This window comes from Kineococcus haloalkalitolerans (assembly GCF_050871905.1).
Lineage (GTDB): Bacteria > Actinomycetota > Actinomycetes > Actinomycetales > Kineococcaceae > Kineococcus.
On record NZ_JBJLSH010000041.1, the window covers coordinates 1 to 41,898 of the forward strand.

Here is a 41,898-nt window from a genome sequence, read left to right on the forward strand (position 1 = left end):
CCGCCAGCGTTCGTCCTGAGCCAGGATCAAACTCTCCGAAGAAAAAACCATACGGTCTCACGACCAACGGCCTTCCAAACCATCGAGCAAACCCAGGCATCGAAACCCCCACCCCCCTGGCGAGGAGGGAAGGGGACAACACCAAAGGAAAACCCACGACCACCACACGCACACAAAGCACGCCGATGACCACGGGGGTTACAACATTGGCATCAACACTTGGCACACTGTTGAGTTCTCAAGAACCGGACACACACCTCAGCTCGGCCCTTTCGGGCTCTGCCGGGGAAGTGCTCCCAGCTTAGACCATCCGCCGGCTCTCACCGACCAGGCCCTGTTGCTCATCCCGCTGCTTCCGCTACTGTCACCAGTGGCTCCGGCAGCTCCCCAGCGGGCTGGGCAACGAGGAAGAACACTAGACCTCGCGCAGCGCCGGTGCAAGTCGGCTGCGCCCTGGAGCTGGAAGTCGTTGCAGCGCAAGGCTTCTCACCGCCCCCGCAGCGCTCGTGCGCCACACCCTCCCCCGCCGCGGACGGCCGCGACCCGGCAGGATGAGCGGGTGAGCGCACCGCAGGAGCCCCACGCCCCCCTCCCGCCGCAGCCGGCGGGCGGGGCGCACCCGTCCGCCGAGCACGCCCGCATGGCCGAGTCCCCCGGCGCCGACGGTCCCTGGCGCCTGTGGGGGCCCTACGTCGCCGGGCGCCAGTGGGGCACCGTGCGCGAGGACTACTCGGCCAGCGGTGACGCCTGGTCGTCCTTCCCCTTCGACCAGGCGCGCAGCCGCGCCTACCGCTGGGGCGAGGACGGCCTCGGCGCCGTCTGCGACCGCTTCGGCTTCCTCAACCTCGGCGTCGCCCTGTGGAACCGGCGCGACCCCATCCTCAAGGAGCGCCTCTTCGGGCTGGCCAACGAGGAGGGCAACCACGGCGAGGACGCCAAGGAGCACTGGTGGGCCGTCGACGGCACGCCCTCGCACAGCTGGATGCAGTGGCTGTACCGCTACCCGCACGCCGAGTACCCCTACGAGCAGCTGCGCGCCGAGAACGCCCGCCGCGGCCGCGACGAGCGCGAGTACGAGCTCGGCGACACCGGCGTCCTCGACGAGGACCGCTTCTTCGACGTCCTCGTCACCTACGCCAAGGCCTCCCCCGACGACCTGTGCGTCGTGATCAGCGCCACCAACCACGGCCCCGAGGCCGCCCCCCTCGACCTCGTCCCGCAGCTGTGGTTCCGCAACACGTGGGTGTGGGGCCTGGACAAGCGCCGCGGCACCCTCGAGCAGGTCCTGCCGCCCACCCTCACCGTCGGCGGCCTGGAGGCCGTCGAGTGCGAGCACGCCCACCTCGGGCGCTACTTCGTCGCTGCCGAGGGCTCTCCCGAGGTGCTCTTCTGCGAGAACGAGACCAACGCCGTCGAGCTGTTCGGCGCCGCCCGCAACGCCACCCCCTACACCAAGGACGGCATCGACCGGCGGATCGTGCGCGGGGAGACCGGCGCGGTCAACCCCGGCCGGCAGGGCACCAAGGCCGCCTTCTGGTACCGCTTCGACGCCGTCGCCCCCGGCGAGACCGTGCAGGTGCGGCTGCGGCTGTCCCACAACGCGCCGACCCTGAGCACCTTCGGCGCCGGCTTCGACGCCGTCCTGCACGACCGGCGCGTCGAGGCCGACGCCTTCTACGACGTCGTCCTGCACCCCGACCTCGACGCCTCCGACCGGCACATCGCCCGCCGCGCCTACGCCGGGCTGCTGTGGACCAAGCAGCTGTACCGCTACGACGTGCGCCAGTGGCTCGACGGCGACCCCACCGGCGAGCCCGCCCCCGACTCCCGCCGCCACCGCGGCGCCCGCAACACCAGCTGGCGCCACCTCGCGCTGGCCGACGTCGTCTCCATGCCCGACGAGTGGGAGTACCCCTGGTTCGCCGCCTGGGACCTCGCCTTCCACACCATCCCCCTGGCGCACGTGGACCCCGAGTTCGCCAAGGAGCAGCTCGTCCTCATGTGCCGCGAGTGGTCCATGCACCCCAACGGGCAGCTGCCCGCCTACGAGTGGGCCTTCGGCGACGTCAACCCGCCCGTGCACGCCTGGGCCGCCTGGCACGTGTACCGCCTCGACGGCTACCGCGACCAGGGCTTCCTCGTGCGGGTCTTCACCAAGCTGCTGCTCAACTTCTCGTGGTGGGTCAACCGCAAGGACGCCCACGGCTCCAACCTGTTCGAGGGCGGCTTCCTCGGCATGGACAACATCGGCCTGTTCGACCGCTCGGCCGAGCTGCCCCCCGGGTACCGCCTGGAGCAGTCCGACGCCACCAGCTGGATGGCCTTCTACTGCCAGCAGATGTTCAAGATCGCCCTGGAGCTGTCGCGGCACGACCCCGCCTGGGAGGACGCCGCCACCAAGTTCCTCGAGCACTTCCTGTCCATCGCCCAGGCCATGACGCGCTTCGGCTCGCACGACGTGTCGCTGTGGGACGAGGAGGACGGCTTCTTCTACGACGTCCTGCTGCACCCCGACGGCACCGCCGAGCGGATGCGGGTGCCGTCCATGGTCGGGCTGCTGCCCGTCCTCGGCGCCACCGACGTGCCCTCCTGGATCGCCCAGGAGTGCCCCGACCTCACCTCCCGGCTGCGCTGGCTGCAGCGGCGCCGGCCCGACCTCACCGAGCCGCTGCTGACCCGCTCCGGGCCCGAGGGGCGCCGGATGATGCTGTCCCTGCTCGACCGCGAGCGCCTCGTGCGCATCCTGGAGCGGATGTTCGACTCCGAGCAGTTCCTGTCCCGGTACGGCATCCGCTCGCTGTCCGCGGCCGTCAAGGAGCAGATCACCACCTCCGTCAGCGGCCGCGACTCCTCCATCGCCTACGAGCCCGGGGAGTCGCGCACCGGCATGTTCGGCGGCAACTCCAACTGGCGCGGGCCCGTCTGGTTCCCCGTCAACGTGCTGCTGGCGGACAAGCTGCGCACCTACGGGCGCTTCTTCGGCGACGACCTCACCATCGAGGTGCCCAAGGGGTCCGGGAAGCGGATCAACCTCGTGCAGGCCGCCGACCTCGTCGACGAGAGCCTCGTCGACCTCTTCCGGCCCGTGGACGGGCGCCGGCCCGCCGACGGTCAGCGCATCGAGGCCACCGACAGCCCCCTGTGGCGCGAGCACCCCACCTTCAACGAGTACTTCGACGGCGACACCGGCGAGGGGCTCGGCGCCACCCACCAGACGGGGTGGACCGCGCTCGTGGCGCACCTGCTGCACCCGCGACTGCCCCCCGGCCCGCCCGGGCGCTGAGGCACGACCCTCAGAGCATCAGCAGGCCGCGGACGACCGCCGCCAGGCCGCCGGCCAGCGCCACCGCCATCACCAGGCGCTGGCCGGCGTCCACGGGCACGCGCGGGGCCACCCGCTCGCCCACCACGGCGCCCGCCACCAGCGCGAGCGCCGCGACCAGCCACGTCGAGCCGGGCACGTCCGGCGGGCCCTTGACCGCCAGCGAGGAGGCGTTGGCGACCAGCAGGAAGCACTGCATCGTCGCCACGAACGTCTCCCGCGGCCAGCGCTGCGCCACCCCGTAGGCCGCCGCGACGGGACCGCCCACCCCGGCGGCCACGTTCATCGCCCCGCCCAGCGCGCCCGCGCCCACCGCCGCCAGCGTTCCGCCGCGCACCGCGCCGCGGCGGCTGAGCAGCACCACCAGGTCCGCGAGCACCGCCAGCGACCCGACGACCACGAGCATCGGCGCCTCCGGCACGTCCGCCGCCAGGCGGGCGACGACGGGGACGACCGCGAGCGCCGGCAGGCACAGCAGCAGCGCCGGGCGCCGCGCGATCCGCCGCCACGTGCGCAGCACCACGAACGCGCACAGCGACGCCGACAGGGCGTTGCCCAGCGTCACCCCGTCGTGCGGGCCGGCGATGAGGACGAGGAACGGGGAGGCGACCAGGGCGAAGCCCAGCCCCGTCGAGCGCTGCGTCACCGCGCCCAGGAGGACGGCGGCACCGACCAGCGCGGTCGTCACGACGGGCACCGCGCCAGTCTCCCCGCACCGCGCGAGCGCGCGCGGCGGGGGCGGACCACCCGCTCGGCCCCTGCGCCGCGCCGTGTCGGAGGTCGATGCCACTCTTGCGGGGCCGGTGCACGCCGGCGTCGGAGGTCGGCGCGAGAGGCGGTGCGGGCGGTGTCCCCGGTGGCGGTCGTCGTCGCGCTGTCCGCCGTCGTCTCCCTGGCCACCGCCGTCCTGGCGTGGCACCGGCGGCGCCTGGCCCGCTCCGCCACCCCGCTCGCGGTCGGCCTCGTGGCCGCCGCCGCGTGGGCCGGGGCGGCCGCCGCGATGCACGCCGGGCTGCCGCCCGCCGTGCAGGACCGGCTCGTCCTCGTGCAGTACGCCGGGATCACCGGCGTCGTGCTGTGCTACCGGCTGTTCGTCGACGCCGTCACCGGGCACCGCGGCCGGCCCCGGCGGGTCGCGGCCCTGGCCGTCGAGCCCGTCCTGCTGCTGTCGCTGCTCGTCGCGGACCCGTGGCTGCACCTCGTGCACGCGCAGGTGACGTACGTCGGCGACCCGGCCGTGCGCACGCCCGTGCCCGGGCCGGCCTTCTGGGCGCACACCGTCTACAGCTACGCCGTCCTGGCCTGGAGCGCCGCCGACCTCGTGCGGCTGCGGCGCAGCGCCACCGGGCCGCTGCGCCGCCAGACCACGACGATGCTGCTGGCCATGGCCGCGCCCGTGGCCTTCAACGCCGTGAGCATCTCCGTGCCCGCGCCGTACCTGCCCGTCGACATCACGCCGCCCGCCTTCGTCGTCACCGGGGTGCTGTTCACCGTCGCCGTCGTGCGCCACGAGCTGCTGCGGCTGGTCCCCGTCGCCCGCAGCCTCGTCGTCGACACCGTCACCGACGCCGTCCTCGTCGTCGACGCCGCCGACCGCGTCGTCGACCTCAACCCCGCCGCGCGGGAGCTGCACCCGGGCGCGGACGGCGAGGTGGTCGGGGTGCCGCTGGCGCGGGTCGCCGGGCCGGTGCTCGCCGCCGCCGTCGGCGACGACGAGGGCGAGACGGTCGTCGAGCTGGACGACGGGCGCAGCCTCGACGTGCGCACCCGCTGGATCCGCGACGAGCGCGGCGACCTCGTCGGCCGGGTCGTCGTCGCCCGCGACGTCACCGGCGTCCTCGCCCAGCAGCACGCCCTGGAGTCCGCCAACGCGCAGCTGCGCGCCCACGTGGAGACCATCGACCGGCTGCGCGCCGACCTGGCCGAGGAGGCCGCCCGCGACCCCCTCACCGGGCTGCGCAACCGGCGCCGGTTCGTCGACGACCTCGCCGACCGGCTGACCACGGCGCTCGCCGCCGGGGAGCCGCTGTCGCTGGTGCTGCTGGACGTCGACCACTTCAAGGCCGTCAACGACACCCACGGGCACGCCGTCGGCGACGCCGTCCTCGTCGACGTGGCCGCCGAACTGCGCCGGCACGCGCGCGCCGAGGACGTCGTGCGCTACGGCGGGGAGGAGTTCGTCGTCCTGCTGCCCCGGCTGGGGGCGGCCGCCGCCGCCGAGCGCGCCGACGAGCTGCGCCGCGCGTGCGCCGGGCTGGAGGTCGGCGCCGGCCCGGGCACCGGTCCCGACGGCGTCGACGTCACCGTCAGCGCCGGCGTGGCCACCGCCCCCGAGCACGGGAGCACCCCCGACGAGCTGCTGCTGGCCGCCGACCGGGCCCTGTACGCGGCCAAGGCCGGCGGGCGCGACCAGGTCGCGTCCGCCGGCTGAGCCTCACCAGATCCGGACGCGCTCCGCCGGGTCCATCCACAGCCCGTCGCCCGGCTGCACGCCGAACGCCTCGTGGAACTCGTCGAGGTTGCTGACCACCTGGTTGCAGCGGAACTCCGGCGGGGAGTGCGGGTCGATCGCCAGCCGGCGCGCCACCTCCGCCGGGCGCACCTTGCCGCACCACACGCGCGCCCAGCCGGCGAACAGCCGCTGCGGGCCCGTCATGCCGTCCAGGACGGGGGCCTCCTGCCCGCCCAGGGCGATCGTGTACGCCTTGTGCGCGATCGTCAGCCCGCCCAGGTCGCCGATGTTCTCGCCCACCGTCAGGGCGCCGTTGACGTGCTGACCCGGCGTCTCCGGCGGCTCCAGCGCGTCGTACTGGGCGATCAGCGCGGCCGTGCGCTTGCCGAACTCCTCGCGGTCGGCGTCCGTCCACCAGTCGCGCAGGTTGCCGTCGCCGTCGTACTTGGAGCCCTGGTCGTCGAAGCCGTGGCCGATCTCGTGGCCGATGACCGCGCCGATGCCGCCGTAGTTGGCGGCGTCGTCGGCGTCCAGGGAGAAGAACGGCGGCCGCAGGATCGCCGCCGGGAAGACGATCTCGTTCATGCCCGGGTTGTAGTAGGCGTTGACCGTCTGCGGGGTCATGAACCACTCGCCGCGGTCCACCGGGGCGCCCAGCTTCGCCAGCTCGCGGTCCACCTCGAAGGCGAACGCCCGCCGCACGTTGCCGACCAGGTCGTCGCGCTCGATGCTCAGCGCCGAGTAGTCGCGGAAGACGTCCGGGTGGCCGATCTTCGGGGTGAACCTCCCCAGCTTCTCCAGCGCGCGGTCCTTCGTCTCGCGCGTCATCCAGTCCAGCGCCTCGATGTCGACGCGGTACGCCTCGACGAGGTTCGCGACCAGCTCCTCCATGCGCGCCTTCGCCGCCGGCGGGAAGTGCTCGGCCACGTACAGCTCGCCCAGCGCCTCGCCCAGGTTCGACTCCACCAGGCCCACGCCGCGCTTCCAGCGCTCGCGCAGCTGCGGGGCACCGGTCAGCGTCGTGCCGTAGAAGGCGAAGTTCTCCTCCACGAACGGCGAGCTCAGCAGCGGCGCCGCGTGGTGCAGCACCCTCCAGCCCAGCCAGTCGCGCCAGGTCGCCACCGGCGTGGACGCCAGCACCCCCGCCAGGCCCTGCAGGTAGCTGGGCTGGCGGACCACGACCTCGGCGAACGCCGACTCCGGCAGCCGCGCCGCCGCCAGCCAGGCCGCCGTGTCCACGCCCGGCAGCAGCGCGTCGAAGCCGTCGCGGTCCACGAGGTTGTAGGTGGCGTTCGCGTCGCGGTTGCGCACCCGGTCCCAGTGGTGGCTGGCCAGCTCCGTCTCCAGCGCCAGGACCCGCTGCGCCGCGCCCTCCGGGTCCGGGCGCCCGCCCAGCTCCAGCACCCGCTGCACGTGGCGCACGTACGCCTCGCGGACCTCCGCGGAAGACTCCTCGCGGTAGTACGACTCGTCCGGCAGGCCCAGCCCGGACTGCGTCACGTAGACGACGTAGCGGTCCGAGCGGGCGTTGTCGGTGTCCACCCAGTAGGCGAACGGCCCGCCCGTGCCCGAGCGCTCGAAGGTCCCCAGCAGCCGCACCAGCGCGGGCAGGTCCTCCACCGCGTCCACGGCCGCCAGGTCGTCGGCCACCGGGGAGGCGCCCAGCGCCTCCACCCGGTCGGTGTCCGTGAAGGACGCGTACAGGTCACCGATCTTCTGGGTCACCGACCCGCGGGGCGCGCCCGCGGCGGCCGCGCGCTCGACGATGACGCGGCACTGCGCCTCCGACTCGTCGCGCAGCCGCACGAACGCGCCGTCCACGGCGCGGTCGTCGGGGATCTCGGTCGTCGCCAGCCAGCGGCCGTTCACGTGGCGGAAGAGGTCGTCCTGCGGGCGGACCGACGGGTCGGCCCACTCGTCGGTGCCCGCAGGACGCTGGTCCGTGCTCGTCATCACCGCAGCCTACGGCGACGGCACCTCCGAGGACCGGGCCAGGCTGCGACGGACCGTGAACAGCAGGACCACGTTGAGCAGCGTCACGGTGACCACGACGGCCGCCATCGCCTCGTGGTCGCCGCCCAGCACGCCCGTCAGCGTGCCGATGCCGCCGCCGAAACCGGACTGCACCGCCGTCACCAGCGCGGCGGCCGACCCGGCGCTGGCCCCGTACGGCTCCAGCGCCAGCGTCACCGAGTTCGGCATGATCAGCCCGATGCTGCCCAGCAGGAAGTACAGCGGCACGACGATCACGAGCATCGAGTCCGGGCGCGCCAGCAGGGCCGCCGCCGTGAGCAGCGCGAACGCGAAGGCCAGCGCCACGCCCAGCCGCAGCAGCGCCGGGGAGCCGAAGCGCCCCACGAGCGCGGCGTTCAGCTGGCTGCCGCCGATGAGGGCCGTGCCGTTGACCGCGAACAGCGCCGCGAACGCGCCGCTGGACAGCTCGTACGTCTCCCCCAGCACGAACGGCGACGTCGCCACGTAGCTGAGGATCACCGACATCGCCAGGCCCGGCATCGCCGCGAACGCCAGGAAGCGGCGGTCGCGCAGCAGCGCGCCGTAGCCGGCGAACGTCCGGCGCACCAGCGCCGCGCGGCTGCGGGTCACCGGCTCCGACGGCGTGCGCGGCTCCGGCACCGCGTCCGGGCGCACCTCCGGGCGGGTCTCCGGCAGCCGCCGGTGCACCGCGACCAGGACCAGGACGCCGACGACCGCGAGCACGGCCAGCACCGGCCGCCAGCCCCACCAGGAGTCCAGGACCCCGCCCACGGTGGGCGCGAACAGCGGCGCGACACCGATGACGAGCACGATGCGCGACATCAGCCGCGCCGCCTGCGGGCCCACGAACAGGTCCCGGATCACCGCCATGCCGATGACGGCGCCCGCCGAGGCACCCACGCCCGCCAGCACCCGGAAGGCGACCAGCGAGGGCAGGTTCGGGGCCACCGCGCACAGCAGGCACGCCACCACGTAGACGGAGAAGCCGATCACGGCGGGCCGGCGGCGGCCGAACGCGTCGCTCAGCGGGCCCACGAGCAGCTGGCCGAGGGCGGCGCCGACCAGGACGCCCGTGATGGTCATCTGCGCGCGCGCCGGGGTCGTGCCCAGGTCGGCGGCCACCTGCGGCAGCGCCGGCAGGTACAGGTCGATGGTCACCGCGCCCAGCGCCGCCATCGAGCCCAGCAGCACGATCAGAGACACGGTGGAGCGGCCGGTCATCGCCGGCCGGGCGGGCGCGGCGGCGCCGGGGGTGGTGGAGGCGGAGGAGGTGTGCGGGGGCCGGGAGGGCGCGGTCATGCGCTAGGGGTCCTCAGGGAGCTCGAGCGGTGCCGTCCCCGACCGCGGGCTCGAGCGGGGAGCGTGGCAGGACGGGGCGGGACGCCCACCGTCCCCTCCAGCGTAGGGGTGAACCGGTTCGCCCGTCGCCCCAGTTCCGTGTCGGCGACGCCGCCGGGCGCGCTCGTCAGACCCCGGTCAGACGCCGATCAGGGCGTCGAAGGCGTACTCGTCGACGATCGGCACGCCCGCGGTGATCGCCCAGCGGACCGCGTCCGAGCCCGAGCCGGCGTCGTTGGCCACCAGCAGCGCCGTGCCCGGGCCGGCGACGTCGTCCACGGCCAGGCCCGCCGCGCGGGCGCGCGCGACCACCACCGGCCGCGGGGCGGAGAACGCCCCGCTGAACGCGACCCGGGTGCCGGGCGTCAGGGGCTCCCCCCACCACCAGGTGGGGGCGGTCGCGGGCAGCGTCGTCACCCCACCGGGATCGGCACGGGCGCCCGGCGGCTTGACCGCCCGCTCAGACCCCCGCGCGCGAGGGCTCGGGGGCGCTCGCGGGGGCCGCGGCCGGCCGGCGCAGCAGCGCAGCGGCGGTCCCCACCGCCCCCAGCACCACCAGCGCCACCGCGTAGCCGACGGCCACGGTCACCAGGCCCAGCCGCGGCGCGAGCAGACCCGCCAGCACCGACGGCAGGCCGAAGGCCGTGTAGCTGAGCACGTACACCGCGGACAGGACGCCGGCCCGCTCGGCCGCCGGGGCCGTCGCCAGCACCGCGCGCAGCGCGCCCTGGAAGCCCGCCCCGAAGCCCACGCCGGAGACCACCGCGCCCAGGACGAACAGCGGCGTCGAGCGCAGCTCCAGCGCCACCACCAGCACCGCCGGGCCCACCACGGAGGCCGACGTGCCGAGCAGCACCACTCGCGCCGGGCGCGCCGCGCGGGTCAGCACGCCGACCACCGCGCCCGTGCCCGCCACGCACGCCACCAGCAGCCCGCCGACCAGGTGGTCGCCGCGGCCCAGGACGCCCGCGGCGATCGAGGGGCCCAGCGACAGGAACAGCCCGCCCAGCGCCCAGCTGCCCACGAACGCCGGCACCAGGGACACCAGCACCGGGCGGGTCGGGCGCGGCACGCGCACCGCGGGGCGCAGCGAGGCCAGCGCGCCGGGCACGCGCGGGGCGGCGTCGGGCAGGCCGAGCAGCAGCGCGCCCAGCACGGCCAGGGACGCGGCCAGCACGACGTACACCGTCGCCGTGGGCGCGGGGGCGAACTGCACGAGCAGCGCCGAGCCGACCGCGCCCAGCGTCAGGCCCACCGGCGGCGCGGCGCCGTTGACCAGCTGCGCCGTCGCCGCGCGCCGCGGGCCGGCCAGGTCCAGCAGGGCGGCGCCCAGCGCGCCGAGCACCGTGCCGGTGGCCAGTCCCTGCACGACGCGGGCCAGGACCAGCCAGCCGGTGGAGTCCGCCACCGCGAACAGCACCATCGCGGCCACCACGCCCGCGGTGCCCGCCACCGCCACCGGGCGCCGGCCCAGGTGGTCCGACAGCGAGCCGACGGTCAGCAGCGCGACGAGCAGGGCCGCGGCGTAGACGGCGAACACGCCCGTCACGGCGGTGGCGCTGACGCCCCAGCGCTCCTCGTACACGGGGAAGACGGGCGACGGGGCGGCCGAGGCCGCCACCAGGACGGCCAGCGCGACCGTCGTGAGGCGGAAGCCGGCGGCGGGTGACCAGCGGGGGATCGACACGGGAGCTCCTCGGACCGGGACGGTGGTTCGCCGGAGCAACCGCGGTCCAGCACCGGGTGCAATCCCCGCCGGCCCCGACCTGTTCCCGCCCGACCGCCCGTGCGCGTGGCAGGGTCGCCGCGTGAGCACCGCCGGCGCCCTCGACGCCCTCGACACGCCGTTCCTCGTGGTGGACCGCGCCGTCCTGCAGCGCAACGTCGAGCGGCGGGCCCGCTGGGCCGTCGACGCCGGGGTGGCGCTGCGCCCGCACGCCAAGACGCACAAGTCCGCCCGCGTCGCCGCCGCCCAGCTCGCCGCCGGAGCCGTGGGCCTGACCGTCGCCACCGTCGGCGAGGCCGAGCACTTCGCGGGCGCGGGTGCGGACGACCTGTTCCTCGCCTACCCCGTGTGGGCCGGCGGCGCGCGCGGCGAGCGGCTGCGCGACCTGGCCGGGCGGGTGCGCCTGCGCGTCGGCGTCGACTCCGCCGAGGGCGCCCAGCGCCTCGCCGCCGCGTGCGGGGACCTCGCCGAGGTCGCCGTGGAGGTCGACAGCGGCCACCACCGCACCGGCGTGACGCCCGACCGGGCGGCGGACGTCGCGCTGGCCGCCGCCCGCGCCGGGCTGCGCGTGGCCGGCGTCTTCACCTTCCCCGGGCACAGCTACGCGCCCGGCGCGCCGGCGGACGTGGCCGCGCAGGAGCTGGCCGCCCTGACCGCCGCCTCCGAGGGCCTGCGCGCCGCCGGCCTCGACGCCCCGCTGCGCAGCGGCGGGTCCACCCCCACCGCCGGGCTGGCCGCCGAGGCCGCGCTCGACGAGGTGCGCCCCGGGGTCTACGTCTTCGGCGACGCCCAGCAGGTCGAGCTCGGGCTGACCGCGTTCGAGGACGTGTCCCTGTGGGCGGAGGCGACCGTCGTCAGCCGCCGCGACGGCGTCGCCGTCCTCGACGCCGGCAGCAAGGTCCTCGGCCGCGAGCGCGCCACCTGGGCCAGCGGGTACGCGCGGCTGCCCGACGTGCCCGGGGCGCGCGTCGTCGCTCTCTCGGAGCACCACGCCACCGTCGACCTCGGCGGGGCGGACGTGCCCGCCGTGGGGGAGCGGGTGCGGGTCGTGCCCAACCACGTGTGCCTGGCCGTGAACCTCGTCGACGAGCTGGTGGCGCTCGGGCCGGACGGGGTGGAGCGCTGGCCCGTCGGGGCGCGGGGGCTCAACAGCTGACGGCGTTCAACCATCCATGACCACGGGGAGGTGGGGGGCGCGGGGAGGGCGAGGGACGGGTCAGGGACGCAGGTAGGTGCGCACGCGCCAGCGCAGGCCCGTGCGAGACATCGCCCAGCCCTCCGCGGGGTCGGTGGACACCAGGACCCAGCCGTCACCGCGGTCGGGAGCGCGGGTGTCGCCCTCCACCTCCACGTCGACCTCCGTGACCACCAGGCGGTCCGCGCGGCCCACCACGGCCGCGTACACCTGCGCGCCACCGGCGACCCACACCTCCCCCGGCCCGGCCAGCGCCGCGTCCACGTCCGCGACGACCTCGGCGCCCGGCGCCGCGTACCCCGCGTCGCGGGTCAGGACGACGTTGCGCCGCCCCGGCAGCGGCCGGTAGCGCTCCGGCAGCGACTCCCACGTGCGGCGGCCCATGACCACGGTGCCGCCGTCCGTGGCGCGCTGGAAGTGCGCCAGGTCCTCCGGCAGCCGCCACGGCAGGGCGCCGTCGCGGCCGATGACGCCGTTCGCGGACTCGGCCCAGATCAGCGAGAGCACGCCGGCCTCAGACCGCGACCGGGGCCTTGATGGCCGGGTGGTGCTGGTAGCCGACGACCTCGAAGTCCTCGAAGGAGTGCTCGAACAGCGACGCGGCCGGGCGCACCCGCAGCGTCGGGAACGGGTACGCCTCGCGGGACAGCTGCTCGGTCACCTGCTCGACGTGGTTGTCGTAGACGTGGCAGTCCCCGCCCGTCCAGATGAACTCACCCGGCTGCAGGCCCGCCTGCTGGGCGACCAGGACGGTCAGCAGCGCGTACGAGGCGATGTTGAACGGCACGCCGAGGAACAGGTCCGCCGAGCGCTGGTAGAGCTGGCACGACAGCTTCCCGTCGGCGACGTAGAACTGGAACAGGGCGTGGCACGGCGCCAGCGCCATCTTCTCCAGCTCCCCCACGTTCCACGCCGAGACGACCATGCGCCGCGAGTCCGGGTCCGTGCGCAGCGTGCGCAGGACCTGCTCCAGCTGGTCCACGTGCTGCCCGTCCGGCGTGGGCCACGAGCGCCACTGCACGCCGTAGACGGGGCCGAGGTCGCCGTTCTCGTCGGCCCACTCGTTCCAAATGGTCACGCCGCGCTCCTGCAGCCAGCGCACGTTGCCGTCCCCGCGCAGGAACCACAGCAGCTCCAGCGCCACCGAGCGGAAGTGCACCCGCTTCGTCGTCACGAGCGGGAACCCGCGCGAGAGGTCGTAGCGCAGCTGGTGGCCGAACACGCTGCGGGTGCCGGTGCCCGTGCGGTCGGCCTTGGGGGTGCCGTGCGCCATCACGTGGCGCAGCAGGTCCTCGTACTGGGTGTCCACCACGGTGCCCATCCTCCCCGTCCCCCGGACCGGCTCAGGCCAGCGCGCCGGCGCGCTCGGCGCGCGGGTCCACGTCGAAGTCGGCGTCGTGCAGGGCCTCGCCGCGCACGACCTCCGCCAGCCGGCGCAGCCACGCCGCGCCCGCCTCGTCGTGGACGGTCGTGCGGGCCACGTGCACCGGGTACGGCTTGTCCGGCACCCCGTCGGCCGGGCGCACGTCGACGTGGGCGACCGGGTGGCCCTGCTCGTGCAGCCAGTCGGCCATCGCGTAGTCGGTGCGCGAGTCGCCCGCCGTGCGCCACGCCCGCGGCAGCGCCCCGTCGCCGGCCAGCAGCCGCAGCGCCACCTCCGCGCCGCGGTCCTTGCCCAGCAGCACCGACTCCAGGTCCGTGGAGATGATCGTCGGGTCGATCCGCCATCCGACGCGGCCGTCGGCGTCCGGGCGCTCCTCGCCGCGCCACGCCACCCCCAGGCCCAGCCCGGCGAGGAGGTCGAACACCTCCGCCTCGAAGGGCCCCTGCGCGCGCAGGTAGACGTCGCTCGCGACGTCCAGCCGCTGCTCCAGCGAGACCATCGCCCGCTTGCCGGGGTCGACGAACATCGTGTCCGCGTACCGCTCCTGCGCCAGCGCCTCCACCCGGCGGGCCGCGTCGGCGGGCACGGCGAGCGCCTCGTCCACCCGCACCTCGCCCAGCCCGGCGGCGGTGACGGTGGCCCACACGGCGCCCTTCTCGCACACCGCGTGCACGCGGGCACCCGCCGGCAGGCCCGCGGCCAGCAGCGGCGGGACGACCTGCTCGCGCAGGAACCGGTCCGAGCGGCCCGTGTTGAACACCAGCGGCACGCCCGCGGCGGCCAGCTCGACGAGGCTGTCGACCAGACCGGGGGCGCTGACCGTGCGGGTCACCGGGCTGGCGACCGGCCCGTCCACGTCGAGCAGGAGGCCGAACGGCGGGCGGGGGGCGTCGGTCGCGGGCACGTGCCCAGTGTCCCCGACCGCCGGGAGGCGCTGCGCGCCGCGGCGTGCGCTACTGCTGGCACCCCTCGACGACCCGGGAGGACCCCGTGCCCCGCCCCGACCTCGACGACCTGCTGCGCCGCGGCCTGACCCGCGGCGACCCGCTCGCCGACGCGCTCGCCGAGGAGGTGGCCGCGCACCCCGCGTCCCGGCGCGCGTTCACGACGGGCCTGGAGCGCGGGCTGGCCGCCGTCCCGGACGCCGCGCCCGCCATGCGCGACCTGCTGGCCGACATGGAGCGCGTGGCGACCTCGGTCGACGGCGACGTGCTGGACGGGGCGGCGCGCGCCTCGTGGACCATCCCGTTCGCCGCGCACGCCCTCGACGTCGGCGCGGGTGCCCTGCTGCGCTCCTACGCCCCGCCGGACCCGGCCGCGGTGCTCGTGGCCACGGGACAGCTCACCGAGCAGGCCACCCGGCGGCTGCTGGACACCGCGCGCTGGCTCAACGCCGCCTCGCTGCCCGGCGGGCTGCGGGTGGGCCGCCCCGGGTACGTGGAGACGGGGCGGGTGCGGCTGCTGCACGCCGTCGTGCGCCGGGCGGTGCGCCGGCGCGACCCCGGCGGGCCGCTGCCGCTGCACCAGGTGGACGTGGCCCGCACGTGGCTGGACTTCACCCTCGTCACGCCCGACTGCGACGAGGCGCTGGGCCTCGGGCTGAGCGCCGAGGAGCAGAACCGCCTCTACACGTACTGGCGGCACCTGGGCGCCCTGCTGGGCGTGGACCCGGAGCTGCTGCGCGGCGTCGTGGACCGGCGCACCGCCGTGGACCTGGACCGGCGGATCGAGGCGCTGACGGGCCCGCCGAGCGCGGACTCGCGGGCGCTGACCGCCGCCGGGCTCGGGGCGCTGACCGAGGGGCTCTCGGACGCCTCGGGGGTGCCGCGGCGCGTGGCCGGGCCCGTGGTGGCGGTGGTGGCGCGCGCCATGCACGGGCCGCGGGTCGCCGACGCCCTCGGCGTGCCCCGGTACGGGCCGGCGCACCACCTGGTGCCCGTCGTCGCGGCCGTCCTGCGCCGGCGCCGGCGCCGGCTGCGGCAGCGGCCCGCGGCCTGGCAGGCCGCCGTCGCGGCGAACATCGAGCAGGGCCGGCGGTTCGTGGAGGAGGGGGAGCTCCCGGCGCCGGAGCTGCCGCGGCTGCCGCGTCCGCGGGCGGTGGTGGGGGCGCTGGTCACCCGCGCCCGCTGATCCCCCTCCCGTGATCTCGCAGGGTCTCCCAGCGAGGTCACGGAGGGGGTGGGGTGTGGACACCGTCCGCGGGCTGCGCTGTCCTGGCCCCGTCCACACCGCTCGAGCCGGTCGGGAGGCCGCCGTGGCACAGGTGCAGCGAGGACGGCGGACCGCCCGGCTCGACGAGGACGGCGCCGTCGTCTTCCTGGTCGGCATGCGGATCAACAGGGCGCTCGACGTCCGCCGGTGGGCACCGGTCGCGGCGGCGATGCCGCGCATGCTCGCCGAGCTGCGCCGCCGGCCCGAGCTCGGGCTGCTCGGCGCGAGCAGCTGGGCGTCCGGGCGCACGCTCGTGGTCGTGCAGTACTGGCGCTCGGTGGAGCACCTGCACGCCTACGCCACCGCGCGCGACGCCGAGCACCTGCCGGCGTGGCGGGCGTTCAACCGGGCGGCGCGCTCCGGCGACGGCGCCGTCGGCGTCTTCCACGAGACGTACCTGGCCACGCCGGGCACCTGCGAGACGGTCTACGTCGACATGCCGCCGCACGGCCTGGCCGCCGCGACGGTGTCCGTGCCGGCCGGCCCGGACACCGACGGCGCGGTCCGGCAGCTGAGCGGGTCGGGCTCGCCACCCACCCGTGCGTGACCTCCCTCCTTCCGCCGTGATCTTGCAGGGTTTCCCAGCAAGATCACGGCGAGGGACGAGGGCGGGGAGGGCTGGAGCGAGGGAGGGGCGGGGGTCAGGCGGTGGCGGGGACCTCGGCGCCGGCCAGGTCCAGGCGGCCGTGCGCGGCGGCGTGGCGCACCGAGTCCGCCGCCGCCGCGAGCGACGTCCAGCGCGGCGCGTAGCCCAGCAGCCGGCGGGCCTTGTCGATCGAGACGGAGTGGCTGCGCGACAGGTGCTCCCAGCTGGCCTCGGCGTGCTCGCCGGCCGCGGCGCGGAACTCCTCCCACGGCACGTGCCGCAGCACCGGCTCGCGGCCGAACCACGCCGCCGCACCCGCCGCGAACCCGAGGACCGTCAGCGCGCGGTCCGACACGACGTGGAAGGCCTCCCCCACCGACGCCGACGGCCGCTCCAGCGCGAGCTGGAACGCCTGCGCGACGTCCTCGGCGTGCACGTGGTGCATCGTCTCCAGCCCCAGCCCGGGCACCAGCAGCTCCCCGCCGGTGGCCAGGCGGCGCCACACGTCCGGGTCGAGGTTGCCCAGCGGGCCGATCACCGGCCAGCCCGCGCCGCTGATGTGGCCCGGGTGCAGCACCGTCGTGGGCAGGCCCCCGCGGCGGGTCTCGGCCAGCAGCAGGCGCTCGGCGGCGTCCTTGCCGGTGCCGTACTCCCCGAACGGCTCGCGCGGGTCCTCCTCGCGCAGCGGGGAGGCCGTCGCCCGCCCGTGCACCCAGATCGTCCCGGCGTGCAGCAGGTGCGCGCCGCGCGGGCGCAGCGCCTCGACCAGCTGCGCCGCGGAGGCGGGCGTGAAGCAGACCATGTCCACCACGGCGTCGGGGGCCAGGTCCGCGACCCGCTGCCCGAAGGTGCCCGCCGCGTCCTCCGCCTCGCGGTCGACGACCACCCGCTCCACGCGCTCCCACGCCGGGTGCGGGTGGTACGGCTCGCTCACCCCCCGGCTGAGGGCGACGACCTCGTGGCCCGCGGCGACCAGCCGCGGGACGAGGTGGGTGCCGGTGTGACCGGTGGCTCCGACGACGACGACGCGCACCGCGCCAGTCTCGGGGCGGCTGCGCCGTCCCGCCCGCCGGGCACCACCCGGGGCGCGCGCGGGCGCGGCGGTCCGTAGAGTCCGCCGACGTGCAGACGAGGACGCTGGGCAGGACCGGCCGCCAGGTCGGTGTCGTGGGGCTGGGCTGCTGGCAGCTCGGCGGTGACTGGGGGTCGGTGAGCGAGGACGACGCGCTCGCCACGCTCGGCGCGGCCGTCGACGCGGGGGTGACGTTCCTCGACACCGCCGACGTGTACGGCGACGGGCGCAGCGAGCGCCTCGTGGGCCGCTTCGCGCGCGAGCGCGGCGGTGACGGCCTCGTGGTCGCGACCAAGATGGGCCGGCGCGCCGACCCGCACGTCGCGGACGCCTACTCGCTGGAGAACTTCCGCGCCTGGAACGACCGCAGCCGCGAGAACCTCGGCGTGGACACCCTCGACCTGGTGCAGCTGCACTGCCCGCCGTCGGACGTGTACGACCGCGACGCCGTCTTCGACGCCCTGGACACGCTCGTGGCCGAGGGCCGCACCCGCGCCTACGGGGTGTCCGTGGAGACCGTCGCCGAGGGCCTGGCCGCCGTCGCCCGCCCCGGTGTCGCGTCGGTGCAGATCATCCTCAACCCGCTGCGGCTCAAGCCCGTCACCGAGTTCCTGCCGGCCGCCGCCGAGGCCGGTGTCGGGGTCGTCGTCCGCGTCCCCCTCGCCTCCGGCGTGCTGTCGGGCAAGTACGACGAGACGACGACGTTCGGCGACGACGACCACCGCACGTACAACCGCGAGGGCAAGGCCTTCGACATCGGCGAGACCTTCGCCGGGGTGCCGTTCGAGGTGGCGGTGCGGGCCGCGCGCCGGCTGCGCGAGGTGGCCGGCGACGCGCCGCTGGCGCAGTTCACGCTGCGCTGGATCGTCGAGCAGCCGGGCGTCAGCGTCGTCATCCCCGGCGCGCGCAACACCGAGCAGGCCCGCTCCAACGCCGCGGCCGCCGACCTGCCCGCGCCGACGCCCGAGCAGCAGGACGCCGTGCGCGCCGTCTACGAGGAGCTCGTCGCCGAGCACGTGCACCACCGCTGGTGACCCGACGGCGGCGCCCGCCCCGCGGGCGCCGCCGCAGCGGTCTCAGGTCCAGTACAGGACGCGCGCGGCGGGCAGCTCGCGCGCCAGGGCGTCCTCGAACCAGCCGCGCAGCTCCCGCGTCGTGGCCGCGTCGTAGACGTACTTCACCGCGCCGAACCTCCCGTGCTTGCGGGAGCGGGCCGACTCGTCCAGGTCGAGCTTGGTGCGCGGGTACCAGTCGAGCTGGACGTCCTTGCTCTTGGGCGTGAACCGGTGGGTGATGCACTCCACCGTCAGGTCCAGGCCGGGCACGCCGTCCAGCTCGGCGGCCGCCGAGGCCAGCAGCGCGCCGTACTCCGCGCGCCAGTCGTCCACCGGCATGATCGGCGCGATCGTCAGGCCGACGGGGTAGCCGGCGCGCGCCAGGCGGCCCAGGGCCGCGAGGCGGGCGGGGACGCGGGCGGTGCCGCCCTCGAAGCGCTCCACGTCGCGCACCCCGACCGAGGCCCGCACGCGCGTGCGCCCGCCGTGCGGCAGGGCCAGCAGGTCCTCGACGTCGTCGTACTTGGTCGTGAACCGCAGCTGCACCGGCCCGGCCCAGTCGTGGGTGCCGAAGTGGGAGATCGTCGCCGACAGGGAGCCGGTGACGTGCTCCAGGGCCAGCGGGTCGGTGTAGCAGGACGCCTCGAAGGTCGTGCCCTCGTGCCCGCGCGCGGCCGTGCCGGTGGTGACCGACCCGGCGCCGACGACGTCGTCCAGACCGGCCAGCACGCGCGGCAGGTCGGCGTACACGCGGGTGATCGGCGGGCCGGACAGCGACCCGGCCAGGTAGCAGTACTGGCAGTGCCCCGGGCAGCCCTGCGCGATGGGGAAGGACCAGTCGGCGCTCGGCGGGATCGGCACCGGCTTGCGGGTGCTGGCGGCGCTGGTGACCAGGGCCAGGGTGCGCTTGGCGTCGCCGTAGCTGGCGTCGCGCAGGTTCGGCAGGCGGTCGCCGGACAGGAACCGGACGTCCTCGACGCCGGCGCGCTCGAGGCGCTGCAGGACCTGCCGGCCGTGGGGCTCGGCGGCGGCGGAGGCGGTGACGAGGACCGTGCGGGGCGTCCAGCGGACGGGGCGCGCGGGGCGGTCGGCGGGAGCGGCGGAGGTGCGGGCGGGGGTGGTGCTGGTGGGTGCGGCGGGCACACCAGGTCCAACGACCTGCGCCGCGTCGACCATCCGCTGCGGGGTGTGACCTCCCCCATCTCCCGACGTCGACCCCCTCCGTAATCTTGCTGGGACTCCCAGCAAGATCACGGAGGTGGTCCGCTCGGCGTGATCATGGGCGGGTGGGGGGCGACCATCCATGGTCACGGGGGGTGGGGTCAGCCGGGGGCGAGGGAGCGCAGGGTGCCGTCGGCGTCGACGTGGACCGTCAGGCGGGACGGGGAGAACTCCAGGGTCACGACGTCGCCGGGGCGCACCACGCGCACGACGCGGCCCTCCGACCGGGCCAGGTCCTCCGCCTCCTGCCGCGTCAGGTCGCGGTACGCCTCGAACCAGGAGACGTCGAAGGGGTCGGCGGCGCTGCTCACGCCCGCAGGGTGCGCCGGTCCGCCCGCGGGCGCGAGCCGGGGTGCGCGAGCGCGCGCCGCCGGAAGACTGGGCGGGTGCTCCGCCGCGCCTTCCAGGTCCTCGCCTCCACCCGCCGCGCCCGCGCCCTGCACCCCACGGGGACCGTCGTGCCCGCGCGGCTGCACCGGCACGGGCTGGGCGCCGGGGCGACCGGTGTGCCGTGGCTGGACGAGGCCGCCGACGAGCCGGCCCTCGTGCGCTTCTCCCGCGCGGCGGGGCTGCCCGCACCGCTGCCCGACGTCCTCGGGCTGGCCGTGCGCACCTGGGACGGCGACGGGCGCCCGCGCGACCTCATGCTGTCCACCACCGGCAGCCGGCCACGGGCCCGCCGCTTCCTGGTGCCCCGCCGGGCGTGGGGCAGCACCTACTCCTCGGTGCTGTCCTTCTCCAGCCCCGCCGGGCCCCTGCTGCTGGCCGCGCGCGCCGACGCCCGCGACCCGCGCGCCTTCGAGCTCGGCGTCGCCCGCCCGCACGGGCGCTGGCACCCGTTCGCCGGCCTGGAGCTGCTCGCCGACCCCGAGCGCGCCGGGGACGACGACGCGCCCCGCTGGGACCCCGTCCTGAACCCCGTGCCGGGTCTGGAGATCCCCCCGCCGTGGCGGGGGGTGCGCGAGGCGGCCTACGCCGGCTCGCGCGAGGGGCACCCCGGCCGCGCCGGCGCGTCGGTCGCACGCACTCCCTGAGCCGGGTACGAGTGCTCCTCGGGCTCGGCGGGGGCGGGCGGCGCGCCGGGCAGCGTCTTGGTGAAGAACGTCGTGCCGGTGAGGACCCCGCGCGGGGACAGGGCGTAGGCGTCGACGGTGCCCACCCGCCGCCAGCCCCAGCGGGGGTAGACGGACTCCGCCGCGCTGCCCGTCTCCGTGTCCAGCACCAGCAGCCAGCGCCCGGCGCGCGCGGCCTCCGCCTCGGCGGCGGCCACCAGGGCGCTCGCCACCCCGCGGCCGCGGGCGTCGCGGTGGACGAGCAGCTTGGACAGCTCGGCGCGGTGGGCGCCGTTGCGGGCGCCCGCGGGCACGAGGGACACGGTGCCGACGAGCCGACCGCCGGGGTCCCGGGCCACCCACGTCCACGCCCCGCCGGCCAGCCAGGCGGCCCACCAGGCGCGGGCAGCGGCCGGGTCGGGGACGGCGGGGAAGCCGACGCTGGCGCCGTCGTCGACGGCGTCGCGCAGGACGTCGGCCAGGCCGTCGAGGACGTCGTCGGGCGCGGGGTCGGGGACGCGGTCGATCTCCACCGGCGCATCCTGCCCGGCTCGACGGCGGGCGGCGGCGGCGGTCTCATGGAGCGGTGACGGGCGGAGCGGGGGGGAGCTGGCGGGCCGGGCGCGCCGGGCGGGCGTGGGCGGTGTACCGGGCGGTGCGCACGGCACCGGCGACCGCGCTGGCGCTGGTGTGGGCGCGCGCGCACGGGGCGGACGTGCGGGTGGGGCCGGACCTGTTCGTGGAGTGCTCGGGGATGCCGCGCGGCACGTACGGGCGCGGGGGCACCACGGTGGGCTGCGTGTGGCTGCACGGCGGGCTGGGCGGGCCGGAGCGCCGCCGCCACGAGGTGCGCCACGCCGACCAGTACGCGCTGCTGGGGACGGTGCCGTTCCTGCTGCTGTACGGCCTGAACGCGGCGCTGACGCGCAACGAGCCGCACCGCAACGTCTTCGAGCGGTGGGCGGGCCTGGCCGACGGCGGCTACGCCAGCGGGACGCCGGGCTCGCGCACCCGGACGGCGAGGACGGCGATGTCGTCCTCGGCGGCGCCGGCCACGAGGTCCAGCAGCCGGTCGCACACCTCGTCGGGGGCCAGGTGGGCCAGCTCGCCGGCGGTGCGCCGCAGCCAGGCCAGCCCGTCGTCGACGGAGGCGCCGCGGCGCTCGACGAGCCCGTCGGTGTAGAGCAGGACGGTCGCCCCGGCCGGCAGGCCGTGCACGTGGTCGGCGCGCGAGCACTCGGCGTCCAGGCCGAGCAGCAGGTCGGGGTCGGTGCGCAGCAGCTCGGCGCGCCCCGGCTCGCCGTCCTCGCCGGGCAGCAGCACGACGGGCGGCGGGTGCCCGGCGTTGGACCAGCGCAGCCGCCAGGTGGAGCCGTCGGCGACCTGCTCGACGGTGGCCAGCACGGCCGTGGCCAGCGCGCCCACGCCGAGGTCGCGCATGGCGCGGTCCAGGGCCGTGAACGCCGCCGCGGGGGACACCTCGAGGCTGTAGCCGATGCCGCGCAGCAGGTTGCGGACCTGCCCCATCGCGGCGGCGGCCTCCTGGTCGTGGCCGGTGACGTCGCCGATGACCAGGCAGGTGGTGCCGGAGGCGGTGAGGAAGGCGTCGTGCCAGTCGCCACCGACCTGGGCGTGCTCGGCGGCGGGCAGGTAGCGGACGGCGATCTGCAGGTGCCCGGGCTGGGGGGCGGCGGTCAGCAGGCTGCGCTGCAGCGTCTCGGCGAGCGAGCGCACGGCCTCGGCGGCCTCCCGCTCGGCGCGGCGGGCGCGGACGCGGTCCAGGGCCTGGGCGGTGGAGGCGGCCAGGGCGGACAGGACGTCGCGCTCCTCGACGGAGACGGTGCGCTGCCCGCGCCAGGACAGCCCGAGCGCGCCGACGAGGCGGTCGGCCACGCGCAGCGGGCGGGCGGCGGCGCCACCGCGCTCGTCGGCGGCGAACTGCGCGACCCCGTCGAGGGCGCGCTCCAGCAGCGGCACGGACGGGTCGTCGCGGTCGCCGAGGACGCGCAGGGGCGCGCCGCCGGCGGGGTCGACGAGGCCGAGCACGACGCCGTCGGAGTGCACGAGGTCGGTGGCCTTGGTGGTCAGGACGCCGAGGACCTCCTCCTCGTCCTCGGCGTCGGGCAGCGTCTGGGCGACCTCGACGAGGCCGCGCAGGCGCTGGGCGTGCTCGGCCTGCTGGTCGGCGCGGCGGCGCTCGGTCTCGTAGGAGCCGGCGACGGACAGCGCGTCGCCCAGGGAGGAGGCGACGACGCGCAGGAAGCCCAGGTAGGCCGCGTCGACGGCCAGGTGGGGGCTCAGGCGCACGGCCAGGACGCCGACGGACTCGCTGGCGCGCACGCCGGGGATGCGCAGCCAGGCGGTGCGGCCGTCGGGGCCCTCGGCGACGACGGCGTCGCGGGCGCCGAGGTCGTCGGGCGGGGGCGGCAGGCGGTGCTCGCGGCGGGCGCCGGGCAGGTGCAGCTCGGCCAGCGGCATGTCGGCGGGGTCGGTGGCCAGGACCTCCAGGGCGCGGTCGGGGAAGTCCTCGCGCGACTCCAGGTCGGTGGCCAGGTCGCCCAGGCGGGCCAGCAGCTCCAGGCGCCGGCGGTCCACGACCTGCCGGGTGGTCTCGGCGGTGAGGTCGAGGATGCCGCCCAGGCTGCCGTCGTCGTCGGAGACCGGGGAGTAGGAGAAGGTGAACCAGCACTCCTCGAGGAAGCCGCGCCGGTGCAGCGGCAGGTGCATGTCCTCCACCCACGTCGCCTGGCCGGCCCGGGCCTGGGCGAACAGCGGCTCGATGGCGTCCCACGCCTCGGGGAAGACCTCGCGCACGGGCCGGCCGAGCGCGCGGGGGTGCTTGTCGGCGACCATGACGGCGTAGGCGTCGTTGTAGAGCATGGTCAGGTCGTCGCCCCAGCACAGGAGGGCGGGGAAGCGGGTGTCGAGGACGGTCTGCAGCGCGCGCAGCAGGGAGGCCGACCACGTCGCGGGGTCGCCCACGGAGGTGGCGGACCAGTCGACCGCCTCGTAGGCGGGCTTCAGGTCGCCGGCGCGGGCGAACAGGACGCGGTGCGGCACCTGCTGACCGTAGGGCATCCGGCGGGCTCGTCCACCCGGGCGAACGGCGGGAACAGCCCGCCCCCCACTGTCGTTGAACGGTCAACCACATCGTCGAGGGAGGACACCATGGCCGGCATCGAGATCGGCGTCAGCTCGTTCGCGGAGACCACCGCCGACCCCGTGACGGGCGAGGTGATGAGCCACGCGCAGCGGCTGCAGGAGGTCGTCGAGGAGGTCGTCGTCGCCGACCAGGTCGGGCTGGACGTCTACGGCCTCGGCGAGCACCACCGCCCCGACTACGCCGCCTCCGCCCCCGCCGTCGTGCTGGCCGCCGCGGCCGCCCGCACCCGGCGCATCCGCCTGACCAGCGCCGTCACCGTGCTGTCCTCCGACGACCCGGTGCGCGTCTTCCAGGACTTCGCCACCCTCGACGGCCTGTCCGGCGGGCGCGCGGAGATCATCGCCGGGCGGGGCTCCTTCATCGAGAGCTTCCCGCTGTTCGGGCAGGACCTGTCCGACTACGACGAGCTGTTCGCCGAGAACCTCGAGCTGCTGCTCGCCGTGCGCGCCTCCGAGCGGGTGACCTGGCGCGGCGGGCACCGCCCCGCCATCCACGACCGCGGCGTCTACCCGCGCCCCGTGCAGGACCCCCTGCCGGTGTGGATCGGGGTGGGCGGCAACCCGCAGTCGGTCGTGCGCGCCGGCACCCTGGGCCTGCCGCTGGCCATCGCGATCATCGGCGGGATGCCCGAGCAGTTCGGCCCGCTGGCCGACCTGTACCGGCGCGCGGGCGCGCAGGCCGGCCACGACCCGGCGACGCTCCGGGTGGCGACCCACTCGCACGGCTTCGTCGCCGACACCACCGAGCAGGCGGTCGAGCTGCAGTTCCCCTCGTACCAGCAGGCGATGAACGTCATCGGCCGCGAGCGCGGCTGGCACCACTACAGCCGCACCAGCTACGAGGCCGGGCGCAGCCGCCGCGGGGCCCTGGCGGTGGGCTCGCCCGAGGACGTCGCCGAGAAAATCCTGTGGCAGCACCAGCACCTGGGCATCGACCGCTACATGCTCCACGTGAGCACGGGGACCATGCCGCACGGCGAGGTCCTGCGGGCCATCGAGCTGCTGGGCACGAAGGTCGCCCCGATCGTGCGCGAGCGCCTCGGCGAGTGAGCCCGGCCGGTGCCGCGCACGTCCCCGCGGGTGACCGGCGCGTTCCCCGCGGGTGACCGGCGCGTTTCCGGGTGGTGACGGCGCGGTGACGCGCCGGAGGTGACGAGCGGGTCACGGAGTGGTCCAGGACGGTCACGGACGTCCTGGACCTCTCCGGAACTGCCCTACGCTCGTCACGTGCCGTTCACGCGACTCCGCCTGATGACGGACTACCAGGCCCCCACCCCGCTGTGGGCGCCTGCCGACCTCGGGGGCTTCCCCCTGACGCGCACGCACCTCGACGACCTCGGCCTGCCGTGCGAGCTGTCCAACGACCTGCTGCGCTGGCAGGCCTTCTTCGACGAGCACCACCCCGTCGAGCTGTGCGGCTGGGACTCCCCGCTCTCGTGCGCGCAGTACGTCTCGCAGGGCGTCACCCTGCAGCGGCGGCTGTCCGAGGAGCTGCCCGGCGCGCGGGTCGACCTGGACCTGTGGCCGGTGCCGTCGGAGGACCACCACGACGAGCACCACCACGAGGAGCTGCGCCCCGCCGGGCACCGCGCCCGCCCCACGGCGGGCGCCGGCCGCGCCTGAGCCCGGCCGGCACCACCCCGCCGCGGGTGCTCAGTCCCCGGGCCAGTAGCCGGTGAGGCGCTGGAACGCCACCGCTCCCCCGCGGTCCGCGGCCGCCTTCACCACCGCGAAGACCATCCCCTGCAGCGCCGCGGCGAGCAGCACCTCCTTCCAGGGGTACTCCCCCTGCAGCGCGGAGGGCGCGTCGTCCTCGCCGGAGACCTTCTTCCACACCCGCTTGACGATCGCCCCGGCCACGACACCGCCGAGCACACCGCTCGCGAGGCCGATGGGCCGGTAGGCCAGCTTGGCGCCGTTCACCGCTCGCGCCGCACGATCAGCCAGACGGCCACGGCCGTCGCCACGACGACGGCGCCCAGCAGGACACCGCTCTGCTGCTTGGGGCTGCCCGGCGCCTGAGCGCTGGTGTCGTGCACCTTCGAGGTGACCACGGACAGCTTCGCGGCCGCGGTGGCGCGGGCGTCCTCAGCGGCGTGCCGGGCCTGGCCCTTGACCTCCTCGACCTTGGCCTGGGCCTGCGCCTTCACGTCGGCCTTGGCGGCCAGCGCGTCGGCGGTCTCGGCGAGGCGCTCGCGGGTGACGGCGATGTCCCTCTCGAGGGCGTCGCGGTCGGTGGGCGGGCCGCTCTGCGGGTCGTGCGGGACGGTGCTCATCGGCGGAAGCCCTCCTTGACGGCGTCGACGTCCTTCTTCACGCCCTCCACGGCGGCCTCCGGGACCGGCGGGGTGGCCTGCTCGATCTCCTTCTTGCCGACCAGGCCGGCCACGGCGGCCAGCGCGAACAGCACGACGGCGACGATGAGGGCGGCCAGCCACGGGCTGACGACGAGGGAGAGCGCGAGGATCGCGGTGGTGACGACCGCGCCGATGCCGAAGAAGGCCAGCAGCCCGGCGACGGAGAAGGCACCGATGCCGAGACCGGCCTTCTTGCCCTTCTCCTTCAGGTCCATCTGCGCGAGCGCGACCTCGTCGCGCACCAGGCGCGACATGTGCTGGGTCAGGTCGCTGACGAGCTGGCCGACCGACGCGTCGGCCGGGGAGCCCTGGCGGGCGCCGGTGGCGACCGGGCCGGGACCCCCGGTGCGGTGCACGCTGAGGTCGTCCGCCGACGCGGCGGTGGCCCCGCTGGACGGGGAGCTCGTGGGTTGGCTCATGACCCGTCCTCTACCCCGCCCCGCGCCCGGGGAAACCCGGGACGCGGGGCGGTCGTGATCACCCCATGTGGGGGTAGCGGTGGTCGGTGGCCGGGACGAACGTCTCCTTGATCGAGCGGGGGCTGGTCCAGCGCTGCAGGTTCAGCACCGAGCCGGCCTTGTCGTTCGTGCCGGAGGCGCGCGAGCCGCCGAACGGCTGCTGCCCGACGACGGCGCCGGTGGGGCGGTCGTTGACGTAGAAGTTGCCGGCGGCGAAGCGCAGCGCGCGCGAGGCCTCCTCCACGGCGGCGCGGTCGTCGGCGACCACCGCGCCGGTCAGCCCGTACGGGGAGCCGGCGTCCACGGTGCGCAGCACGTCGGAGAAGCGGTCGTCGTCGTAGACGTGCACGGCCAGGACCGGGCCGAAGTACTCCTCGCGGAACGCCGCGTCGGTGGGGTCGTCGCCCAGCAGGACGGTGGGGCGCACGAAGAACCCCTCGGAGTCGTCGTACGCGCCGCCCGCGGCCACCTGCAGGCCGTCGGTGGCCTTGGCCCGGTCGATCGCGGCGGCGTTCTTGGCGAACGAGCGGTCGTCGATGACGGCGCCGCCGAAGTTCGACAGGTCCCGCACGTCCCCGAACGGCAGGGCGTCGACGGTGCCGAGGAGGTCCTCGCCCATCCGCGCCCACACCGAGCGCGGCACGAACGCGCGCGAGGCCGCGGAGCACTTCTGGCCCTGGTACTCGAACGCGCCGCGCACCAGCGCGGTCGTCAGGACGGCCGGGTCGGCCGAGGCGTGCGCGACGACGAAGTCCTTGCCGCCGGTCTCCCCGACCAGCCGCGGGTAGGTGCGGTAGGAGGCGATGTTCTCCCCCACCGCGCGCCACAGGTGCTGGAAGGTCGCGGTCGAGCCGGTGAAGTGGATGCCCGCCAGGCGCGGGTCGGCCAGCACGACGTCGGAGACGTCCCGGCCGTCGCCGGTGACCATGTTGACGACGCCGTCGGGCAGGCCCGCGGCCTCCAGCAGGCGCATCGTCCACCACGCCGACAGCGTCTGGGTGGGCGAGGGCTTCCACACGACCGTGTTGCCCATGAGCGCCGGCGCGGTGGGCAGGTTGCCGGCGATGGCGGTGAAGTTGAACGGGGTGACGGCGTAGACGAACCCCTCCAGCGGGCGGTGGTCCAGCCGGTTCCACACCCCCGGGCTGGACACGGGCTGCTCGGCGATGAGCTGGCGGCCGAACGCCACGTTGAAGCGCCAGAAGTCGACCAGCTCGCAGGGCGCGTCGATCTCGGCCTGCTGGGCGGTCTTGGACTGCCCGAGCATCGTGGCGGCCGCGACCCGCTCGCGCCACGGGCCGGCCAGCAGGTCCGCGGCCCGCAGGAACACCGCGGCGCGGTCGTCGTAGCTCATCGCCGCCCAGGCGGGGGCGGCGGCGGTGGCGGCCTCGACGGCCGCGCGGGCGTCCTCGTGCGTGGCGGTGCCGAAGGTGCCGAGGACCTCGGCGTGCGCGTGCGGCTGCACGACGTCGGCGCGCGCGCCGCCGCCGATGGCCTGCCGGCCGCCGATCGTCTGGGTCAGCTCGACCGGGTTCGCCGACTGGGCGCGCAGCTCGGCGAGGAGGCGCTCGCGCTCGGGGCTGCCGGGCGCGTAGGAGTGGACGGGCTCGTTGACGGGAGCGGGGACGGAGGTCACCGACTGCACGGGGGTTCTCCTCTTCGTGTCGGGGGTGGTCAGCGGCTGACGAGGGAGCGGGCGAAGAATGCGAGGTTGGCGGGGCGCTCGGCCAGGCGGCGGGAGAAGTAGCCGTACCAGTCGGTGCCGAAGGGGACGTAGACGCGCACGCGGTGCCCGGCGGCGGCGAGGCGCTCCTGCTCGTCGGTGCGGATGCCGTAGAGCATCTGGAACTCGCCGCGCGGCTCACCGGCCCCGGCGGGTTCGCCGAGCAGCTCCTCGGTGATGGCGACCAGGCGCGGGTCGTGGGTGCCGGCCATCGGGTAGGCGCCGCCGTCGAGCAGGACGCGCAGGCAGCGCACCCACGCCCGGTCCACGTCGGCGCGGTGCTGGTGGGCCACCGGCGCCGGCTCGGCGTAGGCGCCCTTGACCAGCCGCACCCGGCTGCCGGGGTGCGCCAGGTCGCGGGCGTCGGCGAGCGTGCGGTGCAGCATCGACTGCAGGACGCAGCCCACCCGCGGCACGTCGGCGCGCAGGGAGCGCAGCGTCTCCAGGGTCGCGTCGACGGTGGCCGAGCCCTCCATGTCGAGGGTGACGTCGACGCCGCGGGCGGTGGCGCGCTCGACGAGTCGGTGGGCGCGCTCGGTGGCCGCGCGCGGGCCGTCCGGTCCGAGGGCCTGCCCCAGCGCGGACAGCTTCACCGACACCTCGTCGCCCTCGGCCAGGCCGGCGTCGGCGAGGCGGTCCACGAGCTGGGAGTACGCCTCGACGGTCGCGTCGGCCTGCGCCGGGTCGGTGACGTCCTCGCCGAGGACGTCCAGGGTGGCGCGCAGCCCGCGGGTGCGCAGCGCGGTCACCGCGCCCAGCGCCGCCTCGACGTCCTCGCCCGGCACGAACCGGCACACGACGGGGCGGCTGAGGCCGCTGCGCGTGACCACCGACCGCACCGACCCGTTGCCCGCGACACCCAGCACCAGCTGACCGAACACCGCTCGCCCCTCTCACCGACGGCGCCCGCGCGGGCGCTCCCGGTCCGACGGTAGGAGCGCCGGGCGGGCTCGGGGAGGGACGACCGTCACGTCCTGCGGCGCTCTCATCATCCAGGTGTACGACGATGGGGCGGTGACGCGCAGGGACGGCGGGACGGACGGGGCTGCGGCCGAGCTGCAGGAGCTCGTCGACGAGGTCGCCGCGGCCACGGGCGCGCCGACCACGCTGGAGGACCGCGACCTGCACCTGGTGGCCTCCTCCGGCCACGACGACGTCATCGACGAGGTGCGGCGCACCTCGATCCTGCGGCGGCGCTCCAGCGCGCAGGTGCAGGAGCTGTTCGCCGGGTTCGGCATCGCCCGGGCGCAGCGGCCGCTGCGCATCCCCGGCGGCGCCGTCCCCGGCCTGCTGGGCCGCTGGTGCGTGCCGGTGCGCTGGCGCGGCGTCACCCACGGGTACCTGTGGCTGCTGGACCCCGACGAGCGGGTGAGCGCCGCGCGGCTGGACGCCCTCACCGACGTGGTGGTGCAGGTGGCGGCGACGCTGGCGCTGCGCGCGCGGGCTCGGGACCGCTCCTCGTGGGCGGTGGGCGAGCTGCTGTCCGGCGACGCCGGGTCGCGGGCGCGCGCGGTGGAGGAGCTGCGCCGCGACGGGCTGCTGCCCGCCGACCCCGGCGCGCCGCTGGTCGTCGTGGCGCTCGCCCCGCGCGACGCCTCGCCGCTGGGGCCGGTGAACTCCTGGCTGCTGCCGCGCGGGGTGCTCAGCGCGCCCGTCGGGCACCGCGCCGCGCTCGTCGTCCCGGCGGGTGCGCCAGAGGCGGCGGGGGTGGCGGCGCGCGCCGCGCGCACCCTGACCGCGCAGCACCCCGGCGGGGTCGCCGCGGGGGTGTCCGGGCCGGTGGCGCCCGGCGACGGGCACGCCGGCTGGCGGCAGGCCGACGCCGCCCTGCGCGTGGCCCGCGGCGGAGCGGGCGGGGTGTCGGTGCGGACGTGGGAGGGGTTGGGCGCGCACCGGCTGCTCGCGCTGGCCGAACCGGCCGCGCTGACCGCCGTCGTCGTCGACGCCCGGGCGCGCGCCCTGCTGGACGGCGACCCCGACCTCCTGCTGACCGCCCGCACCTACCTGGACCTGGCCGGCAGCGCGCAGCGCACCGCGCGGGCGCTGTCGGTGCACCGGCAGACGCTGTACGCGCGGCTGCGGCGGGTGCGCGAGGTGACCGGTGTCGACCTGGACGACGGGCGCGAGCGTCTGGCGCTGCACCTGGCGCTGGTGCTGGCGGAGGAGGGCGGGTCGCGCGAGGGCTGACAGCCGGCCGGCGGGCCGGGCGCGGCAGGCGGGGTGCCCGTCCCCGGGACGGCGTGTCGCGCGGGGGGCGCAGGCCGGCTGTCAGCGGGAGCGGTGCGAACTCGGTTGTCCAGCGACTCACCACCTCCCACGCGATCTTCCCGGGCCGACGGCTCCGGAGACCGCCAGGTCTGGGAAGGCACCGCAGCGGGCGGCCTGCATTGATGCTGCTCACCGCCCAGGACACCGGCCTGCGCGTCGACCCGAGGCCCAGGCCGAGCAGGTGCGCGCCGTCTCGGTGGACCGCCTGGGCCCAGCACCGGGGCAGTTGCCGTCCAAGGTGTTGGACGCCCTCGACGATGCCTTGCGACTGCACCTGGCTCTGTGACGCAGGACGAGGACCGCCGCGCGCAGCGGCACGACCGTGCGCCTGTCGCTCAGCAGTGCCGTCCCAGGAGTGACCGACCGGCCGTCAGTGGGACGCACGTGTCGGGCACGGCTTGTGAGACGGCGTGTCGCGGCCCCAGGCCGCTCCCTTGGGGTGGCTCGAAAACGGTAGGTGTGAGACGGCTCCGTCAGTGCCCGCGCACGGCACTGACGGTCACTCCCTGCGCGCACCTCGCCGTAGCGACGATCAGTTCCTCGGGACGCCGACGTCCCCGATGTCGTCGCCGGGCAGCCGCGGCGGGTAGGGCCTGGCCGCGTCCAGAGTGCTGTTCAGCTGCCAGGTCAGGTGCCCGTCGACCACTCCGGGCCGCCAGGAGCACACCGGGGAGCCGGTGCGCAGGCTGTCGCCCACCTGCTCCAGCAGCACCGCCAGGGACGGCCACAGGACCCCACGACGGTCCCCCTCGTGCTTGTCGTAGTCCCACACGCACCCGTGCCACGAACCGGGCCGGGCATCGAGGACCAGGGTGGTGCTGCCGCCGTCGTCGGCGATGGGCAGGTAGGCGGAGATGAACCCCTCGGCCACCGTGCCCGCGGGCGCCTGCTCGGCCTCGGCCAGCTCCTGACCCAACTGCCCGCCCATGGCGACGTCCTCACGCACCAGGTCGGCGCTGACCTCCTGCCACGTGCGCCACTGCTGCAGGAGCTGCTGCACGGGCAGCAACGCGCCCAAGCCCGGCAGCAGCTGCGAGGACGCTGGTTGCTGCCAGCCGTCGTGCAGGCGGTACAGGGCCAGCAGCTGCCCGGGCCAGGCCCAGCCGGTCACCTGCTGGGCCGCGGCCAGGTCCGCCTCCGGCGCCGGTGGTCGCAGGCCCTGCAGGGTGGCCGGGGCGTGTGTCTGCAGCCACGCTCGGATCTGCTCCCACGGCGCCTGCACCAGCTCACCGGCCGCGCTGGGGTCGCCGGGACGGTCAGGGTCGCTGGCCGGAGTGGGACCGCTCACCGCGCCAGCCTGGCAGCCGTACGGCGTTCGCACCGCTGCTCGCGCGCCCTCGCCCTGTTCGGCCCACCACGCAGCGGGCGCTGACACCAGGCGGGCGCTGCCCCTGTTCAGCCTCGACGCTCCAGGCGCGCTGATACCTCCATCCGCGGCTACGCACCCGTGCTGCCAGTCAGCGCCGGGCGTGACGCCCGAGTCGTACCGCCACACGATGGTCCAGGGTCACCACCATCGCACCAGGGGCAGCCAGGAGGACTAGCGACAACGGCAGTGCCCGCCCGTGGCACCGTCCAACGCAGCCGCCATCTCACAACCGGTCGCTTGTGAGGAGCGCATGCCGCGGAAGCGGCCGCTTCGTGTAGGCCGACCAGCAGGCCCCATCGCAGGCCGTGACGGCGCCAGCGTCAGCGCCTACGGTGGGTAGCAGGCGCGTGGCACAGCTACCAGCGCGGACTGAGCACACCGCGCGGGCCGAAGCGGCCAGGCAGGGAGGCGGAATGTCCACCAGCGCTGAGCACGGCGAGAAGGTCGATCAAGTACCCGATCCCACCCGAGCACGGCTGATACCGCTCCTGGCCGCGATGCTGGTGCTGGCCGGTGCCATCGGCCTATCCCTGCTGCTGATCACCCATCCCGAGGCCCGTACAGGCATCGTGGCCGGTGCAGCCGCGGGCGGCGCCGTGGTCGCCGGCTACTGGCTGAAGTGGTCCAGCGCGTCGTCGCGCACCCGCCGGCTTGAGGGCTCGAGCACTCCAGCTTCGTCTTCCTGAGGCGGTCACCTCGCTGGATGGCTCCTGGTGGATGGTCGTCGTACAGACGAGGACCGCATGGCTGCCCTCAACGGCTGCACTCCCCCTCCCGTGTGCGACTAGAGCTGCCGCCGATGCGCGGCAGCGGCAGTCTCACAACGGGTGGCTTCTGCGACGGCCTGAGCGGACGATGACCACACGCTCGTGTCGATGGCCGCGTTGTCACGCGCGTGGAGCGTGGTGCGGGTGCAGCCGCACCGCTAGCAGCGCCACGTCGTCTTCTGGTCGCTGCGGCAGCATCCGGTCCAGCACCGCGTCGCACAGGGCGTCCAGGGCGAGGTCCGCCGCGGTGAGCTCGTGCAGGACGCTCTCCAGGCGGCTGAGGCCGTCGTCCAACGTCTCACCGCGGCGTTCGACCAGCCCGTCGGTGTAGAAGAGCACGGTCGAGCCCGCCTCGAGCGCGACGCTGCTCTGGCTGCGGGGCGCATCCGGCCAGACCCCCAGAAGCAGTTCGGCGGCCGGTGCCTGCAGGAGGGACACCCCTGCGTGCTGCACGAGGAGGACCGGTGGTGGGTGTCCGGCGTTGGACCAGACCAGTCGCCGCACCCCGCGCTCGGCCTCTTCGGCGGTCTGCTCCAGGCGGGCGACGACCGCCGTGGCGGTCGTGCCCAGCTCCAGGGCGAGCATCGCCCGGTCCACACCGGACAGGACGTCGGCGGGCCCGGCGTCGGTGGCCAGAGCGGTCCCGCGCAGCAGCGAGCGGATCTGAGCCATGGCTGCTGCCGCTTCGGTGTTGTGCCCCAGGACGTCACCGATGGTCAGGACCGTCGTCCCGCCGGGCTGGACGAAGGAGTCGTACCAGTCCCCGCCGACCTGAGCGCTCTCGGCGGCCGGCGTGTAGCGCACGACGACCTGCAGGTCGTCCGGCTGCGCGGGGTCGGTGAGCAGCGAGCGTTGCAGGGCTTCGGCCAGTTCGCGCTGCTGCCGGTACAGGCGGGCGTTGTCCAGCGCGAGCCCGGCCCGCCCGGCGATGTCGGTGGCCGTGGCGGTCTCCTCGGCGGTGATGGGGCTGCGGGCTGCACCGTTGGCCAGGGTCAGCACGCCCAGGGTCCGTCCGCGGGCCCGCAGCGGCAGGACGAGCAGGGACTCCGGGGCCAGTTCGAGCACCAGGTCACGGGCCCGGCCCGGATCCAGCACCGACACCAGGTACTCCAGGGCCCGTGACTGCCGAGCCTGCGCTCTGCCGCTGGACAGGGCTCGGTCCAGGAGCGAGTCCGGCTGCAGCTGCTGCAGGCGGGTGACGGTGTACTCGGCCACCACCGGGCGCAGGGCCTCCTCGGCGTGCCAGCTGCCGACGTCGCGCAGGGCGCGCGTGCTCGCCCGGCTCCCACCGCGCTGCTCGTCGGTGACCAGGCTGACGATGCACCAGTCCGCGAGCAGGGGGACCACCAGCCCAGCCAGCCGGCCAACGGCCTCCTCCCCGTCCAGGGTGCTGGTCAGCTCACTGGTCACACTCGCCAGCAGCTCAGCGCGAGCGGTCGCCCGCCCCAGGTGGGCCACGAGCTGCTCCAGCTCGCGGGTGCGGGAGAACAGGTCGTGCTCGACACGTTCGGCACGCTCGCGCAGACGTTCGCTCAGCTCGGCTGACACCTGAGCCTGGTCGCGGGCGTGGACGTAGTCGGTGATGTCGTCGGAGCGGTGCAGCAGCAGGACGACCTCACCACGCTCATCGAGGATCGGGACGTTGCGGGGGCTCCAGAACCGTTCCTCGTAGCTGCCGTCGGGCATCGGGATGTCGTACTTCTGCACGGCCATCGTCTGCGGGCGGCGGGTATCGCGGGTCGAGGTGAGGGAGTCGCGCAGGTTCACCAGCCCGTCGGCGCCCGGGTCGTCGGGGTTCATCGGGAAGACCTCGAACAAGCCGCGCCCGACGGTGGCCTCCAGCGTCGTGGCGGTGGCCGCCAGCCGGGCCCGGTTGGCGGTCACGATCACGAAGTCCGGCGTCAGCAGCAGCAGCGGGGCCGGGGTCTCCTCGAAGATCCGCGCGAAGTCGGGCTCGGGCAGCATCTGCCCCACGTGAGCTGTCCTTCCCCCTCAGGACACCTCGGACGGCGGAGTCCACGTGCCCGCATCGTAACGACCACCCACCGCGTGACGTCGCGGTCTCGCCGCCGGCCACGGTCCGGCTGCCGGTCACAGCTGAGCCCCACCTCGCTGCTGCCCCCCGGTCAGTCCCCGGCTGCAGCTGAGCCCGTCGCCGTCCGTCGCCTCCGCGCAGCTCGCCGCTGGAGCGGCTATCGCGTGCTGGAGGGCCGGGTCCTCGCACCGACGTGCAGCCCGTGGACGAGCAGGTGGCGCAGCGCGACGATCGCTGCGGCACCGGCGATGCGCTGCCAGGAAGGGTCCGCGGCCAGGCGCAGCAACCCGGCTGCGGTCAGCAGGTCCAGCAGGACGGGCAGGGCAGCGCTGGGACGGCGCGTGGAGAGCAGGACCACCACCGCCGAGACCAGCGCAGCGGCTGAAACGGTCAGGGCCGCGAGGTCCAGGGCGACGTTCACGTCGGCGCGGTGCCGGGTCGGGTCTGGTCGGGCTGGGTCGCGCGGTCCCTGGCGTCCTGCTCGTCCTCGGCGACCTGGCGGCGTTCCTCGGCGATCTCACGGCTGAGGAAGTAGTTCAAGGCTGTGCGGATGGCCGCGACCGCGGCCAGCTGGCCGAGCTGCTCCCAGCTGGGGGCCACGGCCGTGCGGAGCACGTCACTGGCCAGCTGGAACTCCAGCCCCAGCGCGAGGAAGCGCCCGAGGACCAGGCGCACCGGCACGAACGCCGAGGCGTCGCGCCGGCGCAGTCCCACACCGACGAAGCGGATGAACGCCCAGAGCGCACCCACGACGATCACCACCGCGCCGCACGCCTCGACGACCGTGACCAGCAGGCCGACGGTGCTCTGCAGGGCCTCCTCGGGGTCGAACCCCTCTGCGGTCATGTGACTCGTCCACCTCGCCCGTCGCCTGCTGCCACGCCACGCTCCGGGGCGCGCTGTCCACCGGGATGGTGTCCCACGGACGGTCCCGGTGCCCGTCCGGTGCGAGGGGGCGGTACGGCCGCCGCGCTCCTACGTTGGTGGCATGGCGAACCAGGGGTCCAGCACCGACGCCCGGCGCAAGGGGGGTTGGCTGCCCGATGCGGACAGCGTCCAGACGTGGGTCGAGGACCTGCGCCAGGAGGTCGCCGACGCCGGCGACGACGCGCCCCGGCACCCGGTGATCGCCGAGTTCCAGGACCTGCTCGAGCACGACGCCCTGGTGCGGATGCAGCTCGAACGGATGATCGCCGAGGTCCCCGACGACGAGGAGCACGGTCCCCGGCACGTGCGGGACCTGCCCGAGCTGCTGCGCCTGCTCGGCGCGGTGCTCACCACGGCACCGGAGTACAGCCAGGACTCGATGGTGATGACCCCCGTCCAGGCGCTCCTGGACCAGACCACCGCCACCCCCTCCGGCCTGGCCGCCTACCGCAACCCCACCGTCAACGCGATGCTCGCGAAGGTCCTCACCGCCTGGTGCGAGCACCTGGACAGCCCCGCGTCCCTGTCGGTCCTCAACGATTCCGAGGCCGGGTGGATGTCGCAGTCGGCCGCGGCCACGATCGGCATCGACCAGTACCAGCACGACCCCCACGGCGAGCACTGGGGCTTCACGTCCTGGAACGACTTCTTCACCCGCCGCTTCCGCGAGGGTCAGCGGCCCGTCGAGGCCCCCGACGACGACCGGGTCGTCGTCAGCCCCTGCGAGTCGACCCCCTACGCCCTCGCGCGCGACGTCCAGCGCACCGACCGGTTCTGGCTCAAGCACCAGCCGTACTCCCTGCAGGACATGCTCGCCGGTGATCCGGCGGTCGACGAGCTCGTCGGCGGCACCGTCTACCAGGCCTACCTCAGCGCCACCGACTACCACCGCTGGCACGCACCGGTCTCCGGCACGGTCGAGCGGGCCTTCGTCGTCCCGGGCACCTACTTCTCCGACGCGGACACGCGAGGAGCCGGTGCCGCCGTCCCTCAGGAGTCCCAGGGGTACATGGCCCACGTCGCTGCCCGCGCCGTGGTCCTCATCCGTGCCGACGCGCCCGCGCTGGGCCTGGTGGCGGTCGTCTTCGTCGGGATGGCCGACGTCTCCTCCTGCGTCGTCGACGAGGCCGTCACCGCCGGCCGCCACGTCACCAAGGGCCAGGAGGTCGGCTTCTTCCAGTTCGGCGGCTCGACCGTGTGCCTGGTCTTCGGCCCCGGAGCCATCGCCGACATCGCCCACCAGGCCCTGCCGCGCGACGAGTCCTCCACCACGCCGCTGGTGCACGTCCGCTCCCGCATCGCCACCGCCGCGGACGCCCCGCTGGTCTAGGCCCACCGGGGGAGGCCCTGTCGGGCGCACCGCCCGGGGCACCGGCTCCGGTGCGCCGGGCGGCGCGCTGACCGGGGCGCCCGTCGTCCCGCGGTACCTCCCAGCGCTCCTCACCGTCTCCCGGCGCGCTGCAGGCGGTCCTCGCGCTGCTCCTGCTTGGCCGCCGCCATGTCCTGCTCGCCCTTGAGCGTGGTGCGGGCGATCCAGTCCAGGACGCCGCCGCCCGCCTCCTCGTGGAAGACGCGGCCGTAGCGGATGCGGCTGAAGACGTCGACCGTGCGGGTGCGCAGGTAGCCGGCCGCGACGGCGCCCAGGAGCCACGCGGCGCCCAGCCCGTTGAGCACGCCGACGACGGTCATCAGGACCGCGAGGACCGGGGACCCGGTGCGCGCCGTCGCCACGACCACCGCCGCGGTCGGCAGCACGCCCAGGACGGTGGCGAGGATCGCGACCCACACGTGCAGGGCGATGTTGCCGTTGGCGTCGTTGGGGCCGGTGCGGCGGCGCGGGTCCACCCCGGGTGAGACGCCGACGGCCGAGGTCAGCACGGCCGCGCCCGCGGCGGCCCCGAGGGTCGCGGCGGTCGTGGCCAGCAGGTACGGGACGGCCCACCACGCCCCGCTGGCGAACAGGAACAGGACGGTCACCACGAGCACGCGCGGGAGGAAGACGAGGACCATCGCCCACTGCCGTCCGCGGACGTCCGAGCGCACCGAGGTCTCGTCCTCCCCGACCACGTCCAGCCACACGGCGGACCCGTCCTGCCCGTACACGTTGCACCCGCTGAGCGCGAGCATGAACGCGACGATCAGGCCGGAGAAGGCGGCGACCGGTGCGAAGTCCACGCTGAGCAGGGCCAGGACACCGATGACGACACCGGTCCAGACCGCCGTGGAGCTCTCCAGCGCCCGCCACGGGTCGCGGCGCCACTGCCGGACCTCCTTGAGGACGACGGCGCCGGTGCGCGTCGCGGGCAGCAGCCCCGCCCCGGCGACCAGGGAGGCCGAGCGCGGGCGTCCCCGGCGACGCGCGGTGCGCACGGACCGCGGGACGAGCAGCGCGACCGTCGCGCCCACCACCACGGCGTCCAGCACGAGCAGGGCCAGCAGCAGCGCCGCGGCGCGGCCCCAGCCGCCGGCGGCCGCGGCCTCGACCGCCCGCAGCGGCCAGCTCGTCGGGAAGACCTCGAGGGCGGTGGTGACCGGGCCCTCGGGCAGCCCCCGGCGCAGCAGCACGGAGACGTTCCGCGTCGCGACCGAGACGAGCATCCACCCGGCGAACATCGCCGCGAACATGATCCCGAACTGCACGCCGGCGATCTCGATGCCCAGCCTGGTGCGCATCGCCGCGCCCAGCAGCCCGTAGGTCAGCCGCGAGAGGCTGATGACGAACACCCAGCTCAGCACGGCGCCGACCACGGCCACGGCCACCGTGGCGGGGTCGAGGAGCACCGCGTGCCAGGTGGGGGCGAGCAGGGCGAGCAGCACGTACCCCGAGGCGGTGCCCACGAAGGCGCTGACCAGCAGCCCCCGCCCCACCGCGGCGCGCGACAGCGGCAGCAGCGCGAAGTGCTCCGGGCGCAGGACGCCCGCACCGCTCATCAGCACCGGGCCCAGCACCGCGCCCAGCGCCCACAGGGCCAGGGCGAGCGCCAGGACCGAGCGGCGCACCGCGTCGTCGGCGGCGGTGGCGGCAGCCGCCCACGTGGCCACCACCAGGACCGCGCCCAGCACCCAGCCGGCCTTGCGCAGACCCGGCGAGCTGTTGCGCAGCAGCGCGAACTTGAGCGAGATCATCCCCCGATCCACGTCAGCTCCTCCCCCGCGAGCGCCGGGGCGCCGACCAGCTCCACGAAGCGGTCCTCCAGGCTGCGGCCGGCGCGCACCTCCTCCAGCGTCCCGGTGGCGACGACGGCGCCACGGGCCACGACCGCGACCCGGTCGCACAGCTGCTCCACGAGCGCCATCACGTGGCTGGAGACGACCACCGAACCCCCCGCCTCGGCGAAGCGCCGCAGGATGCGGGTGAGCACCCGGGCCGAGACGGGGTCGACCGCCTCGTAGGGCTCGTCGAGCACCAGGACGCGCGGGGTGTGCAGCAGCGCGGTCGCCAGGCCGATCTTCTTGCGCATGCCGGTGGAGTACTCCCCCACCAGCGTGCCCAGCTGCTCGGCCTCCTCGAGCTCGAGCACGCGCAGCAGTTCGGCGGTGCGGGAGGCGACGACCTGCCGGGGCATCCCGCGGAACCGTCCCCAGTAGGTGAGCAGCTCGCCACCGGTCAGCCGCTCGGGCAGCGCGAGACCGTCGGGCAGGACCCCCAGCCGGCGCTTGGCCTCGACGGGTTCCCGCCAGACGTCCACGCCCTGCACGAGGGCCCGCCCCGCGGAGGGGCGCAGGAGCCCGACCGCCATGGACAGCGCGGTCGTCTTGCCGGCGCCGTTGGGTCCGACGACGCCGAAGAAGGAACCGTGCGGGACGGTCAGGTCCAGGTCGTCGACGGCGACCTTGTCCCCGAACTCGCGTCGCAGTCCGCGCAGCTCCAGCGCCCACTCGGCCGGTCCCCGTTCGGTGGTCACGACCCCAGGCTCGCGCGGCGCTGCGCCCTCCGGCCAGTGCCGATCGGCCAGGACCGCGAGCCGATCGGCCAGCGTTCCTCCCGCCGCGGCCGCCGGGTGGGCGCGCGTCCCTACCATCGGGCCATGACGACGGCACCGGACGTCGCCGCCGGAGGTGCCTGGCGCGACCTGGTGGGGCGCGTGTCCCCGTTCGCCGTCCCCCGGCGTCCGGGCGAGTGGGCGCAGGACGCCGTCGTGTTCGCGCTGTCGCTGCTGCTGTGGTCCTGGTTCGGTTCACCGCTGGTCAGCCCTCAGGTCCCGGACTGGTTCTGGCCGGTCGACCGCACCCTGGGCCTGGTCGCCTGCTGCCTGCTGTGGTGGACGCGCCGGTCCCCCCTGGCGTGCGCGCTGCTGCTGGTGGTGCCCGGCTCGCTGGCGGTCACGGCGGGGTTCCCCGTGCTCGTGGGCGTCTCGCGCCTGGGTCTGCTGGGCCGCCCGCGCACGGCCGTCCTGGTGACCGCGCTGCACGTCGGGTGCGCGCTGCCGTACCACGCGCTCGTGCCGGTCCCGGGCATGTCCTGGCTCGCGTGGTCGGTGACGATCCCCCTGCTGTACGCCCTCGCGCTGTGCGTCGGCCTGCTCGGGCGGGCCCGCCGCCAGGTCGTCGTCGGGCTCACCGAGGCGGCCGCCCGGGACCGGGAGCGCTACGAGGAGCGGCTGGCCGCCACCCGGCGCGAGGAGCGCGAGCGCATCGCGCGCGAGATGCACGACGTGCTCGCGCACCGCATCTCGCTGCTGTCCCTGCACGCCGGTGCCCTGGAGTTCCGGGCCTGGTCACCGGCACCCCCGGCCGTGCAGGAGGTCCGCGCGGCGGCGACGGTGATCCGCGAGAACGCGCACCTGGCCGTCGAGGACCTGCGCGAGCTGCTGTGCCTGCTGCGCGCCGACGCCGAGGAGCTGGGCACCGGGCGTCCGCAGCCGCGCCTGAGCGACCTCGCCGGGCTCGTGCGGGAGTCGCGCGCAGCCGGTCAGCGGGTCGACGTGGTGGTCGACGTCGAGGGCCGGCGGCTGGGCGAGTCCGTGCAGCGGACCGTCTACCGCGTGGTCCAGGAGTGCCTCACCAACGCCCGCAAGCACGCCCCGCACACCGAGGTGCGCGTCAGGGTCAGCGGCGACGACGACCGCGTGCACGTCACCGTGGACAACCCGGTGCCGGTCGGCGTCACGGACGCCGACCTGCCCGGCCGCGGCAACGGCCTCGTGGGTCTGGCCGAACGGGTGCGCCTCGACGGCGGGACGCTGCGGGCGGGCGTCGACGCCGGCCGCTTCCGCGTCCGGGCGGACCTGCCGGCGGGTGCGCGGTGACGGACCGTCCCGTCGGGGTCCTGCTGGTCGACGACGACCCGCTGGTGCGCTCGGGCCTGCGGCTGCTGTTCGCGGGTCACCCCGCCATCGCCGTGGTCGGGGAGGCGGGCGACGGGGACGAGCTCGTCGCGGCGGTCGAGACCTCCCGGCCGGACGTCGTGCTGCTCGACGTCCGGATGCCGCGGGTCGACGGCGTCTCCGCGCTGCGGGAACTGCTGGGGCAGGTCTCGCGACCACCGGCGGTCGTCGTCCTGACGACGTTCCGCAGCGACCGCACCATCCTGGAGGCGTTGCGCGCCGGGGCCTCGGGGTTCCTGCTCAAGCACACCCCGCCCGAGCAGATCGTGACCGCCGTGCTCGCCGCGGCGGCGGGGGACCCCACGGTCTCCAGCGACGTGCTCGGGCACCTCATCGAGCACGTCCGCGCGGGCGGGCCGGTTCCCGGCGACACCCCTCCCGACCGCCTGCAGGAGCTGAGCCGGCGCGAGCGCGACGTCGCTCTCGCCGTCGCCGAGGGGCTGTCCAACAGCGAGATCGCCGAGCGCCTCTACCTGTCGGTGGGCAGCGTCAAGGCGGACATCTCCAGCGCCCTGTCCCGGCTGGGGCTGCACAACCGGGTGCAGCTGGCCGTCCTCGCGCACGAGTCGCGCGCCACCTGGAGCACCGGGGAGACCTGAGCCGGGACGCACCCCGGCTCACCCCGGCAGCTGCGCGCGTCGTGACGAGCGGCGCGGACCGCCGCACGTCACGCCTCGAGGTCCTCCTGCACCATCACGGGCGAGGCGTGCACGCACATGATGCGCAAGGTCCCGGGACCGGAGTTGGTGGAGGCGTGCCCCGTGAAGGGCTGGACGACGGCCGTGGGGGGGGGGGGGGGGGGGGGGGGGGGGGGGGGGGGGGGGGCGGGCGCGCCGGCCCCGCCCCCCCCCGGCCCCGCGCCCCCCGGGCGGCCGGGGGGCTCGCCCGGGGGCGGC

38 protein-coding genes are annotated in these 41,898 nt (G+C 75.7%); 14 read left to right on the forward strand and 24 right to left on the reverse strand.

The annotated features are described in order from the left end of the window. The first annotated feature begins 640 nt into the window (after positions 1–640). Positions 641–3,283 (forward strand): MGH1-like glycoside hydrolase domain-containing protein, encoded by a 2,643-nt coding sequence (locus tag ACRYMY_RS15305; RefSeq protein WP_432548129.1) that lies wholly within the window; start codon positions 641–643, stop codon positions 3,281–3,283. 10 nt (positions 3,284–3,293) lie between these two features. Here ACRYMY_RS15305 and ACRYMY_RS15310 read toward each other — a convergent pair whose 3' ends face one another. Beyond that, a complete protein-coding gene (locus ACRYMY_RS15310; RefSeq protein ID WP_432548093.1) occupies positions 3,294–4,019 on the reverse strand; it encodes a TSUP family transporter in 726 nt (241 codons plus the stop codon). Positions 4,020–4,169: 150 nt separating this feature from the next. On the opposite strand from ACRYMY_RS15310, the gene ACRYMY_RS15315 reads away from it, so the two are divergent. Then, a complete protein-coding gene (locus ACRYMY_RS15315; RefSeq protein ID WP_432548094.1) occupies positions 4,170–5,753 on the forward strand; it encodes a GGDEF domain-containing protein in 1,584 nt (527 codons plus the stop codon). 3 nt (positions 5,754–5,756) lie between these two features. Here the strand turns inward: ACRYMY_RS15315 and ACRYMY_RS15320 are convergent, their stop codons facing one another. The 4 genes from ACRYMY_RS15320 to ACRYMY_RS15335 all read right to left on the reverse strand — a co-directional run bounded on the left by ACRYMY_RS15320 (position 5,757) and on the right by ACRYMY_RS15335 (position 10,794). After that, positions 5,757–7,727 (reverse strand): M13 family metallopeptidase, encoded by a 1,971-nt coding sequence (locus ACRYMY_RS15320; RefSeq protein ID WP_432548095.1) that lies wholly within the window; start codon positions 7,725–7,727, stop codon positions 5,757–5,759. Between the two features lie 9 nt (positions 7,728–7,736). Then, the gene (locus ACRYMY_RS15325; RefSeq protein WP_432548096.1) at positions 7,737–9,068 is read right to left on the reverse strand and encodes a multidrug effflux MFS transporter; all 1,332 of its coding nucleotides are present in this window, start codon (positions 9,066–9,068) and stop codon (positions 7,737–7,739) included. A 177-nt stretch (positions 9,069–9,245) separates the two neighbouring features. Further along, positions 9,246–9,524: a hypothetical protein gene (locus ACRYMY_RS15330; RefSeq protein WP_432548097.1), complete on the reverse strand. Its 279-nt coding sequence runs from the start codon at positions 9,522–9,524 to the stop codon at positions 9,246–9,248. Between the two features lie 43 nt (positions 9,525–9,567). Continuing rightward, on the reverse strand, positions 9,568–10,794 hold the full coding sequence (locus ACRYMY_RS15335) for an MFS transporter (RefSeq protein WP_432548098.1): 1,227 nt from the start codon (positions 10,792–10,794) through the stop codon (positions 9,568–9,570). 121 nt (positions 10,795–10,915) lie between these two features. On the opposite strand from ACRYMY_RS15335, the gene ACRYMY_RS15340 reads away from it, so the two are divergent. Beyond that, the gene (locus ACRYMY_RS15340; RefSeq protein ID WP_432548099.1) at positions 10,916–11,989 is read left to right on the forward strand and encodes an alanine racemase; all 1,074 of its coding nucleotides are present in this window, start codon (positions 10,916–10,918) and stop codon (positions 11,987–11,989) included. 60 nt (positions 11,990–12,049) lie between these two features. On the opposite strand, the gene ACRYMY_RS15345 is transcribed toward ACRYMY_RS15340, so the two are convergent. From ACRYMY_RS15345 to ACRYMY_RS15355, 3 genes are read right to left on the reverse strand one after another with little or no spacing between them, the layout of a single operon-like run. After that, the gene (locus ACRYMY_RS15345) at positions 12,050–12,535 is read right to left on the reverse strand and encodes a dihydrofolate reductase (RefSeq protein ID WP_432548100.1); all 486 of its coding nucleotides are present in this window, start codon (positions 12,533–12,535) and stop codon (positions 12,050–12,052) included. Positions 12,536–12,542: 7 nt separating this feature from the next. Continuing rightward, the gene (locus tag ACRYMY_RS15350; protein ID WP_432548101.1) at positions 12,543–13,349 is read right to left on the reverse strand and encodes a thymidylate synthase; all 807 of its coding nucleotides are present in this window, start codon (positions 13,347–13,349) and stop codon (positions 12,543–12,545) included. A 22-nt stretch (positions 13,350–13,371) separates the two neighbouring features. Then, the gene (locus ACRYMY_RS15355; protein WP_432548102.1) at positions 13,372–14,316 is read right to left on the reverse strand and encodes a hypothetical protein; all 945 of its coding nucleotides are present in this window, start codon (positions 14,314–14,316) and stop codon (positions 13,372–13,374) included. 86 nt (positions 14,317–14,402) lie between these two features. Between ACRYMY_RS15355 and ACRYMY_RS15360 the strand changes: the two genes are divergently transcribed. Together ACRYMY_RS15360 and ACRYMY_RS15365 are read left to right on the forward strand one after the other, a co-directional pair. Further along, positions 14,403–15,542, forward strand: coding sequence for an oxygenase MpaB family protein (locus tag ACRYMY_RS15360; RefSeq protein ID WP_432548103.1), 1,140 nt, complete (start codon positions 14,403–14,405; stop codon positions 15,540–15,542). 124 nt (positions 15,543–15,666) lie between these two features. Further along, positions 15,667–16,170 (forward strand): DUF4188 domain-containing protein, encoded by a 504-nt coding sequence (locus ACRYMY_RS15365; protein WP_432548104.1) that lies wholly within the window; start codon positions 15,667–15,669, stop codon positions 16,168–16,170. Positions 16,171–16,264: 94 nt separating this feature from the next. On the opposite strand, the gene ACRYMY_RS15370 is transcribed toward ACRYMY_RS15365, so the two are convergent. Continuing rightward, positions 16,265–17,242 (reverse strand): NAD-dependent epimerase/dehydratase family protein, encoded by a 978-nt coding sequence (locus ACRYMY_RS15370; protein WP_432548105.1) that lies wholly within the window; start codon positions 17,240–17,242, stop codon positions 16,265–16,267. A gap of 89 nt (positions 17,243–17,331) precedes the next feature. Between ACRYMY_RS15370 and ACRYMY_RS15375 the strand changes: the two genes are divergently transcribed. Beyond that, positions 17,332–18,315 (forward strand): aldo/keto reductase, encoded by a 984-nt coding sequence (locus ACRYMY_RS15375; RefSeq protein WP_432548106.1) that lies wholly within the window; start codon positions 17,332–17,334, stop codon positions 18,313–18,315. Positions 18,316–18,357: 42 nt separating this feature from the next. Here the strand turns inward: ACRYMY_RS15375 and ACRYMY_RS15380 are convergent, their stop codons facing one another. After that, complete coding sequence (locus ACRYMY_RS15380; protein ID WP_432548107.1) at positions 18,358–19,512, reverse strand: spore photoproduct lyase family protein; 1,155 nt, start codon at positions 19,510–19,512, stop codon at positions 18,358–18,360. A 146-nt stretch (positions 19,513–19,658) separates the two neighbouring features. Then, positions 19,659–19,868: an I78 family peptidase inhibitor gene (locus tag ACRYMY_RS15385; RefSeq protein WP_432548108.1), complete on the reverse strand. Its 210-nt coding sequence runs from the start codon at positions 19,866–19,868 to the stop codon at positions 19,659–19,661. 75 nt (positions 19,869–19,943) lie between these two features. Here ACRYMY_RS15385 and ACRYMY_RS15390 point away from each other — a divergent pair, with 75 nt between their 5' ends. Beyond that, positions 19,944–20,591 (forward strand): hypothetical protein, encoded by a 648-nt coding sequence (locus tag ACRYMY_RS15390; RefSeq protein ID WP_432548109.1) that lies wholly within the window; start codon positions 19,944–19,946, stop codon positions 20,589–20,591. Here the strand turns inward: ACRYMY_RS15390 and ACRYMY_RS15395 are convergent. After that, complete coding sequence (locus tag ACRYMY_RS15395; RefSeq protein WP_432548110.1) at positions 20,528–21,142, reverse strand: GNAT family N-acetyltransferase; 615 nt, start codon at positions 21,140–21,142, stop codon at positions 20,528–20,530. The two genes, ACRYMY_RS15390 and ACRYMY_RS15395, sit on opposite strands and share 64 nt — an antisense overlap. Positions 21,143–21,590: 448 nt before the next feature. Then, on the reverse strand, positions 21,591–23,687 hold the full coding sequence (locus ACRYMY_RS15400) for a SpoIIE family protein phosphatase (RefSeq protein ID WP_432548111.1): 2,097 nt from the start codon (positions 23,685–23,687) through the stop codon (positions 21,591–21,593). A 99-nt stretch (positions 23,688–23,786) separates the two neighbouring features. Between ACRYMY_RS15400 and ACRYMY_RS15405 the strand changes: the two genes are divergently transcribed. Next, on the forward strand, positions 23,787–24,821 hold the full coding sequence (locus tag ACRYMY_RS15405; protein WP_432548130.1) for an LLM class flavin-dependent oxidoreductase: 1,035 nt from the start codon (positions 23,787–23,789) through the stop codon (positions 24,819–24,821). Between the two features lie 177 nt (positions 24,822–24,998). Then, on the forward strand, positions 24,999–25,394 hold the full coding sequence (locus tag ACRYMY_RS15410; RefSeq protein WP_432548112.1) for a hypothetical protein: 396 nt from the start codon (positions 24,999–25,001) through the stop codon (positions 25,392–25,394). Positions 25,395–25,424: 30 nt separating this feature from the next. On the opposite strand, the gene ACRYMY_RS15415 is transcribed toward ACRYMY_RS15410, so the two are convergent. Genes ACRYMY_RS15415 through ACRYMY_RS15435 form a run of 5 tightly spaced genes read right to left on the reverse strand, consistent with a single transcriptional unit; the run spans position 25,425 to position 29,190 of the window. Then, positions 25,425–25,694 carry a DUF4235 domain-containing protein gene (locus ACRYMY_RS15415; protein ID WP_432548113.1) on the reverse strand — a complete coding sequence of 90 codons (270 nt, stop codon included), beginning with the start codon at positions 25,692–25,694 and terminating at the stop codon, positions 25,425–25,427. Continuing rightward, positions 25,691–26,047 carry a DUF3618 domain-containing protein gene (locus ACRYMY_RS15420; RefSeq protein WP_432548114.1) on the reverse strand — a complete coding sequence of 119 codons (357 nt, stop codon included), beginning with the start codon at positions 26,045–26,047 and terminating at the stop codon, positions 25,691–25,693. Before ACRYMY_RS15420 ends, ACRYMY_RS15415 begins: the two co-directional genes overlap by 4 nt. Further along, positions 26,044–26,547, reverse strand: a complete 504-nt coding sequence (locus ACRYMY_RS15425; protein WP_432548115.1) for a phage holin family protein — start codon at positions 26,545–26,547, stop codon at positions 26,044–26,046. The genes ACRYMY_RS15420 and ACRYMY_RS15425 overlap by 4 nt, the downstream gene beginning before the upstream one ends. A 58-nt stretch (positions 26,548–26,605) precedes the next feature. Further along, on the reverse strand, positions 26,606–28,231 hold the full coding sequence (gene pruA, locus ACRYMY_RS15430) for an L-glutamate gamma-semialdehyde dehydrogenase (protein WP_432548116.1): 1,626 nt from the start codon (positions 28,229–28,231) through the stop codon (positions 26,606–26,608). Positions 28,232–28,260: 29 nt separating this feature from the next. Then, a complete protein-coding gene (locus ACRYMY_RS15435; protein WP_432548117.1) occupies positions 28,261–29,190 on the reverse strand; it encodes a proline dehydrogenase family protein in 930 nt (309 codons plus the stop codon). Between the two features lie 133 nt (positions 29,191–29,323). Here ACRYMY_RS15435 and ACRYMY_RS15440 point away from each other — a divergent pair, with 133 nt between their 5' ends. After that, positions 29,324–30,496 carry a PucR family transcriptional regulator gene (locus ACRYMY_RS15440; protein ID WP_432548118.1) on the forward strand — a complete coding sequence of 391 codons (1,173 nt, stop codon included), beginning with the start codon at positions 29,324–29,326 and terminating at the stop codon, positions 30,494–30,496. Positions 30,497–31,109: 613 nt separating this feature from the next. On the opposite strand, the gene ACRYMY_RS15445 is transcribed toward ACRYMY_RS15440, so the two are convergent. Next, a complete protein-coding gene (locus tag ACRYMY_RS15445) occupies positions 31,110–31,865 on the reverse strand; it encodes an SMI1/KNR4 family protein (RefSeq protein WP_432548119.1) in 756 nt (251 codons plus the stop codon). Positions 31,866–32,359: 494 nt separating this feature from the next. On the opposite strand from ACRYMY_RS15445, the gene ACRYMY_RS15450 reads away from it, so the two are divergent. Beyond that, positions 32,360–32,632, forward strand: coding sequence for a hypothetical protein (locus ACRYMY_RS15450; protein ID WP_432548120.1), 273 nt, complete (start codon positions 32,360–32,362; stop codon positions 32,630–32,632). A 201-nt stretch (positions 32,633–32,833) separates the two neighbouring features. Here the strand turns inward: ACRYMY_RS15450 and ACRYMY_RS15455 are convergent, their stop codons facing one another. The 3 genes from ACRYMY_RS15455 to ACRYMY_RS15465 all read right to left on the reverse strand — a co-directional run bounded on the left by ACRYMY_RS15455 (position 32,834) and on the right by ACRYMY_RS15465 (position 35,594). Continuing rightward, positions 32,834–34,678 carry a SpoIIE family protein phosphatase gene (locus tag ACRYMY_RS15455; protein ID WP_432548121.1) on the reverse strand — a complete coding sequence of 615 codons (1,845 nt, stop codon included), beginning with the start codon at positions 34,676–34,678 and terminating at the stop codon, positions 32,834–32,836. Positions 34,679–34,905: 227 nt separating this feature from the next. Then, the gene (locus tag ACRYMY_RS15460; RefSeq protein WP_432548122.1) at positions 34,906–35,169 is read right to left on the reverse strand and encodes a hypothetical protein; all 264 of its coding nucleotides are present in this window, start codon (positions 35,167–35,169) and stop codon (positions 34,906–34,908) included. Next, positions 35,166–35,594 carry a DUF1622 domain-containing protein gene (locus ACRYMY_RS15465; RefSeq protein ID WP_432548123.1) on the reverse strand — a complete coding sequence of 143 codons (429 nt, stop codon included), beginning with the start codon at positions 35,592–35,594 and terminating at the stop codon, positions 35,166–35,168. The genes ACRYMY_RS15460 and ACRYMY_RS15465 overlap by 4 nt, the downstream gene beginning before the upstream one ends. A gap of 142 nt (positions 35,595–35,736) precedes the next feature. On the opposite strand from ACRYMY_RS15465, the gene ACRYMY_RS15470 reads away from it, so the two are divergent. Then, positions 35,737–37,005: a phosphatidylserine decarboxylase family protein gene (locus tag ACRYMY_RS15470; RefSeq protein ID WP_432548124.1), complete on the forward strand. Its 1,269-nt coding sequence runs from the start codon at positions 35,737–35,739 to the stop codon at positions 37,003–37,005. 110 nt (positions 37,006–37,115) lie between these two features. Here the strand turns inward: ACRYMY_RS15470 and ACRYMY_RS15475 are convergent, their stop codons facing one another. Next, the gene (locus ACRYMY_RS15475) at positions 37,116–38,801 is read right to left on the reverse strand and encodes a hypothetical protein (RefSeq protein WP_432548125.1); all 1,686 of its coding nucleotides are present in this window, start codon (positions 38,799–38,801) and stop codon (positions 37,116–37,118) included. Beyond that, positions 38,798–39,580, reverse strand: a complete 783-nt coding sequence (locus ACRYMY_RS15480; protein ID WP_432548126.1) for an ABC transporter ATP-binding protein — start codon at positions 39,578–39,580, stop codon at positions 38,798–38,800. Before ACRYMY_RS15480 ends, ACRYMY_RS15475 begins: the two co-directional genes overlap by 4 nt. A gap of 123 nt (positions 39,581–39,703) precedes the next feature. Here ACRYMY_RS15480 and ACRYMY_RS15485 point away from each other — a divergent pair, with 123 nt between their 5' ends. Both ACRYMY_RS15485 and ACRYMY_RS15490 read left to right on the forward strand, forming a co-directional pair. Then, on the forward strand, positions 39,704–40,924 hold the full coding sequence (locus ACRYMY_RS15485) for a sensor histidine kinase (RefSeq protein WP_432548127.1): 1,221 nt from the start codon (positions 39,704–39,706) through the stop codon (positions 40,922–40,924). Next, the gene (locus ACRYMY_RS15490; RefSeq protein ID WP_432548128.1) at positions 40,921–41,601 is read left to right on the forward strand and encodes a response regulator transcription factor; all 681 of its coding nucleotides are present in this window, start codon (positions 40,921–40,923) and stop codon (positions 41,599–41,601) included. The genes ACRYMY_RS15485 and ACRYMY_RS15490 overlap by 4 nt, the downstream gene beginning before the upstream one ends. Positions 41,602–41,898 lie beyond the last annotated feature (297 nt).

Excerpts from the sequence above, each read along its gene's own strand:
- ACRYMY_RS15305 (WP_432548129.1), top strand. The coding sequence starts at position 641 with ATGGCCGAGTCCCCCGGCGCCGACGGTCCCTGGCGCCTGTGGGGGCCC.
- ACRYMY_RS15320 (WP_432548095.1), bottom strand. The coding sequence starts at position 7,727 with ATGACGAGCACGGACCAGCGTCCTGCGGGCACCGACGAGTGGGCCGAC.
- ACRYMY_RS15325 (WP_432548096.1), bottom strand. The coding sequence starts at position 9,068 with ATGACCGCGCCCTCCCGGCCCCCGCACACCTCCTCCGCCTCCACCACC.
- ACRYMY_RS15350 (WP_432548101.1), bottom strand. The coding sequence starts at position 13,349 with ATGGGCACCGTGGTGGACACCCAGTACGAGGACCTGCTGCGCCACGTG.
- ACRYMY_RS15380 (WP_432548107.1), bottom strand. The coding sequence starts at position 19,512 with ATGGTCGACGCGGCGCAGGTCGTTGGACCTGGTGTGCCCGCCGCACCC.
- ACRYMY_RS15400 (WP_432548111.1), bottom strand. The coding sequence starts at position 23,687 with ATGCCCTACGGTCAGCAGGTGCCGCACCGCGTCCTGTTCGCCCGCGCC.
- ACRYMY_RS15420 (WP_432548114.1), bottom strand. The coding sequence starts at position 26,047 with ATGAGCACCGTCCCGCACGACCCGCAGAGCGGCCCGCCCACCGACCGC.
- ACRYMY_RS15425 (WP_432548115.1), bottom strand. The coding sequence starts at position 26,547 with ATGAGCCAACCCACGAGCTCCCCGTCCAGCGGGGCCACCGCCGCGTCG.
- ACRYMY_RS15450 (WP_432548120.1), top strand. The coding sequence starts at position 32,360 with ATGTCCACCAGCGCTGAGCACGGCGAGAAGGTCGATCAAGTACCCGAT.
- ACRYMY_RS15455 (WP_432548121.1), bottom strand. The coding sequence starts at position 34,678 with ATGCTGCCCGAGCCCGACTTCGCGCGGATCTTCGAGGAGACCCCGGCC.
- ACRYMY_RS15465 (WP_432548123.1), bottom strand. The coding sequence starts at position 35,594 with ATGACCGCAGAGGGGTTCGACCCCGAGGAGGCCCTGCAGAGCACCGTC.
- ACRYMY_RS15470 (WP_432548124.1), top strand. The coding sequence starts at position 35,737 with ATGGCGAACCAGGGGTCCAGCACCGACGCCCGGCGCAAGGGGGGTTGG.
- ACRYMY_RS15475 (WP_432548125.1), bottom strand. The coding sequence starts at position 38,801 with ATGATCTCGCTCAAGTTCGCGCTGCTGCGCAACAGCTCGCCGGGTCTG.
- ACRYMY_RS15485 (WP_432548127.1), top strand. The coding sequence starts at position 39,704 with ATGACGACGGCACCGGACGTCGCCGCCGGAGGTGCCTGGCGCGACCTG.